Here is a 57,671-nt window from a genome sequence, read left to right as displayed (position 1 = left end):
TGGCAGGGCCTGCTGCAACACTGGAGCGACGCCTTCGCCATTCACCCCGAAACGCTCTATAGCGCCTGTGTGCAGATGGCGGGCGAACTCGCCACCTTTACGGATACGAAACGCAGGCCCGGCGCTTACCCCGGTTATCGGCACGAGGATCTTCAACGCGCGTTCGGCCCCGTTATTGCCGATCTGCGCCGGGCCTTGTCTTCGGTCATGGAAACGAACGCCATCGCCATTCCCCTGCAGGAACGCAGGCATGGCGTGCATGTGGGGCCGATTACCGATCGGACCGTGCTCCAGAACGCCAATTTCGTGCTGAGCGTGCAGGCCGACGTGCCCACCGAAACCCTGCGCAGGCTTTTCCCCGCCCAGGTCAAGATCGGGGCTGTGGAACAGATCCGCGAACTGGTGAACGTTGCCCTGCCCGGTATTGCCATCCGGCCGCTGCCCGTCGCACCGCGCCAGATCCCTTTTCATGCCGGGGCAACCTATTTCGAACTCGATCGCAACAGTCCGCACTGGCAGCAGATGCGCAACTCGGGCGGTTTCGCGATCCATGTCTCGGGCGATTTTCCCGGCCTGCGCATGGATCTGTGGGCGATCCGGGGATGACATGGCACGGCCATAGGGCGGGAGAACACCATGAGCAGCGATAATCCATTTGCCGAACCCGATGATTCGGACCGGACAATCATCCGCCCCATGCCGGGCGGGCGTAAGCCGGGCACACCCCCGCCCGCAGCGCCTGCGTTTGGCGGTGGAGCCCCGTTCAGCCAGCCGTTCGAGGCAAGTGCGTCCGAGGCGACGGCGTTTGTGCCCCCGGCCGATGCGCCACCCGGACCGCGCACCGTCGAAGCCGCGCAGACGATCGAGATGGGGGGCGGCCCGCTGCTATCGGCCGCGGGGCCGCTGTTGCAGCTTTTGGGTCGGCTACGCCAGTTGCGCACCCCGCCCAACCAGACGGAACTGCGCGAACGCACGGTTCGCGCACTCCGCGCGTTCGAGGAAAAAGCGCGCCTGGGCGATATTCCAATGGAGCAGCTTAGGCCCGCGCATTACGCCCTGTGCGCCAGCCTGGACGATGTCATACTGGCCACGCCATGGGGCAGCCAGGGAATATGGGCCCAGCATTCGCTGGTTTCGACCTTTCATCAGGAAGTGCGCTCGGGCGAGCGGTTTTTCGATGTGCTGCAACAGATCAGGCAGAACCCGGGCCGCTTCCTGCCCGTGCTGGAACTGATGTATTTCTGCCTTTCACTGGGGTATATGGGCCGCTACCGCCTGACCCCGCGCGGCATGTCCGAAATCGACAGGCTGCGTGAAGAGACATACGAAATCATCCGCCGCCAGAAACCCCGGGGCGATGCCGCCTTGTCCCCCCATTGGCAGGGGGTGAACGCGCCTTTTAGGGGCCGGGGGCGTGGTATTCCCCTGTGGACCGTTGGCGTGCTGGCCGCCGGTGTGCTGGGCCTTGTTTTCGCGCAATCGCTTTTTTCGCTCAGCAGCCGCTCCGATACGACATTTTCAGCCGCCCTCTCGGCCCCGCCGGCGGCCATGCCGCAAATCCTGCGTGACCAGCCAGCCACCCCACCTGCGGTAGCCCCCGCTGCCGGGCCGACGATCCTGCAACGCCTGTCCACATTCCTGCAGCCCGAAATTGCGGCAGGCCAGGTCAGTGTTCTGGGCACGCCGCGCCAGCCCATGGTGCGGATCAACAACCTGGGGCTGTTCGCCTCGGGCTCGGCCGCCGTCGAAACAGGCGCTTTGCCGCTGCTGCACAAGATCGGCACGGCCCTGGCGTCGGAAACCGGGCAGGTCAGCGTGACCGGCTATACGGACAACCAGCCGATCCACACCCTTCGTTTTCCGTCCAATTTCGAACTCTCGCGCGCACGGGCGCAGGCAGCGGGGGCCGTGCTGGGCGAGACGATCGGTGATGCCAGCCGGGTCGTGACCAACGGCATGGGCGCCGCCGATCCGGTTGCCGACAACGCCACCCCGGCAGGGCGCGGCCAGAACCGGCGTATCGAAATTGTCCTAGACCACCCTTTGGGAAACTGAGCGAGACATGAGCAAGATTGTCGCCATCCTGACCGCGCGCTGGTTTCTCAGCGGCGTCGCGACCGCCGTACTGGGCACGCTGCTCTGGTTCTTCGGCCCGTTCCTGTCCGTGCTGGCCCCGATCTGGCCCCGTCTTGCGGGCGTGGTGCTGCTGCTCGGCCTTTGGGCGGGTATCAACCTGGCCATCGACTGGCGCCGGCGGATGCGCGATGCCGCCCTGGCCCAGGGTGTCGCACATGGCGGCACCCCTGACAGTGCCACGGACCAAGCCGCAGCGAATGAAGCCGCAGTCCTGGCCGAGCGGCTGAAAAGCGCTCTGGCCGTGCTGCGCAAGGCCCGGGGCCGGGGCAGTTATCTTTACGAACAGCCCTGGTACGTCATTATCGGCCCACCGGGTTCGGGGAAGACAACGGCCCTGCTGAATGCCGGACTGACCTTTCCGTTGAACGAGAGCGCCATCGCCGGGGTGGGTGGAACCCGCCTGTGCGACTGGTGGTTCGCCGATCAGGCGGTGCTGATCGACACGGCCGGTCGTTATACGACGCAGGATACGGGCAATGGCACCGACCGTGCCGGGTGGGACACGTTTCTCGACCTGCTGCGCAATACCCGCAAGCGGCAGGCGCTCAACGGTGTGATGGTCGCGTTCTCGCTGGCCGATCTGGCTGGCATGACGGCATCGGAACGCAGTGCGCATGCCCAGGCCATACGCCGCCGTATCCGGGAAATGACAGAACGGCTGGGCCTGAAACTTCCGGTCTACATGCTGCTGACGAAAGCCGACCTGCTGGCCGGATTCAGCGAGTTCTACGACGACCTGGACGAGGAACGCCGCGCCCAGGTCTGGGGCATGACCTTCGACCCCGCCGCCACCAACCCGATTGGAACGCTGGACAGCGAATTCTCGCTCCTGTGCCAGCGGCTGGATGACCGGCTGATCGATCTGCTGCAACGCGAACGCAGCCCCGACAAGCGCGTGCAGATTGCTGCCTTCCCCTCGCAGTTCGCAAGCCTGCATGCGCCACTGACAGGTTTTCTGACCGAGGCCTTCGGTGCGTCACTTCTCGATCCCGCACCGTTCCTGCGCGGGGTCTATTTCACATCCGGCACACAGGAAGGCACGCCGTTCGATCGTCTGACCGGTGCCCTGGCCCGGTCTTATGGTATCGATCAGGCGCGCGCGTCTTCCCTGCGCCCCGTCAAGGGCCGCAGTTACTTCCTGCGGCGTCTGTTATGCGATGTCATGTTCGGCGAGGCCATGCTGGCCAGCATGTCTCCCGCCCGCAGGCGGCGGCGGATGGTGCTGCTTGGCGGCGGATACGCTGCCGTGGCGGCGGCCTTCATGCTGATCCTGGTGGGGCTGCTGATAAGCCGCGCGCGCAATGCCGATGCGATCGAGCGCAGCAATACCGCCTTGCGCGCCTATGAACGCGTGGCGGGCGGCCTGCCGCTGGACCCGGTGCGCGATACCGATGTCATGGCTGTTCTGCCGCTGCTGGACGCGGCACGGGCCCTCCCCTTCGGGCCGGACGACCGGGTGACGGGTCTTGCCGGCATGGGGCTGAGCCAGGCCGGGAAACTGGCGGCGGGGGCGCAGGCAACCTACGTGCACGCCCTTGACCACGCGTTGCTGCCCCGCATCGTCCTGCAACTGGAGGCGGAAATGCGGGGCAGCTTCGACAGGCCGGAATTCCTCTATCAGGTGACACGGGTGTATCTGATGCTCGGCGGTCAGGGACCGATGGATCGCACGCTGGTCAAGACCTGGATGAAACTGGACTGGGAACGCCTTTATCCCGGACCGGCCCGCGCCCGGCAACGCGCCGACCTGCAACGTCACCTGGACGCGCTGCTGGCCTCCTCCCTGCCTCCGGTGCCGTTGGACGGCACGCTGGTCGATGCGGCGCGCACGACCTTCGCCCATGTTTCCCCGGCTCAACGGATCTATTCGCGCATCCGCGATTCAGCGCCTGCCACCCTGCCGCCCTGGGTTCCCGCGCAGGAAATGGGGGCTGCGGGTGTGCCCCTTTTCAGCCGTGCGTCCGGCAGACCGCTGACTGAGGGTATTCCCGGTTTCTATACGCTCAAGGGGTTCCGCACCGTCATGCTGCCGGCCTTGGCGCATGTCACGCGCGATGTCACCGATGAAAGCTGGGTGCTGGGCCCGCAAATGACAGCCGATGCCGCAAGCCCCGAAGTTGCCGGGCTGGAGAGCAATGTGCTGGCACTGTATTCCAAGGATTACGAAGCGCATTGGGACGCCATGCTGGCTGACCTGAACCTCAAACCCGCAACAAATGCAGCACAGGCTGCACAGAACCTGTATGTCCTGTCATCACCCCAGTCGCCCATGGCCCGGCTGCTGAACAGCGCAATCACCCAGATGCAGCTTTCCGCCCAGCCGACAGCCCCATCCGCCGGGCCGGTTCAGGCCATCGCCCAGGCCGGTGCCGCCGTCGCAAATGCGAACTCGGCCGAAGCGGCCCTGAAAGGGCTTATGGCCCCCACGGGTGCCGACAGCGAAGCGGCCTTGCCCGGCAGCGATGTGGCCACCTATTACGCCCCGCTTATGACCTATGTCGGCACGGGGACTGGCGCACCGCTGTCCCTGACCCTGAACCTTATTACCAACCTGCATCAGCAGATGGCCGCCCTGATGGCGCCTTCCGGGGGCGCAGGTTCGTCCCTCCAGGGTGGGGATGCGGCGTCCCTGCTGGCGGGGGAAGCCGCAACAGCGCCCGCGCCCGTCAACCGGTGGCTGAGCAGCCTGACCCGCAACGTCAACGACCTGCGTGGCGGCAGTGCCGCCCGGGCGGCGGGTACCGCCTTCAACGGGGCGGGTGGGCCCGCGCAATTATGCCAGCAGGCGGTGGCGGGGCGTTATCCGTTCACTGCGTCTTCAAGCGCCGATATTCCGCTGGGGGACTTCGCGCGTCTGTTCGCACCCAATGGCCAGTTGGACAGTTTCTTCAGCCAGCAGGTTCAGCCGTTTATCGACATGTCGCAATCCGTCTGGCGGGTGCAGGCGGTCAACGGCGTGGCCCCCCCTATCGGCCAGGGGGCGCTGGCGGCCTTTCAACGCGCCCAGACCATCAAGCAGGCGTTCTTTGCCTCGGGCATGCAGCCAGCCGTGCAGTTCACGCTTACGCCACTCTCCCTGAGTGCCGATGCAACGCAGGCCGTGTTGCAACTGGGTGGGCTGAGCGTGACCTACGCACAGGGCCCGCAAATGGCCACCACGGTTTCCTGGCCCGGCAATGACGGCATGCAGACAGCGCGGCTGACACTGACATTGGCGGGGGGGGGCGCGCCCCTTCAACTGACGGCAACGGGGCCGTGGGCTCTGTTCCACCTGTTTGGCCAGGGCCGCATGACCCCGGCAGGCGGGCCCGATCGCTATACGCTGAGTTTCGATATCGGGGGCCATACCGTCAGCTATACGCTGGGTGCCACCTCGGTTCTGAACCCGTTTGTGCCCGGGCTTCTATCCTCCTTTCATTGTCCCGCATTATGATGGCGCATAGTGCAATGCCGTATCATCCGCCTTCGGCCGGGTTCTTCGGCAAAATTCCCTCCCAGGCCGATTTTGTGCGCGACGGGCTTTGTGAAGCCACCGTCGCGGCCCTGGACCTGTGGTGCCGCGAAAGCCTGTTGAGCGTTGCCCGGACACTTGGCCCGGACTGGCGCGACGCCTGGATGGTTGCCCCTGTCTGGCACTTCATGCTGCCGGTCGGTGCCTGTGGCCCCCAGGCGCTGCTGGGTGTGTGGATGCCCAGCATGGACCGGGTGGGACGGTGCTACCCGTTCATCGCCTGTGCCCACGCACCCGGTCCTGCCGCCCTGCTGGACGGCGCCGTATGGCTGGACCGCGTTGGTGAGGCGGCGATCCGCTGCGTGGTCGAGGACGCACCCACGGCCACGCTGCGCCGGGTTCTCGATGAACCGGCAACGCCCCGCCACGTTGCCGACACACCGGGCTGGTGGACCGATGGCGGGCCGCGGCACAGCCCCGCCCGGCTTGCTCTTGCCTGCCTGCCACCTGCCGCAATGGCGGCGGGCATGGTCCGCGATAATGAGTCATCCTGTATTCCCACAGACTATGTTCCCACAGAGGTCAGATGATACGTTCATGGGCAAAGACGGACCCCGGCCCCAAACGCCGGCATAATGAAGACCGTCTCCTGAACCGCCCCGATATCGGTTTATGGGCCGTGGCGGACGGTGCGGGTGGGCATCAGGCGGGCGATGTCGCCGCCACGATGGTGATCGAAGCACTGGACGCTCTGCCCTCCCTGCCCATGGCGGCGGACATGCTTGGTGCGATCCGCCAGGCCGTGACCGGGGCCGACGCCCGTATACGGCGGGAGGCCGCGCGCCGGGGCAGCAATGTTGTGATCGCCACCACCCTGGTCTGTCTTGTGATCAGGAACGGCTATTTCGCCTGCCTGTGGGCGGGTGATTCCCGTGCCTATCTCTATCGCGACGGCATGTTGAGCCAGATCACCCAGGACCACAGCCTGGTGCAGGAACTGGTGGATGCGGGGCAGATCAGGCCGGAAAATGCCGAATCCCACCCCCATGCCAACATCATCACCCGCGCGATCGGCGCGGGGGAGGAAGACCTTGTGCTGGACAAGGTCATAGGCAAGCTCCATCCGGGTGACAGTTTCCTGCTTTGCAGTGACGGGATCACCAAAACCCTGAACGCTGCCGAACTCAGCGCCTCGCTATCTGTCTTGCCGGACCTGGACCCCACAACCATGCTGATCAGCGCGGCCCTGGCGCACAAGGCGACCGATAACGTGACCGCGGTGGTCATTACCTGCGACCGGACCGACAGCCCCCTGTGACTGGCAGGGGCGTTCCTGGCTGGGGCGTTCACCGGGCGACTCCCGCATTGGTGCTGCCATGCCGGGGCAATGTCGGCCAGGGCGGGGCCTGGGCAGGGCCTGGCTTCGGGGAACCGGGGCGGGGGCAAGAGGTGTGTTTATTGTCCCCAATTCTGGGGACACGGGGTCATTTTTCAATCGAAAGAATGTGATATTTGGAGAAAAAACCGGTCTAAAGCTTTCATTTAACGTCACATTCGTGGCCATGATGCGATCATGGAAAAACCCGATTCCCTGCGTATCGCCATATTAGAGGACGACGTGACCTTTCACGACGCCATGGCGAGGGCGATTGCCGCCCAGCCGGACATGGCGCTCCATGCCGCGGCCACCAGCCGGGCGGCCGGGCTGGCCATGCTGGACGGGCCTGCTGCTGACGTGCTGCTGGCCGATATCGGCCTGCCCGACGGGTCCGGGCTCGACGTGGTGCGTGCCGCCGTCGAACGCTGGCCGGACTGTGCCGTGCTGGTGAACACGACATTCGGGGATGAAACCGATGTCATGACCGCCATTGCCTCGGGCGCTGTAGGCTACCTGCTCAAGGACAGCGATGACAGCCAGCGCATTGCGGATATCCGCAGCGTCCATCAAGGCGGCAGCCCGATCAGCCCCATGATCGCGCGCCGGATCCTCTCACGCTTTCGCACGCAACTGCCCCAACCTGCCGAACGCGAGCCTTCACCCTTGTCCGGGCGGGAACATGAAGTGCTGCAAAAAATTTCCCAGGGCTTTACGTCATCCGAAATCGCGGGCGAATTGCAGATATCGGCCCATACCGTGCAGACCCATATCCGGCGGATCTATCGCAAGCTTGCCGTGACATCGCGGATGGAAGCCGTCACCCTGGGCCGCCGCCATGGATGGCTCAATGACTGAAAATGCGGCCACAACCATCCTGTTTGACGACAGCGCCAGATACGACACACCCCGCCCGCATTCGCCCCAGGGGCGCCGCATGTTTCTGCTCGGCACGGGTACAGTGGCCGTGGGGCTTATCGTGCTGCTGCTGGTCCGCATGCTCCATGGCCCTGTTTTCGGGGGCTCCCCGGTCCTGTGGACCCAGTTTTTTCCCGCTGCCGAGTTCCTGAGGCAGGAGACCGTCACCGACCTGAACGCCCCGCAGGCCGATGAGATCGCAGCAGACGGCCCGCAGGGTGACTGGCGGCTGGCGACCCTCCCCTACACAGGTGTGCCGCGCACGAATGTCATTCCATCGGCAAGCCATGGCCATGCCATGACAAGCTGGTACCGCTTCAAGGTAGCGCCCCCCGCCACACTGGGGAAGATGAGCAACGATATCAGCTTCTACCTGCCGCGGTGGAAAACGGAGGGAAGACTGGCCGTATACCAGAACGGTCATCTGGTCTGGCGATCCCATGGCGATATCATCTGGAACAGTTTTAACCGCCCGGTGCTGATCGACCTGCCCATTGCCGGTCCATCGGTCATTTTGCTGCGCATGGACACGCTACCGGGGCTGGGGGGCGCCATCACCCCGGCCTGGGTTGGCCAGCATGACGCATTGTTCTGGCGATACCGCATTCGTATCGCGCTGCAATGTATCGTGCCGGGGGTGTTTGCGGTCGTGCTGCTGTCCATGGCCGTTGTTCTGTTCTTCGTGGCCCTGGCCCGGCCCGACAGCGATCTTTATCTGCTCTTCGTTTTTGCGGCCGTGCTTTATACGACACGGATCCTGCATTTTCTGGGCCCGCTCGATCCGAGCATCATCTCGCCCGTCTGGTTCGGCTGGGCCACCGTCAATTCCATGTGCTGGCTGATCGTCGTGGGCTGGCTGTTCTGCTGCGGCCTGGCCGAGGTGGAGTTCCGCTGGCTGAAGCGCCTGCTGGTCTGGGGCATGATCGCATGCACGGTTGCAACGTCGCCCCTGTTCCTTTCTTCCGCCACGATCTCCGCACTCGCACTCTGTGCCTATATTTTCTGCTTCACGCTTTCGACGCCGACCATGCCTCTGCTGATGGCCGCCATGTGGCGACGGCGTTCGGGCTCGGGCATGCTCCTGCTGTTCTGGAACATGCTGATGTTCCCCATTGCGGTGCATGACATGCTGATGGCCAATTACTATGTCAGCATCGGGCATATCTACCTGCTTCCCTATATCACCCCCGACCTGTTCCTGAGCTGTCTGTATATTCTGTGCCGACGTTACATCAACGCATTGGGCCTTGCCGAACGCAGCAACCAGATTCTGGAAACACGCCTGCACGCGCAGGAAGTAACCCTGCGCGACACATACGAACGCCTGCACCAGATCGAACAGCGCGAATTGCTGGTAGCCGAACGGCAGCGCCTGATGCGCGACATGCATGACGGCCTGGGCTCGACCCTGACCGGGGCGATCCATATGGCCGACCACGCCGCATCGCACGAGGTGCTGGCGCAGACCCTGAAAGACTGCCTGTTCGACCTGAAACTGACTGTTGATTCGCTTGAACCGGTAGACGCCGACCTGCTGATGCTGCTGGCCAACCTGCGCTTTCGCCTGACCCCACGCCTGCGCGCGCAGGGTGTCATGCTGGAATGGGCCGTGACCCCCCTGCCGCCGTTGCAGTGGCTGACACCGTCATCCGCCCTGCATATCCTGCGTATTCTCCAGGAAGTCATTACCAATATTCTCAAGCATGCCCAGGCCAGCCATATCCGCCTGTCGACCGAGACCGAACCCCCGGGCATTCTTGTGCGGGTGGAAGATAACGGGCTGGGCTTTTGCCCCGATCAGCGCACGAATGAAGGACGCGGGCTCCACAACATATGCTGGCGTGCCAATGCCCTGGCCGGGCGGGTCGACTGGCGGCTTGGCAACCCGGGAACGAACTTCATGCTCTGGCTGCCGATAGAACAGCCCGCCACCCGGGCTCAGCCGGGATCGCCATAAGTTCGGGAACGGCAGCAGCCCCCCGCCTGTTCGACCCGGCGCAGGTTTACGGGGTGGTGGTAACTTCTCCGCGCTGCACGCGGCCGATCGCAACCGCCGCGCCCCACAGGGCCAGAAAAGCCAGCACGATGGCGGCTCCGAGGGCCGTAAAATGGTCATTGGCCGCCATTATTCCGCGCATGAGCAGGCCGTTGCCGCCATCTGCCCCACCTATTCCTTGCGCCAGTTCGATCGTGCCAACTGTGCCTGCGGCCCCGAGCGAGACAAGGGTCACGGCCAGGTCGTAGCCCCGGTACCGATCGCCCCTGCGCATGCCCCAGCCATAGGCACGGCACATCAGCACGGTATCCAGCGTATCGACCAACGCCATGCCCATCGTGAACAGCAATGGAAGGGCCATGACACCCAGTAGGCCAACCCCCTGATTGGCCTGGGCCGTTGCCATTCCCAGCAGGCCGATCTCGCTTGCGGTATCGAAGCCGAGACCGAACAGGAAACCGAGCGGATACATATGCCAGCTTCGCCCGATCAGGCGGAAAACCGGCCGCAGCAGCCAGGTTGCCGGCGTGCCGGTGGCGGGCAATGAAGCGCCGCCACGGTGCAGGGCCCGCCATTGCCCCACGGCCATGCGGGCATTGGCAATAACCGCCACGCCCATGAACATGGCTGAAACAGCCGTGCCAAAAGCCCCGCCAAGCAGGTGCCATCGCTCCAGCCAGCCATGCGCGGGCAACCCCACCAGCACGAATGTGGCAAGGATCACGACGCTGGAATGACCCAGCGAAAAGAACAGCCCGACCAGTGACGGCGTGCGACCGGACTGCACAAGCCTGCGGGTGACTGTATCGATCGCCACGATATGATCTGCATCCAGCCCGTGGCGCAGGCCGAATGTCCATGCAAGGCCTGCCGCCCCCAGCAGCAGGGGCGTTGTACCCAGCAAGCTTATGGCCCCTGCCCAGGCCAGCAGGTTGGCCAGCAGCATTGCGTACAAGACGCCAGCCGGTCGCCCTATTCCCCGCGGGCCCGTCAGCCCCCTCGCGTGCCTTGCCATTTCAGTGCCTTCATGCCGGTTACGCGGGGCGATACTTTACAACCCACCCTGTTCGATAATGAAAGCGGCAATCGCATCCACCCCCTGCCCGGCCCGGACATTGGCGAACACGAAAGGCCGTTCGGCACGCATGCGTTTGCTGTCACGCTCCATGACCCCCAGATCGGCCCCAACATGGGGTGCCAGGTCGATCTTGTTGATAACCAGCAGGTCGCTGCGCGTAATGCCCGGGCCGCCCTTGCGGGGTATCTTGTCGCCGGCCGAAACATCGATGACATAAATGGTCAGGTCGGCCAGTTCAGGGCTGAAGGTCGCGGCAAGGTTGTCGCCCCCGCTTTCCACCAGCACCAGATCCAGCCCGGCAAAACGCTCCGTCAGTTCCGCAATGCCCGCAAGGTTGATGCTGGCGTCTTCTCGGATCGCCGTATGCGGGCAGCCGCCGGTTTCGATACCCATGATCCGCTCGGGTGGGAGGGACCCCGCACGGGTCAGGAATTCCGCATCTTCACGCGTGTAGATATCATTGGTGATGGCGGCGATATTGTAGTCGTCGCGAAAGCGGCGGCACAGCGCGTCCATCAAGGCTGTCTTGCCCGTGCCAACCGGGCCGCCAATCCCTACGCGCAGCGGGCCGTGCTTTGCCTTTGTCATGTCCTGAACAACCTCGTTTCCTGAGTTTCGTGATACATGGCCGCAAGGTCGGAGCCGAAACACGCCCCGCCCACATCTTCCAGCGTCTGGTCCTGTGCGTGGCGCGCCGCCGCCGCCAGCGCAGGTTCAAGCCGGGCGAGCGCATGCAGCCCGTCCGTCTGCCCCAGCGGTACCAGTCTGACAGCGGCCGAGACAAGGGCCGCCATCGCCGCATAGCCGCCCGACAGCACGGCCTGCCTGCATGCGACACCGCCCCGGCGGAACACAAGCCCCTGGGCTACCGGCAGGGGCCAGCGCTGCCCGGCCAGAACCGTGCTGGGCGGTGTGACATTCCATACGCCAGCAGCGCGCAGGAAGGCTTCGCCCTGGTAGGTCGTTTCCTCATACCGCTCGCGCGAGGTAGCTGTGGCGCAGGCGAACTGCGCAATATCGCGCAGGCGGTCATCGTCTTCCCCCGCCACCCAGGCCGCGTGCAGGATGACAAGGTCGTTGCCCAGGCTGCCATGCTGCAACAGGGCGTAGGTCCATGCGCACAAGGTCTGCACATCGCACACATCCCCACGCTCCACGGCCCATTCCAGCCCATGGCTGTAGGCATACCCGCCCGTGGGGAAGGCGGGAGACACCCATGACAGAAGCCGCAGAAAATCCTGCCCTGCCAGTGCCTGTCCAGCCGGTACTTCTCCCGCCCCTGCCTGCTCAGCCATGCGAATGGGTGTGGCCACTGCCATGGTCGTGCTTGTGGTCGTGCGGGTGGGCATGCGCATGGCCATGTTCATGCGTGCCGGCCCGCCCCGCATAGGCCCCGCTTTCGGGGTCGAAGGCCGCCTGCACATGGCGGATCTGGCCGCCCAGCCCTTCGATCATGTCCGCAATCACATGGTCGTGCCGCACAAAGATGCGGTGTTCCGCGATGGCGGCGGGCAGATGCCGGTTGCCCAGATGCCATGCCAGCCGCAGCAGATGCAGCGGATCCTGCGCACTGACTTCCATCAGCGCTTCGGGGATGGCCTCTACCCGGACAATACGGCCATCTTCAAGCCGCAGCCCGTCGCCATCGTGCAGCAGGCGGGCGTGTTCGAGGTCGAGCAATACTTTAGCGCCGGAGCGTAAAGGCAGCATCATGCGCCTGCGGTGGCGGCCTTCGTAATCGGCGGCGAATACATCCGCAGCATCCGCTTCGGTCCAGCTTCCTGCTGGCAGGATTTCGATTACACGGGTCATCAGAACAGGAAATACCTTTGGGCCATGGGCAGGATCTCGGCGGGTTCGCATGTCAGCAGCACGCCATCGGCGCGGACTTCATAGGTTTCGGGGTCCACCTCGATCTGCGGCATGGCGTCGTTGTGGATCATGCTGGACTTGCCAATGCCGCCACGCGTATCGGACACGGCGGAAAGACGTTTGTGCAGGCCCAGCTTGCGGCCGATATCGTCCTCAAGCGCTGCCTTTGATACGAATGTCAGGCTCGTATGCGTCAACGCCCCGCCGTAGCCACCGAACATCATGCGCCCGTGTACGGGTTGCGGCGTGGGGATGGAGGCATTGGGATCACCCATCATGGCATAGGCGATGGCCCCACCCTTGATGACCAGATCGGGCTTGACGCCAAAAAAGGCGGGGTCCCACAGAACAAGATCGGCCAGCCTGCCCACGGCGATGGACCCGACCTCGTGCGAGAGACCATGGGCTATGGCCGGGTTGATGGTATATTTCGCGATATAGCGCTTGACGCGGTTGTTATCCGCAGCACCGTCCCCCGGCAATGCACCGCGCTGGAGCTTCATCTTGTGGGCCGTCTGCCATGTGCGCAGGGGCACTTCGCCCACCCGCCCCATGGCCTGGCTGTCCGAAGACATCATGGACAGCACGCCCATGTCATGAAAAATATCCTCGGCCGCTATGGTCTCCCGCCGGATACGGCTTTCGGCAAAGGCGATATCCTCGGGCACCCTTGGGTCAAGGTGATGGCAGACCATGAGCATATCCAGATGCTCGTCAAGCGTATTGCGCGTAAAGGGCCGCGTGGGGTTGGTGGAAGATGGCAGCACGTTGGGCAGGCCCGCCACGCGGATGATATCGGGCGCATGTCCCCCGCCCGCCCCTTCCGTATGAAAGGCATGGATGGTCCGCCCCCGGAAGGCCGCGATCGTATCTTCCACAAACCCGCTTTCGTTCAGCGTGTCGGTATGGATCATGACCTGCACGTCCATCCTGTCGGCAACGCCCAGGCAGCAGTCGATGGCCGCAGGGGTTGAGCCCCAGTCCTCGTGCAGTTTCAGGCAGCACGCGCCTGCGCGCACCATTTCCTCCAGCCCTTCGGGGCGGGACGCATTGCCTTTGCCCGCGAAAGCCAGGTTGACCGGGAAGGCATCCGCCGCCTGCAACATGCGGGCCAGATGCCACGGCCCGGGCGTGCAGGTGGTGGCGGCGGTGCCCGTGGCAGGCCCCGTGCCACCGCCCAACATGGTGGTGATGCCCGATGCCAGGGCTTCCTCTATCTGCTGGGGGCAGATGAAATGGATATGGCTGTCAATGCCGCCAGCGGTCAGTATCTTGCCTTCGGCGGCGATAATTTCCGTGCCCGGTCCGATTATAATGTCCACGCCAGGCTGGATATCGGGATTGCCCGCCTTGCCTATTCCCGCGATCCGCCCATCGCGCAGGGCCACATCCGCCTTGACGATCCCCCAATGGTCGATGATCAGCGCATTGGTAATGACGGTATCCGCAGCCCCTTCCGCCCGCGTGACCTGGGACTGCCCCATGCCATCGCGAATGGTCTTGCCACCGCCAAAACGCACTTCCTCGCCATAGGTGGTAAAGTCCTTTTCCACCTGCACCAGCAGGTTCGTATCGGCCAGGCGCACCCGATCCCCCGTGGTGGGGCCGAACTGGCCAGCGTAATCATGCCGTGTCAGACGGGTCATTGATCCACCTTCCCCATCACGTCGCCCCGAAAGCCGATCACACGCCGCAGTCCGCGCAGGGGCACCAAGGTCACGTCCCGCTCCTGCCCCGGTTCGAAACGCACAGCACCGCCCGATGGCACGTCCAGCCGCCAGCCCAGGGCCTGCGACCGGTCGAAATGCAGGGCGGGATTGGCCTCGGCAAAGTGGTAGTGGCTGCCAACCTGCACCGGACGATCGCCCGTATTGGTGACACGCAGCACGCGGCGGGGCTGGCCTTCATTCAGGGTAATATCGCCACTGGCAGGCAGGGTTTCCCCGGGTATGGCCCCTTCGGGCAAGGGATCAGCGTATCGGGTCATGAACGGTCACCAGTTTTGTCCCATCGGGAAAAGTTGCCTCCACCTGCACATCGTGGATCATCTCGGCAACGCCGGGCATGACCTGCGCGCGGGTCAGCACATGGCCGCCGCTGGCCATCAGCTCGGCCACGCTCAACCCGTCGCGCGCACCTTCCACCACGTGGTCTGTAATCAGGGCGACGGCTTCAGGGTAGTTCAGGCGCACGCCACGTTCCAGCCTGCGCCGCGCCACCATGGCCGCCATGGAAATGAGCAGCTTGTCTTTTTCCCGCGGTGTCAACTTCATGTCTTATCGATCCGTTCCCATGTGCCTTTACCCGTCATGACCGCCATGTGGAAGGCAGGGGCCGGCCGTTCCGCAACACGGGCAGGATATGCCGCAACGCGACTTCCAGAGGCCAGCCGCCCTGCGCCATTCCCCTGACCACCAGCATGCCATTCCAGGCGGAAGCCGCAAACCCCACGCATTCGGGTTCCGTCAACCGGGCGCGCAGGGCCGGCAAAAGATCCATGGCCTGCGGGCTGACCAGCACCAGTGTCGCCACCGCCCCTTGCCCGCCCGCAATCGCAGGCTGCGCCAGCAGGCTCGCCACATCCGCGCTTTCCAGCCGCAGCATGTCTTCAAGCAGCAGTCTGCCATCACGCCGGATGGACAGGCGGTCACGCACGGCCAGGTCAGACAAATGCTCGCCCGAGCCCCTGCGCCCGAATATCCGGCTTTCTACAAACAGGAAGGTGGAGGATGCGGCCATGTCCACCTGCATGTGGCGATGCAGGCGGCTGCCATCGAAAAAGATCGTGCCATGCGGCAGCCATTCAAGCCGGGCCTGCGCCCCGACATGGCACGACACCGCCATCTGCGCTGCCGTATCCCCCGCGCGGGCACGATAGATCCGTTCAGCGGCCTGGGATGTCACCACAAGGTCTGTTCCCTCACCGCAGGCAAGGCGGCCTTCAATATGGTCTCCCGCCGCAATTCCGCCCGATATATTGACTGTCGCCGCTTCCAGCCCCTGCCCCGCTACGCGCGGAAAAAGCAGGCGACAACAGCCCCCCTGTACCAGATCGGCCATGCGGGTCCGTGGCCCGAAAGCCCTGACCTCCAACCCGAATTGACCTCTTGCACGCTGGAGAGGTGTCGTCACAAAGTTCATATCCGTCCTGCCGCGATCAGGCCGATCTTAGCGCCTGCGCGCGACAGGTCCAGATGTCAGCTATAGGTTTCAACCCCCAGGTTTTCACGGAAATTCCTGCCCTCGTAATCCTTGCGGAACAGGCCACGGCGCTGCAGTTCCGGCACGACAAGGGTGGTGAAGTCTTCCACACCGGCGGGGAAGTGAGTGGGCACGGCCAGAAAACCATCGCAGGCATCGGCTTCAAGCCATTCCTGCATCGTGTCGGCGATGGTGGTCGGCGATCCCACCATTTTCATGTAGCTGCCTTCGGCAAACGTGCGGGCTGTCTCGATAATGGACAGGTTTCCGCGACGGGCCAGCGCCATGATTGCCGCGCGATGCGATTTGCCGTTATTGGTGTCGGGCAGTTCGGGCATCGGGCCGTTAAGATCATAGTCGCGGAAGTTTATGCCGCCGGAATGGGGCATGAGATGCGTAATCGCCAGGTCTTCGGGAATGAGATTCTTCATGCGTTCCCTGAAGTCTGCGGCATCCTGGTCCGTCTTCCCGACAATGGGCGTAATGCCGGGCAGCACCTTGATCTTGTCCGGATCACGACCGAAACGTACGGCGCGCTTGCGAATATCCTCGCGGAATAAACGGCTTTCGGCGATATCCGTTTGCAGGGTGAAGATGACGTCGGCCGTCCGGGCCGCCAGTTCCCGCCCGGGTTCGGACGCCCCGGCCTGCAGGATCACGGGCCTGCCCTGCGGGCTCTTGTCCATTGTCAGCGGTCCACGGACCTTGAAGAATTTTCCTTCATGCTGGAGGAAATGCATTTTGTTGACATCAAAATAAACACCCCTCTCCTTATCCCGGGTTATCGCCCCTTTTTCCCAGCTGTCCCAAAGCCCGGTCACGACATCGACGAACTCGCTGGCACGTTCATAGCGCGCGCCGTGCTGCATATGTGCGTCGAGACCAAAATTCTGGGCCTCGCTTTCATTGAACGATGTGACCAGATTCCAGCCAGCACGCCCGTTACTGATAAAATCGATGGAGGCAAACCGACGCGCCACATTATAGGGTTCGTTGAACGTTGTGGTCGATGTGGCGGCAAGACCGAGATGCGTGGTCTTCATGGCCAGGGCAGGCAGGAGCATCATGGGATCGAAATGGATCGAGCGTGGATTGGCAGCGCCGTAAGTATCGCCTTTCAAGATCTCATTACTACGCGGTACAGCCGCCTGATCTTCAAAGAAAATGGCGTCCATCTTCGCTTGTTCGGCAAGCTGGGCCGCCCGGACGTAATGCTCGATTCCAAGATCTATTTCCGGAATGGCATCGGGCAGGCGCCAGGCCCCCAGATGTTGCCCGGGAAAAAGAAAGAGTGCGAGACGCAGCATTTTATTGGTCATCAGCTATCCCTCAAGCTTAGGTTCTAGGATGGACAAAGCTCCAGTTGCCGAAATGGATTTCGGGTAGCACTCACCCATTTTGCCTGGACAGGTCCTGGTTTTACGTTCGTTCGGCAGCATCATGAGATGTCGGCAGTTGCAACGCACACGGTGTTCTGATGGAGCAGGATGCAGGCACATACGGCTCCCCCGCCTTCCATGAACCCGTCCATGCCATAATGATGCGATCTCCATGATTTCATGGCGCTTCCTCTTCGACCGGGCATGGCATCCTCTTTATCGGATACGACGCTGAAACCCACGCCCATCATCGTAACTCATGCGATATAATCAGTATACTGATTATATCGGTCCACGCAAGGGGAGGAAAACCCGCCGGTGAACTTGCCCCACCCTGTTTGCCTTTTCCCTTTTGGTGCCGAACCCGACGGCGGGTGCGTTCAGGCACTGCTGGCGAGCATTTCCCAGTTCAGGCCAAAACGGGCAAGATATTTGCGCAGGCGGTCCGCGTCGTTCTGGCTGGCCTTGCCTTGGCGGGATACGGCGAACAGCCGCCGCCCCGCCGCGGAAAGCGACGAGGCTTCGCGACAGGCCCGCACCACGGCTGCGAGTTGTGCCCGGTCGAACTCGTCCACGCCTGCCGGGTCGGGCAGGATTTCAGCCAGCAGCGCAAGGTCATCGTCGCGCTGGACTGCCGACCATTGGCGGGTCAGGGTCGTGATTTCCGCCTCCACCATGGGCAGGGTTATGCGCCCGCGTTCGGCAAGGGTGCACAGCCTGCGGGCCGAGGCCGACAGATCCCGGTAATTACCTGTCCAGGCCATGGCCGGGTCACGGGCAAAATGCAGGTAGCGTGCCCTTGCATCCACATTGAAGCCGATCTTGCACCCCAGGCTCCGTTCCGCTTCCTCCAGTTCATACGCCAGTTCGGCTTCCATATCCTCGCGCCGATTGCGCAATGGCGGAAGGTGGAAAACCCATAAGGCCAGTCGCGCCAGCAGGTCGGGGCGCATGATGCCCTGCTGCGCCAACACGGACAGGTCACGGCTGGTGGCGGCAATCAGGTGAAAGCGGCAGCTCTGCGCGGTATCCGACCCCACGGGGTAGTAACTGCCGCTTTCCAGCGCATCGAGCAGCAGGCCCTGTTCCGCCTGGGGCAGCAGGTCGATGTTATCGAGGAACAGCACGCCGCCTTCGGCCTCGCTGATGAAGCCGGACCGCTCGGTGCCCGCAAGCCCCACCACGTTGCGCCGCTGGCCAAACAGGGCCGCCATGGCCTGCGGCCCCTGCAATCCGGCACAGTTCACCTGGACCAGACGACCCTTGATACGACGGCGCTGGAGTTTGAGTTCATGAATACGGCGCGCAAGCGTGGTCTTGCCAACACCAGCCTCCCCCACCAGCAGGACTGGCTCATCCGAGCGGGTCACGACCTGTTCCAGCCGCTCTATCATGCTGTGAAAGGCCGCGTTCCGGGTCGGGATACCGCCGCGCAGCATGTAGGAATGTTCACGTGCCGCCGCTTCGAAGCGGCGTTGCAACGCATTGTAGCGTGCCAGGTCAAGGTCGATGATGTCGATTGTGCTGTTGGGGCTGCTCTTCCCGCGCGGTGGTCCGCTCTGGAGCAGGCAGGCGGGAATATGGCGGCTTTCCGTCAGCAGGAACCAGCAGATCTGGGCGACATGGGTGCCTGTGGTCAGGTGGACGTAATAATGTTCCCGATCTTCGTCAAAGCCGTAGGATTCCGCAAAATCGTACAGCTTTCCGTAAACCTCTTGAAAATCCCACGGGTTGTCGAGTTCCATATCCACCAGCCGCACCTCGGTCTGGGGCGACAGGGCCACGATATCACGCGCCACCTTCTCGGCCAGCCGCAGGTTGCGGTGGTCATGGAGCAGTTCCAGCCGATCGACCGGGAATTCAGGGTTGGCACAGATCTGCACCGAGGGCCGCCAGGAGCGGCGACGCCCCTGGTCGAGAACGGTGCCGATAAAGCCGATGACAACATTACGCATACGCTTATATAAAACGATAAAACCCTATAAATCCATATAATATTTCGCGCACCCCTTGCGCTGAAAATCTCATAATATCATTTAGTAACAACCTGTTATGGGGATTTGCCGTTTTTCTTTTTTTTCGCTCTTCCATCTAGCAAAAAAGAGGGGTGACGAAGAAAGGAAACAAAGCCATGGCAAACCGATCGGTGTTTGCGTCGCTGCGGGGGCGGTTCGCACCGCAGGCCGACACCCGTAACGCGGCAGGTGCTCCTGCCTATGACCTCGCTCCGGCCCATAAGCTCGCCCAGCTTGCCATGACAGGCACTTTCGGCGGTGGCTATTACCAGGACGCACAGGCACAGGCGCGAACCCTGATCGAACTGGCCAACACCGTAAACCCGGATTTCCTGGCCCGCACTGCCATCCATGCGCGGGACAAGGGGCACATGAAGGATACGCCTGCTTTGCTGCTGGCTGTTCTGTCCGGGCGAGATCCGGTGCTGTTTGCCCGTGCGTTCCCCAAGGTGGTGACATCGGGCCGGGTGCTGCGCACCTTTGTGCAGATCATGCGGTCTGGACAGGCCGGGCGTAAATCCCTGGGCTCACGCCCCAAGGCCATGGTGCGGGACTGGTTGAATGGTGCCTCCGACGGGCAGCTTCTGGCAGCGTCGGTAGGGAATGCACCGTCATTGGCCGATGTCATTCGCATGGTCCATCCACGTCCGGCTGACCCGCAGCGCGAAGCCTTCTATGCGTGGCTGATCGACCGGCCTGTCGATGTGTCGGCCCTGCCGCCCATCGTGCAGGACCTGCTGGCCTTCCGCTCTGGCGTGTCGGAACAGGTGCCCGCCGTGCCGTTCCAGTTGCTGGGCAGCCTGCCGCTTACGCCCGGGCAGTGGGGTGCTGTCGCCCGCACGGCTTCATGGCAGACCCTGCGGCAGGGGCTGAACATGCTGACACGCAACGGCGCCTTTGCGGACCCTGCGGTCATAGCGCATGTGGCGAGTGTGCTGTGCGACCCGGAACGGATCAGGGCGGCCAAGGCCCTGCCCTACCAGTTGCTGGCCACGCTGCGCGCCCTGAACAAGGCGGTGCCGCCTGCCCTGCGGGAGGCCTTGCATGACGCCATGGAGCGTGCGGTCGCCAACGTGCCCCGGTTTGCCGGGCAGGTTGTGGTGTGCCCCGACGTGTCCAGTTCCATGCGTTCGCCGGTTACGGGGTACCGGAGCGGCGCCGCCACGGCGGTGCAGTGCATTGATGTTGCAGCTCTTGTGGCTGCGGCGATCAAGCGCAGCAACCCGGATGCACGTATCCTGCCCTTCGAGGAACAGGTGCGGGACATCGCCCTGGAGCCGCGGGATACGATCCTGACCAATGCCCGCCGGCTTGCGGAACTGGGCGGCGGTGGCACGGATTGCGCGGCCCCCTTGGCGTGGCTCAACGCCCGGCATGAAGCACCGGACCTTGTGGTGTTCGTGTCGGATAACCAGTCCTGGGGCAATAAACGGCCCGATGGGACGCCCACAGGCATGCTGCGGGAGTGGACAAAGCTGAAGGCCCGTAACCGGAAAGCGCGCCTCGTATGCATCGATATCCAGCCTTACGGCACCGCACAGGTGCTCGAACGGGAGGATGTATTGAATATAGGCGGCTTTTCCGATGCGGCCTTCGACCAGATGGCCGAATTCGCATCCGGCCGGATGGAGGCCACACACTGGGTCGGGCAGATCATGGCCCAGCCCCTTTGAACAGGCCCGGGGAATGCCGGTGGGATTACAGGAAAGGCAGCGGGCAACCGCCTGTCGCGGGTTCAAATCCCGCTCCCCACCATCCTTGTCTCCGGCCCCATTTTCCAACCCCTGGCGAATGCAAGGGGGGACTACATTCGTGAAGGCAGCCCCTATGGGGCCCTTATGTCCCCCCATCCCCTTGTCGCCAGGGCCTTTTTAGCCACCCCGACCGCCGGGGAAATGCATGGCGGACTACATTCATCAAGTCCATCACAGCCCTTGTCCCCATGGTGTGGCCGGCCCGCGTAAGCCACGGGCCGGTTGCCGGGATCATGCGCACATAACCGCGGGTGCCTGCGCACGCGCGGCCTGGAAAGAAGACGTGAATGACCATGACCCATGAACATCCAGCCCCCATAACTGGAAATGACCTGATTGCATGGGGCCACCGTCCCGGTGCCGGCTTTGCCGCCTTGTTGGCGCGTGCCAGTACCGCGCAAAAAGACGGAATGGACAGTGCCCAGATCCGCTCTCTGCTGGCGGCCGATCTGTCGCCACCCCCGCCGTCGCTCCTGCCCTTGCGTGCGGAAGGCGAGGTGCCGCTGCATATCTCGCTTCGTGCGGAAAACGAGGACGAAACCACCAACATGAACAAGGTGCTGGCCACGATGCGCGAAGTGCTGCGCACCCCTACGGTGGAAGCCGGGGCCGTCATGCCCGATGCCTGCCCGGCGGGACCGCTGGGCACCATTCCTGTGGGCGGCATTGTCGCGACGCGCAACGCCATTCATCCCGGCATGCATTCGGCCGACATATGCTGCTCGGTGATGATGACCGACCTTGGTAATGCCGAGCCCAGGATGGTGCTGGATGCGGCTTCGGCCATTACGCATTTCGGTCCCGGTGGGCGCAAGGATGGCAACCGCTTCGCGGTGGACCCCGATCTGCTGGACGCATTCCGCGCCAACCCGTTCTTGAAGCGCGAAAAGACCCTGGACGCGGCCCGGACCCACATGGGTACCCAGGGGGATGGTAATCACTTCCTGTTTGTCGGGCGTTCGCGCAGTACGGGGCATACGGTCATGGTCACGCATCATGGGTCACGCGGGCCGGGTGCACGGTTGTACACCTCCGGCATGGAGGTGGCGGAGCGCTACAGACAGCAGCTTTCGCCCGACACGCTGCCCCAGAATGCATGGATACCGGCCGATAGCGAGGATGGTCGTGCCTATTGGCAGGCTCTGCAACTGACGCACCGGTGGACAAAGGACAATCATGCCACGCTGCACCACGCCATCAGCACGGCGGTACGGGCCAATGTGGTGGAGCGGTTCTGGAACGAACATAACTTCGTGTTCGAGCGTGATGGCCTGTTCTACCATGGCAAGGGCGCGACACCCGCCTGGGGCAAGCATGCCGATGATGCCTGTGGCAAGGTGATCATTCCGCTGAACATGGCCGAGCCGGTCCTGATCGCACGCGGAAACGACGCCCCCCACGCGCTGGGCTTTGCGCCCCACGGCGCGGGTCGCAACTTCACGCGAACCGAGCACCGCCGCCGCATGGGAGCCATCACGGCGGAAGCGCTGCTTACGGCCGAGACACAGGGGCTGGATATCCGTTTTTACGGAGGCAAGGTGGATATCTCGGAACTGCCCTCAAGCTACAAAAGGGCCGATACGGTGGTGCAGCAGATCGGGGAATACGGCCTGGCCGAGATCGAGGACTATATCGACCCCTTTGGCTGTATCATGGCGGGCAACATGGGCTACAGGGGGCGCAGGTCTGCCCGCCGCTCTCCCTGAACCGGGGCGCTGACTTGGCCGGAAAGAAAAAGAGGCGCAATCCATCGGGATTGCGCCTCTTTCAACTTGTACCGCATCAATACGGTGCTCAGGGAATCATGGGCTCCACAAAAAAGCCCGATGTCCATCGGTCCTAGTAATGGACGGACATGGAATCGATCGGCGTCACTTTCGGCGGAGCGAAGGTGGTCAGGTCGATCCCTTCGACGGCAGCCATGTATTCCTCATTGCTCGGCATCCGGCCAAGGATAGCCGACAACACCACGACGGGGGTCGAGGCCAGAAGGGATTCCCCTTTCTTCTCGCCGGAATCTTCAACGACACGGCCCTGGAACAGGCGGGTCGAAGTCGCCAGAACGGTATCGCCCTTTTCCGCCTTTTCCTGATTGCCCATGCAGAGATTGCAGCCCGGACGTTCCAGATAGAGAATGTTCTCGTATTCGGTCCGCGGGGTGGCCTTGGGGAGCAGGTCATTGAATTCGAAGCCGGAATAGCGCTCCAGGATTTCCCAATCCCCTTCGGTCTTCAGTTCATCGATGATGTTATAGGTCGGCGCAGCGACGACCAGCGGCGCCTTGAACTCAACCTTTCCTTGCGCCTTCTCAAGGTTCTTGAGCATCTGGGCCACGATTTTCATATCGCCCTTATGCACCATGCAGGAGCCCACAAACCCAAGGTCTACCTTCTTGGTGCCGCCGTAATACGAAACCGGGCGGATCGTGTCGTGGGTGTAGCGCTTGGACACGTCAGGGTTGTTTACATCCGGATCGGCGATCATCGGCTCATTGATCTCGTCGAGATCGACCACGACTTCGGCAAAATATTTCGCATTGTCGTCGGGGGCCAGCGCGGGCTTTTCGCCCGAGCGGATCTCGGCAATACGCTTGTCAGCCTTGGCGATAAGGCCCTTCAACGTGCCTGCGGCATTTTCCATGCCCTTGTCGATCATGATCTGGATGCGCGACTTGGCGATTTCCAACGACTCTATCAGCGTCTCATCCTGCGAGATGCAGATGGAAGCCTTCGCCTTCATTTCGGCTGTCCAGTCGGTGAAAGTGAAGGCCTGGTCGGCAAGCAGCGTTCCGATATGCACCTCAATGACGCGGCCCTGAAAGACGTTATCGCCGCATTGCTTAAGCATCTGCGCCTGTGTCGCATGCACCACGTCACGGAAGTCCATATGCGGCTGCATCGTGCCTTTGAACGTAACCTTGACCGATTGCGGGATCGGCATCGTCGCCTCGCCCGTGGCCAGTGCCAGCGCCACGGTGCCAGAGTCGGCACCAAAGGCCACACCCTTGGACATGCGGGTATGGCTGTCGCCCCCGATGATGATCGCCCAGTCATCCACGGTGATGTCGTTCAGCACCTTGTGAATCACGTCCGTCATCGCGGGATAGACGCCCTTGGGGTCACGCGCGGTGATCAGGCCGAAGTTGTTCATGAATTTCATGAGCTTCGGGATATTCGCCTGTGCCTTCTTATCCCACACGGAGGCCGTATGGCAGCCAGACTGGTATGCGCCATCCACAAGGGGGGAGATGATGGTCGCTGCCATCGCCTCAAGCTCCTGTGCGGTCATCAGGCCAGTTGTGTCCTGGGAACCGACGATATTCACCTTCACACGAACGTCCGAACCCGCGTGCAGGATCTTGCCCGGCGTTACACCAACGGCATTGCGGTTAAAGATCTTCTCGACCGCGGTCAGGCCCTGGCCGTCAAGCGCAATCTCCTTGTTCGGTGCAAAGACCGGGGTGGCCTCGATCCCCAGCGTCTGGGCCGCAAAGGTCTGGAGCTTCTTGCCGAAAACGATCGCGTAAGAACTGCCCGCCTTCATGAACTCCATTTTCTGCGGAGTTAATGCGGCGGCAATATCAACCAGCTCCTTGCCGTTCTCGTCACGAAGCTGCTTGTTCTTGACATCGATCTTCAGGACAGTGCCGGTCTCGACTGAATATTTCTGCTCAAGAACGGGGTTGCCGTCGCTGTTCAGGACCGGCTTGCCGTCTGCGTCGGTCTTCTTGACCCAGTTTTTCAGGTTGATGCCGATACCACCGGTCACGTCGACAGTGGTTGCAAAAATTGGCGAAATACCGTTGGTGCCAGCGACGATCGGGGCGAAGTTGACGAAAGGCACATAGGGGCTGGCCCGCTTGCCGGTCCAGAGTGCGACGTTGTTCACGCCAGACATCCGCGACGAGCCCACGCCCATCGTGCCCTTTTCGGCGATCATCATCACCCGCTTGCCGGGGTGCTGCTTTTGCAGGGCGACGATTTCCTGCTGCGCCTCGGGCGAGATCATGCACTGGCCGTGCAATTCGCGGTCCGAGCGCGAATGCGCCTGATTGCCCGGTGACAGAAGGTCGGTCGAGATATCGCCTTCAGCGGCGATGAAGGTCACGACCTCGATCTCGTCTTCGACATCCGGAAGCTTGGTGAAGAATTCGGCCTTGGCGTAGCTCTCGAGCACGTCTTTTGCGACGGCGTTGCCGGCTTTGTAGGCATCGCGCAACCGGAACATGTCGGCGTCATAGAGGAAGACCTGGGTCTTCAGTACTTCGCCCGCCTGCTTGGCGATCGCGCTGTCATCGCCCAGGGCGATATCGAGCAGCACCCTGACCGACGGACCACCCTTCATGTGCGAAAGCAGTTCGAGCGCAAAGGCTGGGGTAATCTCGGGGACAACCGTTTCGCCCAGGACGATCTTCTTCAGGAAGGCCGCTTTGACATCGGCGGCACTCGTTGTGCCGGGCAGCGTGTTGTAAATGAAGAATTTGAGGGCCTCTGCCCGGTGTTCGTTACCGGGATCCTCAATCAACGTGATAATTTCACGAACGAGGCCGCCGTCGTCGATCGGCTTGGGGGCAAGCCCTTGCTTTTCTCTGTCCTTGATTTCGGCCAGGTAATCTGAGTAGGCGTTCATCGCAATTCCAACGTCATTGAGGTGTATGGACCTGAAACGCGGCCCCGCAAACCGGTATGGTTAAGTCGGCTTAAGGTTCTGATGGATCCCAGTTACGCCAACCCCTGCCGACTGACAAGACACGGCATTTCAGCAACAATAGTCCTTTGAATTCAGCGTTGACGGCTTAAAAATGGCAATCCACATGCCGGCTGGACTGGAATATGCGATCACCAATTTTAACCCCCCTGAGCTTTCCCGATCTGGCCGATGACGCAGCAATTGTCATTTCAATTTTCCGGCACTGGCACTCTTGAACTGCCCGGCTTTAACCGAAGCCTGCGATATCGAGCCGGCTCTGATTTTCACGGATGACCCTGGCATCGCATAAACCGTTGACCGCCCCTGCCGGGCCATTGTCGTAGATGCTCCAATGCCGACCGCGATGGAGTGAGGGGATGTCATCCGGCTCCCTGGTTCAGGGTTCTCCTGCCTCCGGGGCGACCGGCCTTAACTCAGTAAAGCCGAAGATATTTCTGGTAATCGGACTTGTGTTTAAAAAGAAACAGAACATAGTAATCACGATAGTTCCGCCTGCGCCGGAAAACCTTTTCATAAAAGGGAAAGACATTATATGGCCCTTCAAAGCCATTCATGTCGCATGTTTCGGCTTCAATGCATTTTACTTGAAAGAGCGGGGCATATAAAGCACTGTCCGACCTCTGGTCGTATCTGACATGGAAAAGATTTTTCCTGAAATCCCGAAGCCGTGGCGGCAGAAGGAAAATCATGTCCTGTTCGATCCAGGTCTGTCTGCCGTCAACCTTGCGTAGATAACGCATGTCCTCGGGCATATCGGCGTAGAATGCGAAGTTCTGTACGATCATCCCTCGGGCCGCAGCGGTGAACAGGAACCGCTGTCTTTAAGCATGAAACCTTCCAAAAATCAACATATGGTGAATATATAGACCCATTCCTTCCCATAAGGACGAACACATGGATGCTTCTGTCTTGGCGGCCCTTATTCCTTCCTATGTCTGGCCTGACATTCTGCGGCCACATATCGAAACCCTGTATGACGTCATTCATCACTCCATCGCCCCCAACGCACCTGCCGCCGATCGAGAGGGGCACTATCCGACAACGTCCATCGTAGCGCTGAAGGCATGTGGTGTAATGGCCGCTGCCCTACCCCGCTCCTATGGCGGCTGGGGCCTGACACAGGCCCAGTCCCAGGAAATTCTATTGCGCATGGCCAGCGCAGATCCGTCAGTCGCACAAATATATAAGGTCCATGACGATCTGGTGCGCGAAATCTTCACTTTCGCGGATGATGCCACATGCCGCCGCCTGGGCCACGACATTGCATCGCGCAATATCATTATCGGTCAAGCGATTGCGGAGGAAGGAGCCCGCGCCGATCAGTTCGGGCATGTCGTTGCAACACCCGACCATGGCTGTCATATCCTCAACGGCCGCAAGATTTACGCCACGGGAGCAATGGGGGCCGACCTTATCGCCATTACGTCCCACGACATTGCCGGCGGAGCCATGCGCTTCGACCTCGTCCCCCGTCGGACGGCTGGTTTGACCGTTCTGGACGACTGGAGCGGCATGGGACAACGCGCGACAGCCTCAGGCACTGTCATACTGGACAATGTGCGAACCGTACCAGGACTGGTGATACCGAAGGAGAACCCATCCCCACCCGACTGGTCATCCCTTCGTTACCAGCATGGTTTTTCTACAATCATGGCCGGGATCGGGATGGCCGCATTGCGTTATGCGGCCGGCTTTGTGCGCGAACAGGCGCGGCCATGGATTTCCGTACAAGGGAAAAATGCCAGTGACGACCCGATGGTGCGCCGCCTGTTTGGCGAGATCGGCGCGGAGCTTGCCGGAGCCGTCGCCCTGATCCGTGACGCCGCCAACGGGCTCGACTTGCGTGCATCCGGCGTTATTCCGCGGGCGGAAGCCGCCATGGCCGTCTATGCGGCACGCTCTCTTGCCTCCCGGGTGAGCCTGCGTGCCACGTCGGACATCATGAGCGCCATGGGGGCGCGGGCGACCAGGGAATCGATCGGCTTCGACCGTTACTGGCGCGATGCGAGAACGCTCTCACTTCACGATCCGGTCGATTGGAAACATGAAGAGATTGGCCGACATCTCCTCACGGGCTGGCTTCCAGAGCCCTCCTTGTATGGTTAACGTTGTTGGCACCATGCCTCGGGTGCCGGTTGATATTTCGTCCCGAGATTTGGGGGGCTGGTCGTTATGCACGCTTCTTCATGGGCCATGGCAAAACGTCCCGCTCCGCACCATCCGATTTTCAGATCAGTGTTCCAGGCGAAGCGCGACCATTGCCAATGCTTATAGCAAGAAACGCGGCGATTACTCCGGCGGCACCTGCCAGAACAAGCATGTCCTGGTAGCTTCCCTGCGCCTGTCGCAGTATGCCTGCGAGGGAGGCGGCACAGGCCGCCCCGATCTGATGTCCGAACACGATCCAGCCAAACACGATCGGGGCAGAGCGTTCCCCAAACGCCATGTTGGACAGGCGCAGGGTTGGCGGAACGGTTGCGATCCAGTCGAGGCCATAGAATATCCCGAAGATCATCAGACTTTCAGGCGAGAAATCGATGAAGGGTAGCGCAATCAGCGACAGCCCCCGCAGTCCATAATAGGAAAACAGCAGCCAGCGCGCATCCAGCCGGTCTGTCAGCCAGCCGGACAGCGTGGTGCCGATAAGATCGAACATTCCCATCATGGCAAGGTATCCTGCCGCCGGAACTTCCCCGATGCCATGGTCGGCGCAGATTGCGATGAAATGCGTGCCGATCAGTCCATTCGTAGTGAAGCCACACACAAAGAAGGTCGCGAACAGAAACCAGAAGTCTCGTTTGCGCGCGGCCGCCAGCAGGGCCGTTATGGCCGTGCGTAAAGGGTTTTGGTCCGTATACCGGAGCGGCTCATGATCCGGTTCCGCCCCATGTGGCACCAGTCCACGATCCTCAGGGTGCTCTGGCAGGAAAAGAGCCACAAGGGGCACCAGTATCAGGGTGGTTGCGGCAACGGCCATGACAGGTGCCCGCCACCCGAAATGATGGGCAAGTCCTGCAAGACCCGGCAGGAAAAGTAACGAACCGGTTGCCGTGCTGGCGGCTAGCAGACCCATGATCGTGCCGCGCCGGGCCACGAACCAGCGGTTCACCACCGTGGCGCCCAGCACCATCGCCACCGCACCCGTGCCAAAACCGGTCAGCACACCCCAGGTCAGAAAAAACTGCCAGGGCTGCGTCATGTCCAGTGACATGAGCGTCGATAGACCGATCAGCAGCAGCGCACCAATCAGCATGCGGCGGATGCCGAACTTCTGCATGAGGGCGGCGGAGAAAGGCCCGACGAGCCCGTACAGGAATATTCCCACGGCGGCCGAGACGGAAATGCTGCTGCGGCTCCAGCCCAAGGCGTCCTGCAGCGGCATCATCAGCACGCCGGGCGTGGCCCGGACACCGGCGGATACCAGCAGCGAGAGAAACGTGAGCCCGACCACCAGAACGAAGATGTGCGGGCGTTGTGTTCCCTTGTTTCGGGGTATGGAAAGTTTCATATGACTGACCGATAAGTTACGTTGTCCCGACCATCGGTACCGATCGGTAACATCGCCAGTTGCGAGTTTGGAAATGTCGTCTCCCAAAGCTCTCCCCCGTCCCTGTGCGGCCAGTAAAATCCGCAGTTCGGCGCGTGACCTGTTCTACAATCAGGGTATTCGCGCCGTTGGCGTGGGTGAGATCGTACACAAGGCGGGTGTGACCAAGTCTTCTCTCTATAGGGCTTTTGGCTCCAAGGATGGGCCGACGGCCGCGTAGCTGGCGGATTACCAGCAGGCGTTCTGGTACCGGATTGACGCGATCTGCCACGATCATCCAAATGATCCCTGTACACAAATTCTCGCCTATTTCGATGACCTGGCCCGACGGCCTAGCCAGCCCGGTTATCGTGGCTGCGCGCTGACTAATCCCATTGCCGAGTATCCGGAACCGGAACACCCCGTTCGTCAGGAAGTCGCACGTCTGAAACAGGAAATCCGTGAGTGGGTCAGGCAGAAAGTATGCACTCTGACGACAGACGATCCTGACCTGCTGACCGATGGCCTGATCTTGATTATGGAAAGCACCTATACCTGCGGGCAGGTCTTTCTCTCTCCGGGCCCTGTGGCACAGACCGGCAAACTGGCACGACTGCTGCTCGATACTGCAGCGCACAATTGAGCAGAATAAGGGCCTGCAATCGCTCTTCGGTAAAATCTGGGCAGTTCAGTCTTCAACATCAAAGAAACTGGAGTGTTTCATGCCTCCCTCATTACAAGACCAGAGAGCGCATTATATCCAAAAAGTTTTTCAAATCTTCCAGCTCCATGAAGGAGCTGGAAGCTCATGTATTGAACTGTCGAAAGCAGGCGTCAGCCGCGGGCCGGAGGTGCTGGCGGCGGGGGCGGCGGGGGGGGCGGTGCTTCGGCGGGCGCGGGTGGTGGGGGCGGCGGTGGCTTGTCGTCTGCGCAAGCGGCGAGCAGCGACAGAGGAATGACGACGGCTACAAGCGCCGCATTACGGAGCAGTCTGTAACGGGACGATGTTTTGGAATTCGCGGACATCTGTTACCCCTTTGTTCAGTCCCTGATGGACAGTAAGTAGTTAAGAACATCACTCGACAGAAAGTCAAACTGCTATTTACGTCATACTGAAGATCGAGGAGTCGTGTTTCGTGTCTACATCATGGTGGCAAAACGGGTCATATTATGACGATTCCTCAACGATCAGAACAATAAAACGCACTGCGGGCCGATGGGTTGCTGCCGCCCGCCATTGCGCGCTGGCGGCGGTGGCGGCTCTCTCCGCCTGCACCGCCGTCCCGGAGTATGCGTCCACCGAGATAGGGCGCGCACTCAACGCACCGGAGTCGGTCACCGCGCGGGGGGACACGCTCAACGGCGGCCTGCTGAAACGATTTTACGCTCGCCATGACTTTGAACCGGTATGGGATAAACATCCCGCCCAGGCACAGGCCATCCTGAAGGCCATTGCCCAAGCGGGCGACCAAGGTCTGGACCCCGTATCGTTTCACGCCGACCTGTTGCGGCACAACAAGAACCTGACACCGCTTGAGCGTGAACTTCTGCTGTCGGACGCAGCACTGTCCTATGCCGACGCTCTGGCGCACGGGGCCGTACCGCCGGAACGACGCGACGACAATCAGGCCCTGATCCCCGCGGCGGTCGATGTCGCGGCCCAAGTGAGCCAGGCCCTGGACGCCGCTGATCCGGTGGCTATGATCGAAAGCCTCGCCCCCACGACCCCGGCCTATCGCGCCCTGCGACAGGCGTTGCGGACCTGCCGTTCCGCAGGACCGACTGAACGGCGCAAGGTCGTGGATTGCCAGCGCCGGATCGAGGTCAATCTCGAACGCCAGCGATGGTTGCCGCGCGCGATGCCCGCCGATCGCATCGTGGTCAACGTGGCGGATGAACGGCTGGTGGCCTATCACGATAACCAGCCAGTAATGGCCACCCGGGTGATCGTCGGGCAGGACGCGAAGCGCAACCAGAGCCCGGAATTCCAGGCGCTAATCGAAGCGAGCCTGTTCAATCCGCCCTGGGTCGTTCCGAAAGACATCGTGACGCGTGAGATGCTGCCCAAGATCAGTCGCGATCCGAACTATCTTGCCCGCAACAGGATGATCATGCTTCCCAACGGAGAAATCGAGCAGATGGCGGGGCCGGAAGCGGGGCTCGGCCTGCTGATGTTCGACATGCCCAATCGTTTTGACGTCTATCTTCACGACACGCCCGACCAGTCCGAGTTCAATCGTGTCAACCGCCGTATCAGCCATGGGTGCATCCGGGTGCAAAATCCGCGGGAATTGGCAGCCATTTTGCTGAAGGAACCTCTCAAGGCCGTGGATCAGGAGATCGCGACCGGCAAGACGACGCGTCACGACCTACCTACGGGTGTGTCGGTCTTCGTCATTTACCTGACCGCGTTCGTGGACGAAAACGGCGCGCTGCGATACGCGCCGGATTTCTACAACCGGGACCCTGCACTCTGGAAGCAGTTGCATAGGCCGCCGCATGCCCGTGTGCCTCTACCCTCGTGATAGGACTAGCCTATGGGGAAGGCAGCACGCGTTTGGACTTGTAACGGTTTTGCGACAGGCTGCCGAAATGCTCGGGTAATCCGAGCGATGCTTGTCCAGAAGGCGCACGGCTCGCTCATGGAATTCAGGCGAATAACTCGATATTTTCTTTTTCTCTGCCATAGGGCTCATCCTCCGAGAGTTTTACTCTCCGGTAAAACCGTGGCTGTTCAGGCCTGATATCGCAGATGACATCGCCCCAATGATTGCCTCGCTTTTATCCGAGAGTAATCGCTGGGTGAACGCGCAGCGGATCGAGGTCTCTGGCGGTCAGGCCATCTGAAGGCTGGCCCTTCCACAAATGCAATGCCGCACTAATTCCTTCAGGACACCAGCAGGCGTTTCCGTGTGATCTTGCCAGATACCGTGGTCGGCAGATGCCTGACGAAGCGGACTTCCTTCAGACCAACCCAGCGGCCGATGACTTCGTTGACCCGTGCTACGATTTCCTCGGAAGATGGTTCGCAGGCGGCCTGGGAGTCAACGGCTACATAGGCAACAGGTCGCTGTCCCCGCAATTCGTCAGGCATGGCCACCACAGCACACGCATGAACAGCTGGATGAGCGGCAATAATCTTCTCGATTTGCACCCCTGAAATACGCCGGCCTGCCACCTTGATCACGTCGTCAGAACGCCCGAGCATATGAACGGCGCGGTTGGCCTCAATCATGCCTTCGTCAAAGGTTCGGTAATATCTACCTGTTTCATCAAGATAAGCGGACGGAATGTCGATAGCCCCATCCTTCCACATCCCAGCGAGACAACCAGGCGGCAGCGGCAGGGACAGGACAATCTCCCCGCATTGTTCGCCCGGCATGGACGACACGATGGCCGGACGGAATCCGGGCGCAGGCCGGCCGATATCGTTCATGAGCGAGACCGGTTCACGCTTGGGCAGGCCAAAGAAATGGGCGGTGATGCTCCACCCGGTTTCGGTCTGCCACCAGTGATTGACCACAGGTTTGCGGAAATACGACCGTGCCCACTCCAGCAAGGTTGGGTCCGCATACTCCCCAGCCACGAAGATGCGCGCTAGCGCAGGCAGTATCGCCCTTGACAGATAGCGGCTCTCCTGTCGCATGAGCCGCATCTGAGTGGGCGTGGTAAACAGGCATTTCACCGCGTGCTCATGGCAAAGCGCGCGGATCGCAGAAGTTGATGCGCCCCCTTCCACGATCACACTGGTGCAGCCACTGATCAGCGGCGCGTAGACGCCATAGGAATGGCCGACCACCCAGCCCAGATCCGATGTCGTGAAGAAGGTATCGCCGCGTTTGCAGCCGTAGATCAGATCCATGGACAGGGCGAGAGCTACAGCGTGGCCACCATTGTCACGCACGATGCCCTTCGCATTGCCCGTCGTTCCGGATGTATGGAGGATATAGAGCGGATCTTCTGACCGGAGCATGACCGGCTCTGCTGGTGCGGACTGTTCCAGCGTACAAAAATCATGATCCCGCACCGGCAGAAGCGAGGCCGAGCAAGCTTCGCGCTGCACGATCACACAGGCCTGGGGCCTGTGCGTTGCCGTGGCAAGTGCCTCGTTCAGGGCGGGCGCAGACGGGATGGGCGTCTGCCCCTGAAAGCTGCAACTAGCAATAATGATGACCTTCGGTGCCACATCATCAATCCTGTACGCCAGTTCGGGCCCGGCATAACCCGCAAAAACCACCACATGCACGGCCCCGATCCGCGCACAGGCCAGCATGGCGATGGCGGTTTCGATCATGGTCGGCATGGCGATCAGGACATGGTCGCCCTTGCCTACTCCCAGCGATCGTAGGCCACCGGCAAACCCGGCCACCCTGCCCTGTAGTTCCCGGTAGGTTACCACCTGCCGTTCCTTCGTGGCGCAGGAATGCCAGATCAGGGCCGCCTGGTCACCGCGACCGTTTTCAATATGCCGGTCCACGGCGTTGTGGCAGGTATTGAGCGTGGCATCGGGAAACCAGTCATGCCAGCCATCCGACCGTGTCCTGCATGCGGTCACAGGGGCCTGCTTCCATGTGACGCGCTGTGCCGCAGCCAGCCAGAACTGCTCGGGCTGGGTCAGTGCCGCATCGTACATCGCCTCGTATGTCGTCCATGGAAGCATGGCGCTTTACTCCGTTCAGGCTACAGGCACATCTTTGCCGGTGATCTGGCTGGCCAGCCACGCGGCATCACGCGAGACACCGGAGAACCGTCCCGATCCCCATGTGTGCAGCCATGGCAGGCCGAGGAAGTAGAAGCCCGGCGCATCGGTCACGCCACGATGCCAGACCGGCTTGTTGGCCCCGTTGAAGACCGGCAGATCAATCCAGCGATAGTTCGGACGGAAGCCGATGCACCAGAGGATCGAGGTGATCCCGGCCGCCTTCAGGTCGAGCGGCGTGTTGCTGCCATCAGGCTCCCAGACGGGCACGTAGGGCGTTTCGGTTGGCGCACTGATCCCTTCACGGGCAATCCAGGCATCGATGGATTTCTTGATGTCGGCATTGGTCTTGTCCGCATCATCAAGGTTTTCTTTCAGATCCGGCGCGAAGTGCGCCACTTCATCGCGGATGGTCTCCAGCGTGCCGTGCAGGCCCACGCCTTCCTTCGCGAACTTGCGCAGATCAAGGTCATGCCCGCCATTTCGGCCCGTGACGTAATGATTGGTCTTGTCGCGTGCGCCGTCACGCAGGGGGTGATTATCCACCGTAAGATCGTAGAAGTGCATGTCCGCAAGCCAGTCCACAACGTCGCGGCCACGGTAGAAGCGCGAGACGCGCGGGGCGGAGCCGACACAGAGATGGACCTTGCGTTTTTCAAGGAACAGATCCTCGACGATCTGCGCGCCGGACTGGCCGCTGCCCACAACCAGCACAGCCCCTTCTGGCAACTGGGCCGCATTACGGTAATCCTGTGAGTGCACCTGAAAGATCGATGGATCGATAGCGCTCGCATATCCGGGGATCACCGCATCCTGGTAAGCTCCCGAGGCGATGACCACATGCTTTGCGTGCCAGGTCTCACCGCCCGCCACCACACGATAGCCACCGGCCTTGTGACGTGTGATGGAAGTAACCGCTGTGTGTTCACGTAACGGTGGGTTGAACGAGTTAACAAAGCCTTTGACGTAGTCGATGATTTCCTGCTTCACCATAAAGCCGTGCGGATCTTTTCCCTTGTACGGGTGGCCGGGGAGTTCGCATTGCCAGTTCGGTGTGACGAGGCAGAAATTGTCCCAGCGTTCATCATCCCACGAATGGCAGGCCGTCTTTGCCTCAAGGACAATGTGCTCCACCTTCTCGCGGCAGAGATACCAGCTCATGGAAAGCCCGGCCTGTCCGCCGCCCACGATGATGACGGGGATGCTTTTCTCGTTCTGTGTCATGGTCGTTCTTTTCGTCTCAATAACTGAAAGACAGGACGCGCACCTGCGCGTCGGACTGGTTCAGAAAAGGCGCACTGGCCTGCCTTATGGCCTGAAGCTGGCCAAGGGCGCGGCTGCATGGGAAGCCGTAGCGGGCGCGAACCCGCTCGCTGGCGTCCGTCAGGGCGGTGTCCGCCTTTTCAAGAAACTCCCGGACCGGATAATCCTGACCGGGCGTGAAGTGGTCCCTTATGACCAGCGACGGGGAGTAACAGTCAGTCTCCTTCCCATCGGGCCAGCGCACGCGAAAGGTCATTTCGGGCATGGTGACAAAACTCCTGAAGCAATGGCATCGATGCGCGACCGCGCTGCTAGACGCCGGTATGCGGGGAGGTGACGGCTGGCGACGCTGCCCCAGTCGAAACGGCGGGCGGTTGCGGGGCCGGTGGCCCGGAAGCGTTCGCGGTTTTGGGCGCCAAGGGCATCCCGCAAGGCCAGAAACAGGGTGTCGGGGGGCGCAAGGTCGCACCACAGCGCATCTGCCCGCGAAAGATGCTCGGTAAAGGGCGCGATTTCCGGCACAACGACTGGCGTGCCACAGGCGAGCGCCTCCAGCGGGCACAGCCCGAACCCTTCGGTTACGGATGGATAGGCCAGCACGTCCGCCTGCCGGTAGAAGGCTGGCATGTCCTCATCCGCAACCAGCCCGGTGATGGTGACATGATCGGCCGCACCGCTTTCGCGCAGACGCGCCATGAACCGGGTGCGGTAGGCAGAATGATCCAGCAGCGAAGCCCCGCCCGCCACAACCAGATGCACATCAGGCTGTTCACGGCGAAGGGCCAGAAATGCGTCGAGCAATTGCAGCGTGTTCTTGCGCCGCTCGATCCCGCCCACGGACAGGATCAGGTGACGGTCGGCAGGCAGATGATACCGCGCCCGCAACGTGGCATCGTGCGCGGTTTCTACGGACGAAAAGCGCACGGGATCAACCCCGTTGCCCACGACCGGGGCTTCGCGGCCATGGTCGTTGCGCAGGACATCTTCCCACATTGTGCTGACGGTAAACAGTTCGGCCGCCGCCCTGATCCCCCGTTCCTGCCGCGCGGCAAGGACCGGGTGCGTGAAATGGTCAAGATGGTGGACCGTGCGGGCAAAGCCCGGTATCCGTCCCTCTTCCACCAGTTCGGCCAGTGCATTGGCGCTGATCGGGTCCTGCGCGTGCAGCACGTCAAAATGCTGCCCACGCAGGGCGTCCCTGATCTCGGCAATGCGGCGTTCCACCAGCGTTGGCAGGTCGGTCTCGGGCACGGCCGGGATGCAGTTTGTGGCGCAGCGGGGCGTGCGGAAGAAACCGGCCCCTGTCACGTCCGGCGCAATGAGCGTGGCGTCGTGGCCTGCCTCGCACAGGGCTTCCGCCAGCGCCATGCCATGCACCACGCCGCCACGCGGATTGGTGGAATGGGTCAGGATGCCGATGGAGAGGCTCATGGCGCACACCCCATGAGAGGCATCCGGGCGAGATCCCAGAAGGTTTCCCTTTCATCCCTCCATGCGACATCCACGCGCCGTGTCCCGTTACACTGCCCGATGACAGAAGCCGCAATGCCCCGCCCATGAAAGCGGGCCATGACTGCCCGGGCCGCCTCGGGCCGGGCAGTCAGCAGATAGCCATAGCTGGGGAATGCGGACAGCCAGCGTTCCATTGGTGCATCGTCGGGACGTGGAATGTCATCGAGCGTGATGGTCATGCCGATACCCGAACATTCGGCCAGCATGAGCGCGGTGCCCAGCAGTCCGGCCATGCTGATGTCCTTGGCAGCGCGGCTCAGGCCGTCCTCGGCAATGCCGGGCAAGAGATCGAGATCATCTCGAAGGCGTGCCGCCCCCTGAGTATGACACAGTGCGGAACTGGCATCCCAGAACGGGTGCGGGTCGTGCCAGCGGCCGCGCAGGTCGATGGTGGCGATCAGGACTTCGCCCGGTCGGGCATCGAAACTGGTCAGCAGATGACGGGCACGGCCAAGGATCGCCACCGACAGGGAATTATGGGTGCTGCGCATGTTGGTATGGCCGCCGACAACCGGCACGCCATAGGTGCGCGCACCTTCATGCAGACCGGTCAGAATGGACGCGGCCGCCTCGGATGTATCGCTCCACAACGCGTCCACCACAGCCACAGGGCGACCGCCCATCGCCGCGATGTCACTGACATTGACCATCACGCCGCAATACCCGGCAAACCACGGCATGGCGCGCATGAAGCTGTCCTGAAACCCCTCGCTGGCCAGCAGGAGATAGCCATCGCCATCCGGTATGGCAGCACAGTCATCGCCAAGGCGGATACCATCGCTTGTATCCCGACCAAGAATTGCGACGGTTTCGGCAATATCCTGTTTGCCCGCAAGGGCCCGACCGTGTCGAAGCGTGCGCAGCAGTGTAGTCAGTTCGTGTGCCATCATGCCACCTGCCGGTTACGAGGCTGCGGGCGCAGCAGCCAAGTCTGATCCTGGCCATGCGCCGGATAGCGTGAGAGGTCGGCCTGCATGTCGTGATGCGGCAGCCCATGCAGGGTCATGGCTCCAAGGCTTTTCCAGTGCAGACGTCGGAAGAACAGCACGTTCTGTTCCTGCACCTGGGCCAGAAACCGCGTAGCCCCAAGCCCGTGCGCCGTGCTGACCGCCATGCGGATGAGTTCCGCGCCGATCCGTCCCAGTTTGCGATGGTCTTCATGGACGGCCAGACGGGAGCCGCGCCAGACGCCGGGTTCGGCTTCATGGATGCGCACTACCCCTACCACTCGGTCCGGCATGCCCGCCATGCAGCACGCCGCGATGATGGGAATGGCAACCGCGTCGATTGCGTCCCGGTCATCATCGGCAAACACCTGTTGTTCGGTGCAGAACACTTCGCGGCGCAGCGCATGGTAACCAGCCCGTTCCCACGGCGTGCGGGCCAGCCGCACGACATATTCCGTAGGGATGAACGGCCGGTCTTCCATACCTTCGAGGATCACGGTCATTGTTCATACGCCGAAAGCGAGGAACACGCGCCGCAACGGCCACATCCGGCCCGGATGTCGGTGGATTTCATGTTCGCTTCCCGCAGCATCCGCCCGATTGGCGCGAGCACGGACTTCATGAAATCGGCCGAAGGCGGGGTATGATTTTCCAGCGGGGTGCCGGAAATGGGCACAAACGGCACCACGAAGGGATAGACCCCGAGCGCAATCAGACGCTCGGCGAGGGCCAGAATGTCCTCGGCGCTGTCGCCAAGACCGGTCAGAATGTAGGTATTGACCTGCCCGCGCCCGAAAATCGGCACGGCGCTGGCGAAAGCGTCCATATAGCGATCGACACTGACTGTGGCCTTGCCTGGCATGATCTTCTCGCGCACCGCCTGTGTTGCGGCTTCGAGATGCATCCCCAGACTGTCCGCCCCAGCGTCGCGCAGGCGCTGGAACCAGCCGTGATCGCGCGGCGGCTCACACTGGACCTGAAGCGGCAGATCCACCGCCGCCTTGATGGCACGGGCTGATTCCGCCAGCACGGCAGCACCCCGGTCCACCACGTTAGGCGTGCCGGTGGTCAGCACCATGTCGCGCACACCGTCGAGTTCCACAGCAGCTTTGGCGACCTCGGCCAGTTGTGCTGGCGTCTTGTAGGCAATGGTGCGATCAGCCTCCAGCGACTGGCCAATGGCGCAAAACTGGCAGGACGTGCGCCGGTCGGCATAGCGGATGCACGTTTGGTGCACCGTGGTCGCCAGCGTGTCACGGCCATGCAGCAGAGCGATCTTCCAGTAGGGAATGCCGTCCGACGTGCTCAGGCCATAAAAGCGCGGGGCGGCCGGGAAGTGGATGGTGCCCAGTGTCTGCCCATCGCGTAGCAGCGTGCTGGCCCCGTGCTGGTCCGGCGGGCTGGCCTGGAATGGTGAATGCTGCGCGCCAGATGTATAGACCGGGACCATGACGGTCTGGCCGGCGATGGTGATCGTCTTGTGATCCGAAGGACCGGCGCCGCCCTTGCGGGCGATGCCGCCGGTCTGCTCGCCGATCTGCAACCCGAAGGACTGCAGGTCCGTGACAAGCTTGCGGCCGGAAAGCGTGCCGAGCATTGGGACGGTCATGACGCAACCTCATCTGTAGATGTGGAAAACGGATCGGCTTCCCCAACGTAATAAACGGTGCGGGCGGGCCGCCGGTCCTGAAGCAGGCTGAGCAGTTCGGGCCGTGCGTAATGCCCTACGGAATCCATCATCCGCTTGCGCTTGGTAATCAGGGCGAGGTCGAGATCGGCAATTACCATCCCCTCGCCTTCCGTCAGTGGTGTGCCGAGCAGCTTCCCTTCAGGCGAGACGATGGCCGTGAAGCACCCACCCCGCAGCGGGCCTTCCAGCGCGGGATCGCGGGCTATTTCCTTGATCTGCTCTTCCGTCAGCCAACCCGTGGCGTTCACCACAAAGCAGCCGGATTCCAGCGCATGATGCCGGATGGTGACTTCCATCTGGTCGGCAAAGATCTGCCCTACCAGCGAGCCGGGGAACTGGGCGCAATGGATTTCCTCATGCTGGGTCATCAGCGCGTAGCGGGCGAGCGGATTGTAATGCTCCCAGCAGGCCAGTGCACCGATGCGACCGGCAGCGCTTTCAACGACTTTCAGCCCGGAACCATCACCCTGCCCCCAGACCATGCGCTCATGATAGGTGGGCGTGATCTTGCGGCGTTTGAGAAGGATCTCACCTGTCGCGTCAAAGATGATCTGCGTGTTGTAAAGCGTTCCGAAATCACGCTCGTTCACGCCCAGCACCACGACCATGCCGGTCTGGCGCGCGGCCTCTGCCACCATGTCGGTGACCGGACCGGGAATGACGACGGCACGCTCGTAGAGTTCCAGATGTTCACCGCCGAAACGGAAAGCCGGCTGGATGAACGAGAAATAGGGGTAGTACGGCACAAAGGTTTCGGGAAAGACCGCAAGCTTCACACCTTTTTCGGCGGCCTCGCGGATGGCCTGACAGACTTTCCGGGCAGTTCCCAGACCGTCATCGCCAAGGACGGGACTGATCTGGATGGCTGCGGCGCGAACGATACGGGACATGGCTTGCGGTCCTCCCTTCGGTCTTCAGAGAGTCCAGGTATTGAGGATGAAGGCGTTGTCGCGCCGGGCCAGCAGGATGATGTCGAGCACGTCCTGCGGATTGATCGGCGTGATGCCGGGGATCAGGTTCTGCTCGCCGTAGCCGTAGAGAGCCTGGAGCGCGAAGCGGCAGGCATAGACTTTGCCGCCCTCTTCGAGGATTTTTGTGATCTGCTTGTTGCAGTTCATATGCCCCGGAAAGGCTTCGTCGCCCAGGCGGGGAAAGCCGCGCTGCACACCAAGGGTCACACCCGGGCCATACAGCAGCACCGAGGTTTCAAATCCTTTGCGGATCAGGCGGGTGGCCTGCAGCAGGTTGACGAACCCGACCGAGCCTTCATTGGCGACAGTGTGGAAGGTGATAAGGGCTTTTTCGCCGGGCTGGGCTTTGACGTCCTCAAAGACCTTGTTTTCATAATTGACGAAGCAATCGCCGTCTTTGTACGGAGCGTGTTCGACTTTCGGCATGGTATATCTCCCGTGTACTGCGGTCTCCGGCGGAGAGCCGGGCCTGACCGCGTTGCCGAGAGCAACGTGGCACGGGATGGCAAAGAGCCAAAATATTGTATGTTCTATGAAATAGGTACAAACGGCTCAAATCAAATCACATGCCGCCATCCTGCCAAGACAGAGACATACAAAAAATATACGACAACCATACAATGGTAAGGGGCATCCATAAGGATCTGTTTTGGCTTGATTTTATAATCACGCAGTCGTGAATGAAGTGCCTTTTTGTTTTTCCATGTACCCGCATGGCGCGCCCCGGAATCAGATGTTCCGATCGATTCCAGACACTGCGCGCAGGTCACACAATATCGGCGAAGCCGGGTGAACGTTTATGTTGCAGGACCGACAGCACGCCATGCAGGGATTCCTCAAGGCTGGCAGCATCCGGTGCGCTGCCCAATGCAATGCGCGCCCGCTGCGGCGGCTCGCCGCTGATGGTGAAAACGGTGCTGGGCACCAGCGCCAGGCCTCGCCTGCGGGCATACGCCACAAAATCCGCACTGCCCCACCAGTCCGGCAGTTTCAGCCACACATGCGGCCCGTCGGGGTTCATGCAATGCCCCTCCCCCAGCACCCTGCGGGCAATGGACTGGCGCAGGCGCAGCTCTTTCTGGATGGCGTGCAGGATTGTATGTGCCTGCCCTGTCTGCATCCATCGCGCTGTCAGCGCGCTGAGCAGACCGGCATTGGTCAGCGCAATGGCCCGGATGGCCGCCGCGACCCGTCGGGTCATGTCCGCATTGGGCAGGGCAACATAGGCCGTGCGCAGACCCGGACTGAGCGTTTTGGCAAGGGTAGCCACGTAACTAACACGGCTATGATCGAGGGCTGCCAGCGCCGGTAGCGGATTGTCCATCAGCAGGCTGTATGGATCGTCCTCAGCAATATGCAGATGATGACGCTGAGCGACGGCAAGGATATCCTTGCGTCGTTGCAGGGACATCGTGGCCGTGGTGGGATTGTGGATGGTCGGAATGCAGTAGAGCATCCGGGGATGATGCTCGGCGCAGACCCGATCGAGCTGGTCTGGCATCATGCCTTCCATGTCACTGTCCATACCGACCAGAATGAGATCGAATTGCGCCGCGATGGTTCGGACGCCCGGATAGGCAATGCGATCGGTGACAATGACATCGCCGGGCTGGGTGTGCGTGCTGACGATCGCCGCAAGCGCACTCTGAGCGCCAGGTGAGACAAGGATTTCGTCCGTTCGCCGCTGCCCGATGACGGGCGAGATCCATTTCGCGCCAAGCTGGCGTTCTTCCTGTGTGCCACCCGTCACCCGGTAGGACATCAGGCTGTTCAGATCCTGCTGCTTAAGGATAGCTGCGATATCACTTTGGATAATCCGTTGAAGCGGCGGGTCCTGCGGGATGGGCGGCAGGTTCATGGTCAGGTCAACTACAGCCGGCCCCGTATGGCGCCAGTGACTTTCCCCCGCACCAACACGGATAAAGGTGCCCCGGCCCACCGTCGCGTCAATCAGGCCGCGCCGTCGGGCCTCCGTAAAGGCCCGGGTCACGGTCGTCAGATTGGTGCCAAGATACTCTGCGATCGTTCGCTGTGGCGGCAGCCTATCCCCTTCCCGCAAGTCGCCCTTGCGGATGGAAAGTGCCAGGGCATCGGCCAGCGTCATGTAAATCGCATTCGGGCTCCGGCTGATCTCTTCTTTCCAGTGGGTCAGGTAGGGGTATGCGGACATGGGACGGAATTTCCATACATTCTATGAGATTCCATTCGACCACATACCATACAATCCGTGCAATAATGATCGATACAGATTATGCTTGGGTGCTCCGCCAAGGTCATCACGCCAATTCGTCGTGTTAATGTCCCGTCTAAAGATTTAAACTCGCGAAGCAATGATTTTCGAGCAAGATTTTCTTCCAGACACCACAAAAAGGATAGAAGACCAAAGAGTGAAGTTCACGTAGCCCTATCGCACACTGTTTAGGCTCAGGACGCCATTCTTTAAGATAGAAGATGAAGCTTGCTGCGATCTGGATGGCAGACATGAATATATGAGCGCACCGGTCGTATCTGGTCGCAACAAGTCGCCAGTCTTTTAGGCTGGCGAACATGTTTTCAATCAGATGGCGCTTTTTATACGGTGCCAGCTATATTCACCATCCCTGTTCGGTGGGCAGAACGAACAGTTCTGCAACGTCCATCCGGGACGGTGATTTCAGTGCAAACAGGATCGTGTCAGCAATGTCCTCACCCTCCAGATAGGTCATGGACGCCGCCAGATCATCCATCTGCTTGCGATAGGTAGCGTCCGTAATCTGCTCGTGCAGTTCCGACTTCACGGCGCCCGGCTGGATGCAGGTCACGCGAATATTGTGTTTGGGTCCGATTTCCATCCTGAGCCCATCCGAGAACGCCGTGACAGCGGCCTTGGTAGCACAGTAAACGGCCAGACCGGTAAAGACTTTCCGACCCGCAATCGAAGACATGTTGAAGATATGGCCCGAATGCTGTGCGATCATCTGTGGGAGAACCGCTGCTGTTGCATTGAGGACACCCGATATATTCACGTCCACCATCCGTTTCCATTCGTCCACTTTCAGGCTGTCAACGCTGGACAGGGGCATCAGGCCCGCATTATTGACCAACACGTCAATCCCCCCGAATTGGGTGGTGAGCGCATCTGCGGCGGCTTTGCATGACGCTGGATTCGTCACGTCGGTCGGAAGGGCAACAGCTTTGCCCCCTGCCTCGATGATTTCCGTCACCAGCGCGTCCAGACGGTCCTTGCGCCGTGCTGCCAGACCGACGACAACGCCTTCTGTCGCAAGTTTGCGTGCTGTCGCAGCACCAATCCCACTGGAGGCTCCAGTAACAAGTGCAACCTTACCTCTGATGCTCATGATAATTCCCACGTATTCCAATTAAAAACGATCGGAAAAACATGTAGAGACTACGGAAGATGGCTTCTCTCGCGTTTTTGCTGAAACCGTTGTGATTTTGCGTTTTTGTGGTTTGATCTGGGCGATCAATGGCGCGCCTGAAAGGTAAACCGGATGCTTCCTTCGCATCGTTCTTCCCTGCGTGCCGCCAGTTATGCTCTGGAAGACCGCATTCCGGGCCGGAAAATCGGGCAAAGCCAGGGGGAAGCATGGAAAGAGGCCGAGGCACAGATATTCCGCCGGTCGCAACAGGAAGATGAGGTGCTGGTCCCGGCCGTGGCCGAGCCTTTGCTGGTATGGATCATCTCGGGAGAAGCTCAGATAGAGGAACGCGAACTGACAGGTGAATGGACGAAAACTGAGGTTAGAACAGGATCATTCTTCCTGACACAGACCGATGTGCCTTATCTCATGCGATGGCAGGCCCGTCCGGAACGTCCATTTGAAGTCATGCATCTCTATCTGGGGCTTACTCTGGTAAAGCGCGCCGCCCGATCTTTGGGGCTTAATCCGTCACGGCTCCGCATGCGTGACATTTCTGGTGTTCAGGACGCTTTTATATCTGGCGTTCTGACCGGTCTGACGGCTGAGATACAGACAGTTCATTCGGCCAGTTCTTTATTTGTGAACGGGCTTCTGGAGAGCCTGACCATCCACCTTCTGCGCCATTATGCAGAGACACATTCTGCTCTCACGCCCAGACGTGCACAGCTACCAGCGTGGAAACTCCGCAAGGCACTTGATCATATGGAGGCACATCTCGCCGAACCATTCGATCTGGATTTTCTGGCCGGATTGTGCGGGATGAGCCGGTTTCATTTCAGTCGATCATTTCACAACACCATGGGGCAAACCCCTTCACGCTGGTTTGTACGGCGGCGTGTTGAACATGCGAAGGAACGTCTGTGCCAGAGTGACAAGTCCATCATCGAGATCGCTTTGACCATTGGTTATGAAAGCTCGAGCCATTTTGCGCAGGTGTTTCGCAGGGAAGTCGGCGTCAGTCCACGCGATTACAGGAAACTATGAGGCCAGCAGATGGGATCGCCCTCCCCTTCCCTCCGCTTATCTGGAAACCAAAGTAGCGTTGAAGAATTACGATATTGTTACGAATAGCCGGTATCGGGAAGAATGAACGTGGGTGTAATGACCGCAACGGGGACGGCAATTGTCTAGCCGTTCGGGATTACTTAGCGTTTCAGTGTTTCGGCGGAACAATTGCCAGTTGTTCCCGGACGCTCGGACGCTCCTGCATCCTCGCGAACCAGTCTAAAAGTGCTTCGCACTCCTGCGGGATCGGCAATTTTACGGCTTTGGCGAATATAAAACCGCCGATGACTGCAATATCCGCCATCGAGAAAGCCTCACCAGCTATGAAAGGCTGTTTCCTCAGCACCCCATCAAAGTAATGCATCCCGCGCAGGGCCTTGTCACGCTGGCGAAGTCCCCATTCCCGGTTCTGGTAGAGTTCCACATCGGGACCAAGACCCGGTGTGGCATGATGAAAATAGACGCTGATAGCGTCCATCATCTCGATCTCGGCGCGTTTTGTCATCATCTGGATCACGCCTTTCTCAAGCGGCGTTCGACCGGTCAGTGTGGGTTCTCCGGCGAGCGCATCGAGATAGACCGTGATCGCCGTACATTCGGCGAGGCAAATTCCATCGTCCAGTTCAAGAACTGGTAAGGTTCCGGAATAATTCTTGGCGAGGAAACCAGGTGTCTTGTGTTCTCCCTTCCACAGGTTGATCGGCACGAATTCGACGTCGGACTGGAGATTCTTTTCTGCCAGGGCAATCCGGACACGGGCCGGATAGGGCCCGGTGGGCCAGTCATAAATTTTCATTGGAGCAGCCTTGTTGGCACCGAAAACGAAAAAGTCTGGCGTGGTCCGGACAATCACCTCAGGCTTTCGGAACTGGGACTGTGAATGTCCGGGAGCGCTCCCCTACCGCGCCGCCTGAAACGCCTTGCGTCCCTCCGCGTCGAGGGCCGCGAAGTCCTCTTCCGACAGCGTGATGTCGGCGGCGGCGACGTTCTGCTCCAGATGGGCGACCTTCGAAGTCCCCGGAATCGGCAGCATCACTTTGCTGCGTTTCAGGACCCAGGCCAATGCGATCTGGCTGGGATGGGCGCCGTATTTCCCCGCCATGCTGTCAAGGATCGAGCCCGGCTTGGCGAGGTCGCCAGCGGCGAGCGGAAACCAGGGGATGAACCCGATGTTCTGGCCAGCGCAGTAGTCGAGCACGTCCTCGCTGGTGCGATCAACGAGATTGTAGCGGTTCTGGACAGTGACTACGTTAAAGAACTTCGAAGCCGCCTTGATGTCATCGACAGAAACCTGACTCAATCCTGCATGACGGATCAGTTTCTGGTCGATGAAGGACCTGACCGCATCAAACTGTTCATCGACCGGGACCTTGGGATCGATCCGGTGCAACTGCCACAGATCGATCTGCTCGACGCCGAGATTGCGCAGGCTCTTGTGCACCTGCTGAAGCAGATATTCCGGTCGCCCGACCGGCTTCCAGATATCCGGTCCCGACCGGGTCAGACCACCCTTGGTCGCGATCACGAGGTCCTTGCGGTACGGGTGCAGCGCCTCCCTGATCAGCCATTCCGAGACATCGGGACCGTAGGAATCCGCCGTATCGATGAAGTTGACGCCGAGATCGGGAAGGCGTTTCAGCGTGCGGATGGCCTCATCGTGATCGGCAGGCGGTCCCCATATGCCCGGGCCTGTGATGCGCATCGCGCCGAAGCCAAGCCGATGAACGACGAGATCGCCGCCAATCGTGAAGGTGCCGGCGTTGGCGGCGTTGGGAGATGAATGGGTCATGGTCCTCGCTCCTTTTTTCCAGCGGATGCTTGGATATCCGTTATTTCGTCAGGCTGCGAAGCCGCCATCGATGTTGTATGCAGCCCCCGTGATGATACCAGCCTCTGGCCCGGCAAGATACGCCACCAGCCCCGCGATCTCCGCGCCCGTGGCATGGCGTTTGATCGCCATGAAGTCGTGCATAACGTCCTTCAGCGGGCCATCGGCTGGATTCATGTCGGTATCGGTAGGGCCGGGCTGGACAACATTGACGGTGATGTTGCGCGCCCCGAAATCACGAGCCAGTCCCTTGGCCATACCTTTCAGTGCCGCCTTGCTGGCACTGTACGCAGCAAGCCCGCTCATAGGCATCCGGTCAGCATTGGCCGAGCCGATGAAGACGATACGGCCGCTGTCCGGCATGGTCCGTGCGGCAGCAACCGCCGCGTGGTAGGGCGCATGAATATTGATGCGGAAAAGCCGGTCGATGTCGTCCGGCGGCATATCCAGCGGATCACCCGCGCCAAGAATGCCGGAATTGACGACCAGCACGTCCAAGGGACCGAGCGAGTTGATCAGCGCGATGAGGGCGTCCCGGTCGCCACTGTCGGCGCGCAGGGCCTTGCTTCCGGTCTCGGCCGCCAAGGCGTGAGCGTCGTCAGGGGAGGATAAATACGAGAAAACGACTTTCGCTCCATCCGAAGCGAAGCGGCGTACGATGGCTGCCCCAATCCCGCGGCTACCGCCAAGCACGAGAACGGATTTACCATGAAAGCTGGTCATGACCGTGTTTCCCTCAACGCCAGAATTTCCGCCAGCCTGTCGAAGGCTGGCTGGTAGATGTGTGTCGGCATCCGGGCCTCCATACTGGCTGCGTGTTCGGCAGCCGCCTCAAACTGGCCGCGCCAGCGGATAAACGTGCGATGGCCATCCGTTATGGGCAGAAGCGTGATGGTCGAGCGGTAGTTCCGGATGGGCAGAGCCGATTCAATGATCGAGAACGTCACCGCATGATCCACGTCGGACAGCGCCAGAAGCTGTTCGCGGATGACGCCGACATCGCCCATTTCAACACGGCGGATTGCGCCGACACGGTCGCCGGGATCATCGCCTTCGATCACGCAGCTTTTCACGCCCGGCAACCAGCGACCAAGGGCGCCGAAATCACGGATCACCCCCCATACGGACGAAACGGGTGCATTGATGACGCTGCTGGCTATAACGTGAATCACACGGACTCCCCCTGCCCTTTTCTGTGTGGGATTAAAGCGACTGGCCGCCCGTCACTTCGATGCGCTGGCCATTTACCCAGTGCATGTCGTCAGACAGGAGGCCACGGACCGCGGCGCCGATGTCGTCGGGCTGGCCGACACGCCCCAGCGGCGTGATCTCGGCCAGACTCTTGTTGATCGAGGCATCGTCACGGACAAGACCCCCGCCAAAACCCGATGCGACCGCCCCGGGAGCGACGGCATTGACGGTAATGCCACGCTCGCCCAGTTCCTTCGCCATGTAGAGCGAAATGACTTCGGTTGCGGCTTTCATGGCCGAGTAGGGACCATGATCCGTCAGATAGAAGCGTGTCGCGGCCGAGGTGATGTTGAGAATGCGGCCGCCATCGCGGATCAGCGGAAGGAGCGCTACCGTCAGCAGGATAAGTGCCGATCACGCTGATGCCGGCGGCCGTCAGATGCTTCGCGATGCTGTAGCCGATGCCGCGATTGGCACCCGTGACGAGGGCGATTTTTGATGTGCTCATGATCGGATTCCCTGAAGAGGCATGTGCCGGGTTCCGAAGACACCATTTCCATACCGACCGATCCATAATATGGGCACAAGGTGAGGTCAAGGACTTATGGATTGACCGATATGGAAGAGTGGCGCCGGGGCCGGTCGCCCTGCCCTCCTCAGCGTCTTTTTGACCGTTTTTCCGTCTCGGCTTCACTGCGTTGATATCCCACAATGTGAGGAAAGACGTGACGGCCGCATCCAGAGTGTCCGAAGTCATCCCGTCCCGGGCTTCGCATGTCATGCCGTGGAAAAAAGTCGCGAGAATGTCTGGCAGGATATCTGTCGCTGGGGACGCCCTCAATTCGCCCCTTGTCACAGCGCGTTCCACGCAAGCCCTGAGGCCTGCCCGCGTGCGCTGTCGTTCTGCCGCAAGAAAGGCGCGGACGGGTTCGTTTTCAGGTGAGCAGTTGCTAGCGCCGGACACGACCACGCATCCGGTCGGATGCGCCCGGGCCGCCTGCATGCGCGCCGAACCGCGCAACGTCCTTCCTGATCAGTTCCAGACCCTCCTCGCATGTCGTCACGGAAAACTCGAAAAAGGTGTTTAAACTTCACAGCACGGTAGATATCTGACCTGACTATAAGAATGGGCCAGAATTCGTCCCTCAACGTTGGCTTGACGAAAATGTCGCTGAGAGACGTAATGTCTTGAATAAAGGCGACTGCTGCCTGTCTGCTCCTAGTCCGCCGAGCAGACAGGCAAATCCGGAGGGGGAGGAAAGCGGAAGGTCGGTTATCGGCAAGCGACAACCGAAAACAGCCATTCCCTGCACTCATGTTCATTATGGCTACAGACCAACATGCGCCATCCCGATGAGCCAACGGATATGTCCGCACATACCATGAGCGGATGTAGGATATTTGTCCTTTCGGCGCAGCAAAACGACACAGAAAGGTCGTTTAATACCGCACAGCTTTGGAGAACCCAGGGAGGGGATGGCGTTTGTCCACGCGCTGCTTCAGATGCGTTTCTGATCGCATGCTCAACGCAGGACGGGGCATAGCTTCCCCAATCCTAGAGGCGGTCTGAGAAGCGATCATAAGCATCGATCCGGCACATGGCGATCGTTTGAGGCCGTCGAATACGCCACCCTCCAAGGGTAGACTGGTTCAACAACCGCCGTATCCTTGAGCCTGTCGGCAACATCACGCCAGCCGAGGCCGAACAACATTTTTACGTTGCTATGGACCAAATTCTCATGGCCGCGTAATTTGTGAAACCCGGTCCCCCCTAATCCTGGGACTGATTACATCGCGTAATCCAGCATAAACTGTTCAGGGTTCAATATATTGTCTCTACGCCTTCTGCTTTCTTCCCTGAGCCTTGTTGCCCTTCCGGCTCTGTACCTCGCGCCATGCAGTCAGGCGGCCTCCGCTGAGTCCTCACCTTTCGCGTTCCAGCGTACCTCTCTCGATGCAACGGGCGAACACCCTGAAATCTGCCTGCATTTCAATCAGAAGCTGAACGCACGAGAAATATCAACACTGGCCCATTCGGTCCATCTCTCACCAGAAAGCGCCTTCATACCGCGTGTGGAGAATGACACATTCTGCCTTGGCCAGCTTGCCTTCGGGCAGGGTTACACAATGAAGGTCGACCCGGATTTTACTTCAGCCGATGGCCAGAATCTCGCAACCCCCCTCACGCTCAGCGCCCGTTTTGGGCGTCGTGATGCGCACGTTGGGCTGACAGGAGACGGCTTTATCCTGCCCGGACGCACGACCGGGCATACGCCTGCCCTCGCTATCGAAACTATTAACGTCTCCACGGTTCGTCTCCACGTCTTTCGGGTCGCTGCATATCAGCAATTTCCCGGCATAGATCATATTGACAGCACACTTCCTGATCTGAACCAGACCAGTTTTGACCCTTATACGTTCCAGACCCTGCTGGACACGACCATGCGTGAAATCTGGCACGGCACCATGGCTATCGATCATGCTCCAGACCGATCTGTGACAACTGGCTTCCCGCTGGCAGAGACAATTGGCGCAGGACAGAACGGACTCTATCTGGTGACGGTTGAAGACGCAGCAACGCCGCCCGAAAAAAGCCCCGTGGAAACCGCGCTTAAACATGGGAACATCAACGCCGATCTTCTGCAAAGCAAGCCTATTTCTGCCCACTGGGTTAATCTGAGCGATCTTGGCCTGTCCATGCTGCGGGGTGAAGACGGGCTGACAGTCAGTGCCCGCTCCCTGATGAGCGGACAGCCTGCTCCTGATGTCACGCTGACACTGCGCGCCCGTGATGGCGGCACTCTGGCAACAGTCACAACGGATGCGAACGGCCTCGGGCATTTTGATGCCCCCCTGCTCCGTGGCACCATGGCAGACCGCTCCTCGGTCCTGCTGGCCAGCAAGGGAGAGGATTTTGGCTTTCTGCATCTTGACCGGCAATGGTTCGATTTTTCAGAACAGCATCTTGAAGGCGCCGTCAGCCCCTTTCAGGGGAGCAGTCGCGCACTCGTGCAGCCTGACCGCGGGATCTATCGTCCCGGTGAGAGCGTGCATCTCCTCACTCTTCTGCGTGACCGGGCAGGACAGGCTATTCCAGACGCGCACCCGGTTCTTGTTCTTTACCGTCCCGATATGATGGAAGAACGCCGCATTCCGCTTACAGTTGCGGCAGAGGGCGGCTACGCCACCACCCTGCCCCTGAGCGCCAGCGCACCCACGGGCCTATGGCGGGCCGATATTCTGCTCGACCCTTCCCTGCCTCCCATCGGTTCGGCCCGTTTCAGCGTTCAGGATTTCGTACCACCCAGTATCGAAGCCAGTTTCAGGCCACCAGCCTCCGCAACCGCCGGACAGGCCGTTGTGATTGATGCCTCGGCACGTTTTCTCTACGGCGCGCCCGGTGCGGGCCTTAAAAGTGACAGTTCCTACAGACTTGTTCCCACGACCGATCCGATCCCTGACCACACAGGCTGGGCTTTCGGGTTTGAGAACGAGGAGACACCATCAGCCAGCGGCGACATCAGCGCGGCTCCAACCGATCATGAAGGCCATACGCAGCTGACCTTCACGCCGGATATTCCTCAGGGCCTTACCCGGCCACTCGCCCTTGATATACGTGCCGGTTTTCTTGACCCCATGGGGCGGCGCGTGGGTGAACACTTTACAATTCCTGTCCGCCGCACCGCACCGCTGATCGGCCTCCGTGTCGCGACAGATGCCTCCTCCAGCGTGGGCAGTGCTGTTATCCCCATTGATCTTGCAAGTTTTGCGCCTGACAACAGTCCGGTTGCCATCGGCAAAATTCACTGGACCCTGTCACGCGTCAACCGGATCTATAATTGGTCCTACACGCCCGACAATGGCTGGACCTTCAGCAGCCACACCGTGGACGTGCCCATGCGCTCGGGCGATCTTGCAACAGATGCCAAAGGTACAGCTCGGATCACCCCAACGCTGGACTGGGGCGAATATCGCCTGAGTGCCGTCCCGAGCGAAAGTGGCGGCGTAACAGGCAGTTCACTCCGCTTTCAGGTCGGCTGGGGTGGAAGCGGTAATGCCAGCACGCCGGACCATCTGCCGCTCAGCGTGCGCGATACCCATATCGTGCCAGGCGGCAGCACGGTCATCCACATTGGCGGCGGTTTTTCCGGGCAGGCCCAGATAACGCTTGCAACAGACCGTGTGCTGAACACACGCTTCGTGGACGTTCCAAAAGAAGGGCTGGACGTGCCCGTAACCGCCGCACCGGACTGGCATTCCGGTGCCTATGCACTGGTCACACTCTATCGCCCCCTCAACAGCCCCTCCGGCCTGCGTCCGCATGACCCTGTGCGGGCGGTTGGTGTCACATGGATTGGTGTCAATCAGGACACACATCGGCTGAACGTAACGCTCGATGCGCCCGGCACCGTTACGTCGCGCCATCGCATCACCATTCCCGTGATAGTTCAGGCCAGTCAGGGTCTCCCGGTGGGGCATGTGCAGGTCGCGGTGTCTGCGGTCGATCAGGGTATTCTCAACCTCACGCATTTCACGCCGCTCAACCTGTTTGATGCCCTTTACGGTCGCCCCCGTCTTGGGCTGGACATGCTGGACAACTACGGGTCTCTTCTGCTGAGTGATGCGAAAAATGGCCGGATCCGGTCTGGGGGAGATGCAGCGTCAAATGACAGCAGCGCGGACGGCCCGCCCGTGCGGACAACGGAAAGCGTCGCGCTGTTCGATGGCCCTGTCGCACTCGACAGCACCGGACACGGCACTCTCTCGTTCGATGTGCCGGATTTTGACGGGCAGCTTCACCTGATGGCCTCAGCCTGGAGCAAAGATGCCGTTGGCAACGCGCAGGCAGACATCACAGCACGAGACCCGGTTTTCCCCGACCTGGGGTTGCCACGGTTCCTCGCCCCGGGAGATACGGCACAGGCACAGGTCTCCATTATCAATGTTGATGCGCCATCAGCACCGTACGAGGTCCAGATCACCACGGATGGACCGCTCCGGGTTCTCGGCTCTGGCACACTCAGCGCCCCTGTCAAACCCGGTGGGCGCGCTGACCTGCATGTTACGCTGGCGGCCACCCCAACCCTGCCGGGCCGCACCGCCATTGCGCATATTCATCTCACATTGCGCCGACGCGGCTCATCAAAAACGCTGCTGACGCGAAGCTGGCCCATCGGCATCAGGCTGGCGCATGTTCCGCTTACCGCCAGCCGGACTATCCCGCTCCCACCCGGTAGCCATAAGACATGGGACCGCACGGAACTTGCGGGCTTCAACCCGGCAGATGCTCGGATAACCCTCAACATCTCCGCGTCGGACGGCCTTGATACAGTCGGGTTGCAAGAATCCCTGCAATCCAGCGTCTGGGAGGATTCTGATACACTGGCGGCTCAGGCCCGTGCGCTGCTGCAACAAGACAACCCGGCCGTCTCCGAGACTCACGACCACAGAGACACTGCGGGCACATCCATCCAGTCAGCCATCAATACGCTTTTTGATCGCCAGAACCCCTCAGGTGAGATTGGCCAGTGGGACCGCTCCGACGGCCTCAGTCTTCCCGACGATCTGGACTATCTTGCCGATTTCCTGATCCGGGCAAAAGCCGCTGGCTACACCGTGCCAGAGGACCGGCTGGGCCTGCTACTCGACCATATTGAAAGCGAGCAGCTCCAGTCTCAGAGCGTCTATGATGAAGAGCATGACAGTGAAAGGCAGGCAGAACTGCTGAATATACGCGCTTACGCGGCGTACGTGCTGGCCCGTGCTGGTCGCCTCCACCCTGATGCAATCCACACTCTCGCGGCCTCGCTCGTCGCGCGGCAGGATGGTACCCGCGTCAACTATGTCTGGGCTGGCACGGCAGGCTCCAATGCACAGGCCTATCCTCTGGCCCTTGGGCATCTCGCTGTCGCACTCGCGATGGACGATGTACCGGAGGACAACAGCGCGACATCACCAGAAGCATTGCTGGACGCAGCCATCTCGGCACTCGGGCTAACCCGCACCGGAAAGCCGGATTTGTGGGATTACAGATACTGGACCTACGTGCGCGACCTGGCCGGGCTTGCTGCCCTGACAGCCGAAGCGCATGACGACCGGCGCACCCATCTGCTCATTGGGCGGTTTGGCAAGCTGACTCTGTCGCCTGATATGCTGACAACCGCAACCAGAACGGCGCTGCTCGAAGCTGCCAGCGCTCTGAACAAGGATACTGACGGGCGAAGTGTGCGTGTACAGGGGCGCTCCAACGCCACACCGCTTCGCCTGCCGCTTGCCTATCCGTTTGATTCCGCCGCACTCGAAAAGGGGTTTCAGGTTGAAAATACCGGCAGGAAGATGCTGTTCAGCACCCTGACCGTGCAAGGCGAGCCAGCCGGGAATGTCAAACCTCTCACCAACGGACTGACACTGGCCATGCAGGGCTTTACCCTGACTGGCCAGCCATTTGACTTGACACATATGCAACAGAATGACCGGTTTATCGTCAGTCTCAAAGGCACGGCCCTCCACCCCGGTCAGTATCTGGTGGGCATCACCAGCCTGCTTCCTGCCGGATGGGAAATCGAGAGCATTGTGTCTCCTGAGGATGCCGCCTCTGACGAGCATGACAGTGACAACACTGAAAACGACCGCGCACAGCCCCCTTACGCTTTTCTGGGCACACTCAGCAACACCGAACATGCTGCCGCGCGGGATGATCGCTTCAGTGCTGCGGTGCGCTTCACGACGCAGTCTCCAGATCTTGCGGCGCGGAGTTTCCATGTCGCCTACATCGTCCGCGCCATTACGCCGGGCCGCTTCACTCTGCCAGAAGCGATGGTCAGCGCACGGCGTCTTCCAAGCCTGATGGCTCGCACGGCATCAGGGACTGTCGAGATCACCGCACATTGAGGGCTTCTCTCCACCTCATCAGAAACTGTACACTCGGCCTGCTGCTCACCAGCCTCATTCCGGCTTGTCTACTGGTGGCCGACCGATTTAATCCGCCAGACCTGCATCGGGCCGAGCAAGCCGCCCTTCTTGTTCAAGCCCGCGACCATACACTGCTTGACGGCCATACAAGCCGCGATGGCTTCTGGCGTCTGCCGGTTGAAAACCAGGATGTTGACCCGACCTACATCACACTCCTGATAATGACGGAAGACCACCGCTTTGAAAGCCATCCGGGGGTTGATCCGCAGGCCCTTGCGCGCGCCATCTGGCAACTGGCCTGGCGTGGTCATATTGTCTCGGGTGGTTCCACGCTGGCCATGCAGACAAGCCGTCTCCTTACCCCGCACCGTCATACATGGGGCGGCAAGCTGCGCGATATCCTGCGCGCCCTCCAGCTTGAATGGCGTTTCGGGCGCCGGGGTGTATTGAACTTTTACCTCACGCTAGCTCCTGAAGGCACGAATATCGAAGGCATCCGTGCGGCATCCCTGCTCTATTTCGGGCATGAGCCCAGCCATCTGACACTCACCGAGGCCGCGTTTCTTGTGACTTTACCCCGGCGGCCCGCCGCACTCCGCCCGGACCGCCATCCTGACGCCTTGCTGAACGCTGCGCACCGCACACTGCAACGCGCCACTTCATTACGGCCTGTTGCATGGCCAACACCAGACACACGCGGCGTACCGCATGACGCCCCTGAACTCGCCGGTCATTTTCTCAGCGCAGGGCGCAACGGCGTGGTGATGACAACGCTTGATGCAAGGCTCCAGCGCAACGCACGGCAGGTGCTTGCCAGCCACCCTGCCCCGCTGCGTGGAACATTTGCAGCACTGATTGTCGACCATGAACGGCAGATCGTTGCATGGGTCGGAGGGGCCGAGCATAAGGCTCCGGGCAATGCGATAGATGCTGTTTTGGCACCCCGTTCCCCCGGTTCCACACTCAAGCCGTTTGTCTATGGCATGGCATTCGAAAAAGGCTGGATGACACCCCATACACGTGTGCGCGATAGCCGACTTGCCATTGGCGGCTATGCCCCCAGGGATTTTGACCATGCTTTCCGGGGTGAAACCACCGTGAGTGAAGCCCTTCAGCTTTCATTCAATGTGCCTGCTATTCAGGCACTGGAGCGGGTTGGCCCCTCCCGGTTCACGGACCGCCTCTCCGCCTGCGGTGTGCGATTGCGACTGCCAGAAAACCCGGATGGCACACCAAGCGCACCGAGCCTCGCGATCGTTCTCGGAGGAGCAGCCATCTCACTCCATGACCTGACAATGCTGTACGCGGCACTCGATCATGATGGTCGCGTCGCCCCCCTGCATCGTGAACCGACAGGTCTGAAATCGGCAGGCCCTGCGCCCGAGACATTCCTGCTGTCCAGCAGAGCAAATGCAGACATTCGTACAATCCTGCGGGGCACCGCTCCACCGGCCGGCGTAGCATCATGGGAGGGAGTTGCCTTCAAGACAGGCACATCCTATGGTAATCGTGACGGATGGGCGATGGCCTCCACCCCGCAGGCAACGGTCGGTGTCTGGGCCGGACGCCCGGACGGCACCGCCTCTCCTGGGCTGACAGGACGGGATACGGCAGGGCCAGTGCTGGCAGTTCTCCTCTCTCTGCTTTCTTCACCCCCGCATACATCAGCCCCGTCAGCCAGTGCTCAACCTCATCGTGCTGTTGCAGTCCTGTCACCTGCTCTGCGCACTTTGCAACAACGGCAAGCACCGCAGATCATCTTTCCGCGCAATCATTCCGAAATTGAAAGCCGCTCTTCCGAGGGCACGATGCTTCCCGTCGGGCTGGAAGGCTCAGGCGGCCATCCGCCTTATCATTGGTATATCAATGGCATTCCGCTGGATGTGCCGCCCGGTGCGCAACCTTCCTGGACGCCCGATGCGCCTGGCTTTGCGCATATCACTCTTGCGGACGCGCAAAACGCCCATGCGACTATTGATATTCGTATACGGTAAAATGGAACCCTCTTGCACTGTCGATTTATTTTATAACAAGTTTTCCATTTTCCAGCCAATCCGCCTGATGTGGGCTAGGCTCAGGACTCATAACCAGAAGATGACGGTTGCAGCGAGGCAGATGGCTGAGAAGAAGATATTCGGGCATCTATCATAACGTGTTGCGACCCGTCTCCAGTCCTTGATTCTTCCGAACATGATCTCGATACGGCTGCGGCGTTTGTATTTCCGTCTGTCGTATCTGACCGGTTTTCCACGAAATTTCCGGACAGGAATGCAGGGCTTTATTCGCGTTTTATTACCTTTCTATAGCCTACACCTCCATAGCGGCAGCCTTACGATGCGCAACTACGTAGCCGTCATCGTCCGTGTTTTTGCCCTTGGGCAATGTGTCTCCACAAAACGCAGCAGTCAGCCAAGCTTCACCGACAGTTCAACGTCCCCGTCAAACAGCAGCGAAAGATACCCGGCGGTCGGAGAACGCACCCGCGCCAGATAATCCGGACTGTAATCAGCATTGTCCGCGACAATCATCGCGCCAGGGCGCAGCCTGCTTTCCAGCAGCGCAAGGATATCGGGATAAAGCGGCTTGGCACCGTCGAGCAGCACAAGGTCGATGGTTTCGGGCAGATTGGCGGCGAGCGTGGTCAGGGCATCCCCCTCGCGTATTTCCACCAGATCGGCCAGCCCGGCTTCTTCAACATGGACTTGTAACGGTTTTGTGCCGGTCATCTGAGCGTTTTAAGCTCGTATCAGGAGACCGACGACACCATGAAACATACGGAAGATTTCAAGCGCGAGGCCGTGAGGATTGCATTGAGCAGTG

43 protein-coding genes and 6 pseudogenes (1 of these 49 running past the window's edge) are annotated in these 57,671 nt (G+C 60.8%); 17 read left to right on the top strand and 32 right to left on the bottom strand.

Annotated features, from left to right (window positions below; all coding sequences use genetic code 11):
* The 7 genes from tssK to J2D77_RS15220 form a co-directional block, all read left to right on the top strand.
* Positions 1 to 606: the 3' end of a type VI secretion system baseplate subunit TssK gene (gene tssK, locus J2D77_RS15250; protein ID WP_207847253.1), read on the top strand. Its footprint begins 729 nt before the window's first position; only the last 606 of its 1,335 coding nucleotides appear in the window; its start codon lies off the left edge, out of view; its stop codon occupies positions 604 to 606.
* A gap of 30 nt (positions 607 to 636) precedes the next feature.
* Positions 637 to 2,055 (top strand): type IVB secretion system protein IcmH/DotU, encoded by a 1,419-nt coding sequence (gene icmH, locus J2D77_RS15245; protein WP_207847252.1) that lies wholly within the window; start codon positions 637 to 639, stop codon positions 2,053 to 2,055.
* A 7-nt stretch (positions 2,056 to 2,062) separates the two neighbouring features.
* Positions 2,063 to 5,569, top strand: coding sequence for a type VI secretion system membrane subunit TssM (gene tssM, locus J2D77_RS15240; protein ID WP_207847250.1), 3,507 nt, complete (start codon positions 2,063 to 2,065; stop codon positions 5,567 to 5,569).
* Between the two features lie 14 nt (positions 5,570 to 5,583).
* Complete coding sequence (gene tagF, locus J2D77_RS15235) at positions 5,584 to 6,177, top strand: type VI secretion system-associated protein TagF (protein ID WP_207847248.1); 594 nt, start codon at positions 5,584 to 5,586, stop codon at positions 6,175 to 6,177.
* Complete coding sequence (locus J2D77_RS15230) at positions 6,174 to 6,905, top strand: PP2C family protein-serine/threonine phosphatase (protein ID WP_207847246.1); 732 nt, start codon at positions 6,174 to 6,176, stop codon at positions 6,903 to 6,905. The genes tagF and J2D77_RS15230 overlap by 4 nt, the downstream gene beginning before the upstream one ends.
* A gap of 255 nt (positions 6,906 to 7,160) precedes the next feature.
* The gene (locus tag J2D77_RS15225; protein ID WP_207847244.1) at positions 7,161 to 7,820 is read left to right on the top strand and encodes a LuxR C-terminal-related transcriptional regulator; all 660 of its coding nucleotides are present in this window, start codon (positions 7,161 to 7,163) and stop codon (positions 7,818 to 7,820) included.
* Complete coding sequence (locus J2D77_RS15220) at positions 7,813 to 9,837, top strand: sensor histidine kinase (protein WP_207847242.1); 2,025 nt, start codon at positions 7,813 to 7,815, stop codon at positions 9,835 to 9,837. The genes J2D77_RS15225 and J2D77_RS15220 overlap by 8 nt, the downstream gene beginning before the upstream one ends.
* 46 nt (positions 9,838 to 9,883) lie before the next feature.
* Here the strand turns inward: J2D77_RS15220 and J2D77_RS15215 are convergent, their stop codons facing one another.
* From J2D77_RS15215 to J2D77_RS15170, 10 genes are all read right to left on the bottom strand, one after another.
* Positions 9,884 to 10,822 (bottom strand): HoxN/HupN/NixA family nickel/cobalt transporter, encoded by a 939-nt coding sequence (locus tag J2D77_RS15215; protein ID WP_207847240.1) that lies wholly within the window; start codon positions 10,820 to 10,822, stop codon positions 9,884 to 9,886.
* A gap of 105 nt (positions 10,823 to 10,927) precedes the next feature.
* Positions 10,928 to 11,542 (bottom strand): urease accessory protein UreG, encoded by a 615-nt coding sequence (gene ureG, locus J2D77_RS15210; protein WP_207847238.1) that lies wholly within the window; start codon positions 11,540 to 11,542, stop codon positions 10,928 to 10,930.
* Positions 11,539 to 12,204 (bottom strand): urease accessory protein UreF, encoded by a 666-nt coding sequence (locus J2D77_RS15205; RefSeq protein ID WP_207847286.1) that lies wholly within the window; start codon positions 12,202 to 12,204, stop codon positions 11,539 to 11,541. Before J2D77_RS15205 ends, ureG begins: the two co-directional genes overlap by 4 nt.
* 37 nt (positions 12,205 to 12,241) lie before the next feature.
* Positions 12,242 to 12,766, bottom strand: coding sequence for an urease accessory protein UreE (locus tag J2D77_RS15200; RefSeq protein WP_207847237.1), 525 nt, complete (start codon positions 12,764 to 12,766; stop codon positions 12,242 to 12,244).
* Positions 12,766 to 14,472 carry an urease subunit alpha gene (ureC, locus tag J2D77_RS15195; protein WP_207847236.1) on the bottom strand — a complete coding sequence of 569 codons (1,707 nt, stop codon included), beginning with the start codon at positions 14,470 to 14,472 and terminating at the stop codon, positions 12,766 to 12,768. The genes J2D77_RS15200 and ureC overlap by 1 nt, the downstream gene beginning before the upstream one ends.
* On the bottom strand, positions 14,469 to 14,813 hold the full coding sequence (locus J2D77_RS15190; RefSeq protein ID WP_207847235.1) for an urease subunit beta: 345 nt from the start codon (positions 14,811 to 14,813) through the stop codon (positions 14,469 to 14,471). Before J2D77_RS15190 ends, ureC begins: the two co-directional genes overlap by 4 nt.
* A complete protein-coding gene (locus J2D77_RS15185; RefSeq protein ID WP_207847234.1) occupies positions 14,797 to 15,099 on the bottom strand; it encodes an urease subunit gamma in 303 nt (100 codons plus the stop codon). Before J2D77_RS15185 ends, J2D77_RS15190 begins: the two co-directional genes overlap by 17 nt.
* A gap of 34 nt (positions 15,100 to 15,133) precedes the next feature.
* Positions 15,134 to 15,886, bottom strand: a complete 753-nt coding sequence (locus J2D77_RS15180; RefSeq protein ID WP_230975862.1) for an urease accessory protein UreD — start codon at positions 15,884 to 15,886, stop codon at positions 15,134 to 15,136.
* Between the two features lie 137 nt (positions 15,887 to 16,023).
* The gene (locus J2D77_RS15175) at positions 16,024 to 17,346 is read right to left on the bottom strand and encodes an LLM class flavin-dependent oxidoreductase (protein ID WP_207847232.1); all 1,323 of its coding nucleotides are present in this window, start codon (positions 17,344 to 17,346) and stop codon (positions 16,024 to 16,026) included.
* Positions 17,347 to 17,786: 440 nt separating this feature from the next.
* Complete coding sequence (locus J2D77_RS15170) at positions 17,787 to 19,361, bottom strand: RNA repair transcriptional activator RtcR family protein (protein ID WP_207847231.1); 1,575 nt, start codon at positions 19,359 to 19,361, stop codon at positions 17,787 to 17,789.
* A gap of 176 nt (positions 19,362 to 19,537) precedes the next feature.
* Here J2D77_RS15170 and J2D77_RS15165 point away from each other — a divergent pair, with 176 nt between their 5' ends.
* Entirely contained in the window at positions 19,538 to 21,094 is a 1,557-nt protein-coding gene (locus J2D77_RS15165; RefSeq protein WP_207847229.1) for a vWA domain-containing protein, read from the top strand.
* Positions 21,095 to 21,462: 368 nt separating this feature from the next.
* Positions 21,463 to 22,881: an RtcB family protein gene (locus tag J2D77_RS15160; protein WP_207847228.1), complete on the top strand. Its 1,419-nt coding sequence runs from the start codon at positions 21,463 to 21,465 to the stop codon at positions 22,879 to 22,881.
* A 133-nt stretch (positions 22,882 to 23,014) separates the two neighbouring features.
* Here the strand turns inward: J2D77_RS15160 and J2D77_RS15155 are convergent, their stop codons facing one another.
* Positions 23,015 to 25,804, bottom strand: coding sequence for a bifunctional aconitate hydratase 2/2-methylisocitrate dehydratase (locus J2D77_RS15155; RefSeq protein ID WP_207847227.1), 2,790 nt, complete (start codon positions 25,802 to 25,804; stop codon positions 23,015 to 23,017).
* Positions 25,805 to 26,779: 975 nt separating this feature from the next.
* Between J2D77_RS15155 and J2D77_RS15150 the strand changes: the two genes are divergently transcribed.
* Positions 26,780 to 27,991 carry an acyl-CoA dehydrogenase family protein gene (locus J2D77_RS15150; protein WP_207847226.1) on the top strand — a complete coding sequence of 404 codons (1,212 nt, stop codon included), beginning with the start codon at positions 26,780 to 26,782 and terminating at the stop codon, positions 27,989 to 27,991.
* A 121-nt stretch (positions 27,992 to 28,112) separates the two neighbouring features.
* On the opposite strand, the gene J2D77_RS15145 is transcribed toward J2D77_RS15150, so the two are convergent.
* Positions 28,113 to 29,393 (bottom strand): MFS transporter, encoded by a 1,281-nt coding sequence (locus tag J2D77_RS15145; protein WP_230975861.1) that lies wholly within the window; start codon positions 29,391 to 29,393, stop codon positions 28,113 to 28,115.
* 73 nt (positions 29,394 to 29,466) lie between these two features.
* Between J2D77_RS15145 and J2D77_RS15140 the strand changes: the two genes are divergently transcribed.
* From J2D77_RS15140 to J2D77_RS17380, 3 genes and pseudogenes are all read left to right on the top strand, one after another.
* The gene (locus J2D77_RS15140) at positions 29,467 to 29,652 is read left to right on the top strand and encodes a TetR/AcrR family transcriptional regulator (protein WP_207847225.1); all 186 of its coding nucleotides are present in this window, start codon (positions 29,467 to 29,469) and stop codon (positions 29,650 to 29,652) included.
* 1,012 nt (positions 29,653 to 30,664) lie between these two features.
* Entirely contained in the window at positions 30,665 to 31,936 is a 1,272-nt protein-coding gene (locus tag J2D77_RS15135) for a L,D-transpeptidase scaffold domain-containing protein (RefSeq protein ID WP_207847224.1), read from the top strand.
* Positions 31,937 to 32,141: 205 nt separating this feature from the next.
* Positions 32,142 to 32,258, top strand: a pseudogene (locus J2D77_RS17380) (3-oxoacyl-ACP reductase); the annotation flags it as partial.
* Between the two features lie 40 nt (positions 32,259 to 32,298).
* Here the strand turns inward: J2D77_RS17380 and J2D77_RS15130 are convergent.
* From J2D77_RS15130 to J2D77_RS15080, 12 genes and pseudogenes are all read right to left on the bottom strand, one after another.
* Positions 32,299 to 34,071, bottom strand: coding sequence for an AMP-binding protein (locus J2D77_RS15130; RefSeq protein ID WP_207847223.1), 1,773 nt, complete (start codon positions 34,069 to 34,071; stop codon positions 32,299 to 32,301).
* A 15-nt stretch (positions 34,072 to 34,086) separates the two neighbouring features.
* Entirely contained in the window at positions 34,087 to 35,334 is a 1,248-nt protein-coding gene (locus J2D77_RS15125; RefSeq protein ID WP_207847222.1) for an MSMEG_0569 family flavin-dependent oxidoreductase, read from the bottom strand.
* Positions 35,335 to 35,350: 16 nt separating this feature from the next.
* The gene (locus J2D77_RS15120) at positions 35,351 to 35,638 is read right to left on the bottom strand and encodes an MSMEG_0570 family nitrogen starvation response protein (RefSeq protein ID WP_019091908.1); all 288 of its coding nucleotides are present in this window, start codon (positions 35,636 to 35,638) and stop codon (positions 35,351 to 35,353) included.
* Positions 35,626 to 36,804, bottom strand: a complete 1,179-nt coding sequence (locus J2D77_RS15115; protein WP_207847220.1) for an MSMEG_0565 family glycosyltransferase — start codon at positions 36,802 to 36,804, stop codon at positions 35,626 to 35,628. Before J2D77_RS15115 ends, J2D77_RS15120 begins: the two co-directional genes overlap by 13 nt.
* On the bottom strand, positions 36,801 to 37,775 hold the full coding sequence (locus J2D77_RS15110; protein ID WP_207847218.1) for a sll0787 family AIR synthase-like protein: 975 nt from the start codon (positions 37,773 to 37,775) through the stop codon (positions 36,801 to 36,803). The genes J2D77_RS15115 and J2D77_RS15110 overlap by 4 nt, the downstream gene beginning before the upstream one ends.
* Positions 37,772 to 38,335, bottom strand: a complete 564-nt coding sequence (locus tag J2D77_RS15105; protein ID WP_207847216.1) for an MSMEG_0567/Sll0786 family nitrogen starvation N-acetyltransferase — start codon at positions 38,333 to 38,335, stop codon at positions 37,772 to 37,774. Before J2D77_RS15105 ends, J2D77_RS15110 begins: the two co-directional genes overlap by 4 nt.
* Complete coding sequence (locus J2D77_RS15100; protein ID WP_207847214.1) at positions 38,332 to 39,441, bottom strand: MSMEG_0568 family radical SAM protein; 1,110 nt, start codon at positions 39,439 to 39,441, stop codon at positions 38,332 to 38,334. The genes J2D77_RS15105 and J2D77_RS15100 overlap by 4 nt, the downstream gene beginning before the upstream one ends.
* Entirely contained in the window at positions 39,438 to 40,412 is a 975-nt protein-coding gene (locus tag J2D77_RS15095) for a Nit6803 family nitrilase (RefSeq protein WP_207847212.1), read from the bottom strand. The genes J2D77_RS15100 and J2D77_RS15095 overlap by 4 nt, the downstream gene beginning before the upstream one ends.
* A gap of 24 nt (positions 40,413 to 40,436) precedes the next feature.
* Positions 40,437 to 40,919: an MSMEG_0572/Sll0783 family nitrogen starvation response protein gene (locus J2D77_RS15090; RefSeq protein WP_207847211.1), complete on the bottom strand. Its 483-nt coding sequence runs from the start codon at positions 40,917 to 40,919 to the stop codon at positions 40,437 to 40,439.
* Positions 40,920 to 41,259: 340 nt separating this feature from the next.
* A complete protein-coding gene (locus tag J2D77_RS15085; RefSeq protein WP_207847210.1) occupies positions 41,260 to 42,663 on the bottom strand; it encodes an aminotransferase-like domain-containing protein in 1,404 nt (467 codons plus the stop codon).
* 271 nt (positions 42,664 to 42,934) lie between these two features.
* Positions 42,935 to 43,069, bottom strand: a pseudogene (locus J2D77_RS17375) (IS5/IS1182 family transposase); the annotation flags it as partial.
* A gap of 15 nt (positions 43,070 to 43,084) precedes the next feature.
* Positions 43,085 to 43,831, bottom strand: a complete 747-nt coding sequence (locus J2D77_RS15080; RefSeq protein WP_230975860.1) for an SDR family oxidoreductase — start codon at positions 43,829 to 43,831, stop codon at positions 43,085 to 43,087.
* Positions 43,832 to 43,984: 153 nt separating this feature from the next.
* On the opposite strand from J2D77_RS15080, the gene J2D77_RS15075 reads away from it, so the two are divergent.
* Positions 43,985 to 44,899 (top strand): helix-turn-helix domain-containing protein, encoded by a 915-nt coding sequence (locus tag J2D77_RS15075; RefSeq protein ID WP_207847208.1) that lies wholly within the window; start codon positions 43,985 to 43,987, stop codon positions 44,897 to 44,899.
* 169 nt (positions 44,900 to 45,068) lie between these two features.
* Here the strand turns inward: J2D77_RS15075 and J2D77_RS15070 are convergent, their stop codons facing one another.
* The 6 genes and pseudogenes from J2D77_RS15070 to J2D77_RS17565 all read right to left on the bottom strand — a co-directional run.
* On the bottom strand, positions 45,069 to 45,716 hold the full coding sequence (locus J2D77_RS15070) for a glutathione S-transferase (RefSeq protein WP_207847207.1): 648 nt from the start codon (positions 45,714 to 45,716) through the stop codon (positions 45,069 to 45,071).
* 102 nt (positions 45,717 to 45,818) lie between these two features.
* Entirely contained in the window at positions 45,819 to 46,709 is an 891-nt protein-coding gene (locus J2D77_RS15065; protein ID WP_207847206.1) for an aldo/keto reductase, read from the bottom strand.
* Between the two features lie 48 nt (positions 46,710 to 46,757).
* On the bottom strand, positions 46,758 to 47,471 hold the full coding sequence (gene bdcA / locus J2D77_RS15060) for an SDR family oxidoreductase (protein ID WP_207847205.1): 714 nt from the start codon (positions 47,469 to 47,471) through the stop codon (positions 46,758 to 46,760).
* Positions 47,468 to 47,920, bottom strand: coding sequence for an SRPBCC family protein (locus J2D77_RS15055; RefSeq protein WP_207847204.1), 453 nt, complete (start codon positions 47,918 to 47,920; stop codon positions 47,468 to 47,470). The genes bdcA and J2D77_RS15055 overlap by 4 nt, the downstream gene beginning before the upstream one ends.
* A gap of 31 nt (positions 47,921 to 47,951) precedes the next feature.
* Positions 47,952 to 48,447: pseudogene (locus J2D77_RS15050) on the bottom strand (SDR family NAD(P)-dependent oxidoreductase).
* A 180-nt stretch (positions 48,448 to 48,627) separates the two neighbouring features.
* Positions 48,628 to 48,966 (bottom strand): annotated as a pseudogene (locus J2D77_RS17565) (TetR family transcriptional regulator C-terminal domain-containing protein); the annotation flags it as partial.
* Positions 48,967 to 49,523: 557 nt separating this feature from the next.
* On the opposite strand from J2D77_RS17565, the pseudogene J2D77_RS17370 reads away from it, so the two are divergent.
* The 3 genes and pseudogenes from J2D77_RS17370 to J2D77_RS15040 form a co-directional block, all read left to right on the top strand.
* Positions 49,524 to 49,690, top strand: a pseudogene (locus J2D77_RS17370) (IS3 family transposase); the annotation flags it as partial.
* A gap of 79 nt (positions 49,691 to 49,769) precedes the next feature.
* Entirely contained in the window at positions 49,770 to 54,830 is a 5,061-nt protein-coding gene (locus tag J2D77_RS15045; protein ID WP_207847203.1) for an alpha-2-macroglobulin family protein, read from the top strand.
* Between the two features lie 74 nt (positions 54,831 to 54,904).
* On the top strand, positions 54,905 to 56,845 hold the full coding sequence (locus J2D77_RS15040) for a transglycosylase domain-containing protein (RefSeq protein ID WP_207847199.1): 1,941 nt from the start codon (positions 54,905 to 54,907) through the stop codon (positions 56,843 to 56,845).
* An 87-nt stretch (positions 56,846 to 56,932) separates the two neighbouring features.
* Here the strand turns inward: J2D77_RS15040 and J2D77_RS15035 are convergent.
* Together J2D77_RS15035 and J2D77_RS15030 are read right to left on the bottom strand one after the other, a co-directional pair.
* Positions 56,933 to 57,133 (bottom strand): annotated as a pseudogene (locus J2D77_RS15035) (transposase); the annotation flags it as partial.
* 123 nt (positions 57,134 to 57,256) lie between these two features.
* Positions 57,257 to 57,577 (bottom strand): O-methyltransferase, encoded by a 321-nt coding sequence (locus J2D77_RS15030; protein ID WP_230975859.1) that lies wholly within the window; start codon positions 57,575 to 57,577, stop codon positions 57,257 to 57,259.
* Positions 57,578 to 57,671 lie beyond the last annotated feature (94 nt).

Origin of the sequence: Acetobacter garciniae (assembly GCF_017377735.1) — a bacterium.
Lineage (GTDB): Bacteria > Pseudomonadota > Alphaproteobacteria > Acetobacterales > Acetobacteraceae > Acetobacter > Acetobacter garciniae.
This window is presented reverse-complemented; position numbering and strand designations above follow the sequence as displayed.

What these genes read in the sequence shown, in the direction of transcription:
- tssM (WP_207847250.1), top strand. Translation starts at nt 2,063, where the DNA reads ATGAGCAAGATTGTCGCCATCCTGACCGCGCGCTGGTTTCTCAGCGGC.
- J2D77_RS15220 (WP_207847242.1), top strand. Translation starts at nt 7,813, where the DNA reads ATGACTGAAAATGCGGCCACAACCATCCTGTTTGACGACAGCGCCAGA.
- icmH (WP_207847252.1), top strand. Translation starts at nt 637, where the DNA reads ATGAGCAGCGATAATCCATTTGCCGAACCCGATGATTCGGACCGGACA.
- J2D77_RS15225 (WP_207847244.1), top strand. Translation starts at nt 7,161, where the DNA reads ATGGAAAAACCCGATTCCCTGCGTATCGCCATATTAGAGGACGACGTG.
- tagF (WP_207847248.1), top strand. Translation starts at nt 5,584, where the DNA reads ATGCCGTATCATCCGCCTTCGGCCGGGTTCTTCGGCAAAATTCCCTCC.
- ureC (WP_207847236.1), bottom strand. Translation starts at nt 14,472, where the DNA reads ATGACCCGTCTGACACGGCATGATTACGCTGGCCAGTTCGGCCCCACC.
- J2D77_RS15170 (WP_207847231.1), bottom strand. Translation starts at nt 19,361, where the DNA reads ATGCGTAATGTTGTCATCGGCTTTATCGGCACCGTTCTCGACCAGGGG.
- J2D77_RS15115 (WP_207847220.1), bottom strand. Translation starts at nt 36,804, where the DNA reads ATGAGCCTCTCCATCGGCATCCTGACCCATTCCACCAATCCGCGTGGC.
- J2D77_RS15150 (WP_207847226.1), top strand. Translation starts at nt 26,780, where the DNA reads ATGGATGCTTCTGTCTTGGCGGCCCTTATTCCTTCCTATGTCTGGCCT.
- J2D77_RS15080 (WP_230975860.1), bottom strand. Translation starts at nt 43,831, where the DNA reads ATGAGCATCAGAGGTAAGGTTGCACTTGTTACTGGAGCCTCCAGTGGG.
- J2D77_RS15230 (WP_207847246.1), top strand. Translation starts at nt 6,174, where the DNA reads ATGATACGTTCATGGGCAAAGACGGACCCCGGCCCCAAACGCCGGCAT.
- J2D77_RS15100 (WP_207847214.1), bottom strand. Translation starts at nt 39,441, where the DNA reads ATGACCGTCCCAATGCTCGGCACGCTTTCCGGCCGCAAGCTTGTCACG.
- J2D77_RS15175 (WP_207847232.1), bottom strand. Translation starts at nt 17,346, where the DNA reads ATGACCAATAAAATGCTGCGTCTCGCACTCTTTCTTTTTCCCGGGCAA.
- J2D77_RS15190 (WP_207847235.1), bottom strand. Translation starts at nt 14,813, where the DNA reads ATGACCCGATACGCTGATCCCTTGCCCGAAGGGGCCATACCCGGGGAA.
- J2D77_RS15125 (WP_207847222.1), bottom strand. Translation starts at nt 35,334, where the DNA reads ATGACACAGAACGAGAAAAGCATCCCCGTCATCATCGTGGGCGGCGGA.
- J2D77_RS15200 (WP_207847237.1), bottom strand. Translation starts at nt 12,766, where the DNA reads ATGACCCGTGTAATCGAAATCCTGCCAGCAGGAAGCTGGACCGAAGCG.
- J2D77_RS15110 (WP_207847218.1), bottom strand. Translation starts at nt 37,775, where the DNA reads ATGATGGCACACGAACTGACTACACTGCTGCGCACGCTTCGACACGGT.
- ureG (WP_207847238.1), bottom strand. Translation starts at nt 11,542, where the DNA reads ATGACAAAGGCAAAGCACGGCCCGCTGCGCGTAGGGATTGGCGGCCCG.
- J2D77_RS15185 (WP_207847234.1), bottom strand. Translation starts at nt 15,099, where the DNA reads ATGAAGTTGACACCGCGGGAAAAAGACAAGCTGCTCATTTCCATGGCG.
- J2D77_RS15085 (WP_207847210.1), bottom strand. Translation starts at nt 42,663, where the DNA reads ATGTCCGCATACCCCTACCTGACCCACTGGAAAGAAGAGATCAGCCGG.
- J2D77_RS15160 (WP_207847228.1), top strand. Translation starts at nt 21,463, where the DNA reads ATGACCATGACCCATGAACATCCAGCCCCCATAACTGGAAATGACCTG.
- bdcA (WP_207847205.1), bottom strand. Translation starts at nt 47,471, where the DNA reads ATGACCAGCTTTCATGGTAAATCCGTTCTCGTGCTTGGCGGTAGCCGC.
- J2D77_RS15065 (WP_207847206.1), bottom strand. Translation starts at nt 46,709, where the DNA reads ATGACCCATTCATCTCCCAACGCCGCCAACGCCGGCACCTTCACGATT.
- J2D77_RS15155 (WP_207847227.1), bottom strand. Translation starts at nt 25,804, where the DNA reads ATGAACGCCTACTCAGATTACCTGGCCGAAATCAAGGACAGAGAAAAG.
- J2D77_RS15120 (WP_019091908.1), bottom strand. Translation starts at nt 35,638, where the DNA reads ATGCCCGAAATGACCTTTCGCGTGCGCTGGCCCGATGGGAAGGAGACT.
- J2D77_RS15030 (WP_230975859.1), bottom strand. Translation starts at nt 57,577, where the DNA reads ATGACCGGCACAAAACCGTTACAAGTCCATGTTGAAGAAGCCGGGCTG.
- J2D77_RS15095 (WP_207847212.1), bottom strand. Translation starts at nt 40,412, where the DNA reads ATGTCCCGTATCGTTCGCGCCGCAGCCATCCAGATCAGTCCCGTCCTT.
- J2D77_RS15090 (WP_207847211.1), bottom strand. Translation starts at nt 40,919, where the DNA reads ATGCCGAAAGTCGAACACGCTCCGTACAAAGACGGCGATTGCTTCGTC.
- J2D77_RS15140 (WP_207847225.1), top strand. Translation starts at nt 29,467, where the DNA reads ATGTCGTCTCCCAAAGCTCTCCCCCGTCCCTGTGCGGCCAGTAAAATC.
- J2D77_RS15145 (WP_230975861.1), bottom strand. Translation starts at nt 29,393, where the DNA reads ATGAAACTTTCCATACCCCGAAACAAGGGAACACAACGCCCGCACATC.
- J2D77_RS15165 (WP_207847229.1), top strand. Translation starts at nt 19,538, where the DNA reads ATGGCAAACCGATCGGTGTTTGCGTCGCTGCGGGGGCGGTTCGCACCG.
- J2D77_RS15130 (WP_207847223.1), bottom strand. Translation starts at nt 34,071, where the DNA reads ATGCTTCCATGGACGACATACGAGGCGATGTACGATGCGGCACTGACC.
- J2D77_RS15075 (WP_207847208.1), top strand. Translation starts at nt 43,985, where the DNA reads ATGCTTCCTTCGCATCGTTCTTCCCTGCGTGCCGCCAGTTATGCTCTG.
- J2D77_RS15105 (WP_207847216.1), bottom strand. Translation starts at nt 38,335, where the DNA reads ATGACCGTGATCCTCGAAGGTATGGAAGACCGGCCGTTCATCCCTACG.
- J2D77_RS15070 (WP_207847207.1), bottom strand. Translation starts at nt 45,716, where the DNA reads ATGAAAATTTATGACTGGCCCACCGGGCCCTATCCGGCCCGTGTCCGG.
- J2D77_RS15180 (WP_230975862.1), bottom strand. Translation starts at nt 15,886, where the DNA reads ATGGCCGATCTGGTACAGGGGGGCTGTTGTCGCCTGCTTTTTCCGCGC.
- J2D77_RS15215 (WP_207847240.1), bottom strand. Translation starts at nt 10,822, where the DNA reads ATGCTGCTGGCCAACCTGCTGGCCTGGGCAGGGGCCATAAGCTTGCTG.